Source organism: Pigmentiphaga sp. H8 (assembly GCF_003854895.1).
In the GTDB taxonomy this organism is placed as follows: Bacteria; Pseudomonadota; Gammaproteobacteria; order Burkholderiales; family Burkholderiaceae_B; genus Pigmentiphaga.
The window spans coordinates 3941796-3995713 of sequence record NZ_CP033966.1 but is presented as its reverse complement, the minus strand read 5'-3'; the positions used below and the strand labels follow the sequence as shown (position 1 = coordinate 3995713).

Sequence of the window (53918 nt, the reverse complement as noted above, 5' to 3'; positions counted from 1 at the left end):
GGCCCGCATCGCCGGCGAGACCGCGCCGCTGCTGTTCACCGCGCTGAACAACCAGTTTCTGTCGTTCAACATGAACGCCCCCATGGCCAACCTGCCCGTCACGATCTTCCAGTTCGCGATGAGCCCCTTCGCCGACTGGCAGCGCCTGGCCTGGGCCGGCGCGACGCTGATCACGCTGCTGGTCCTGGCCATCAACATCATTGCTCGCATCATGTTCCGCAAACAGGCCGCCTGACGCCCGCGACAAATCGGACACGCCATGGAAAACATCGCCAACATTTCGAATCCCAAGCTGGAAGTCAAGAACCTGAACTTCTACTACGGGAAATTCCACGCCCTGCGCAACGTCAGCATGCAGATCCCCGAGAAGCAGGTCACGGCCTTCATCGGCCCGTCGGGTTGCGGCAAGTCGACGCTGCTGCGCACCTTCAACCGCATGTTCGAGCTGTATCCCGAACAGCGCGCCGAAGGCCAGATCAACATGGACGGCGAGAACCTGCTGACCTCGAAAATGGACATCTCGCTGATTCGCGCCAAGGTCGGCATGGTGTTCCAGAAACCCACGCCGTTCCCGATGAGCATCTACGACAACATCGCCTTCGGCGTGCGTCTGTTCGAGAACCTGAGCAAGGGCGAGATGGACGAGCGCGTGGAATGGGCGCTGACCAAGGCCGCGCTGTGGGAAGAGGCCAAGAACAAGCTGCACCAGAGCGGCCACAGCCTGTCGGGCGGGCAGCAGCAGCGCCTGTGCATCGCGCGCGGCATCGCGATCAAGCCCGAGGTCCTGCTGCTGGACGAACCCTGCTCCGCGCTGGACCCGATCTCCACGGCCAAGATCGAGGAACTGATCGCCGAACTGAAGAACGACTACACGGTGGTCATCGTCACCCACAACATGCAGCAGGCGGCGCGCTGTTCCGACTACACTGCCTACATGTACCTGGGTGAACTGGTCGAATTCGGCGTGACGGACCAGATCTTCATCAAGCCGACCAAGAAGGCGACGGAAGACTACATTACCGGCCGCTTCGGCTGAGTCTTCCCGCGTACGTGCCGGCATCCGGACACGGTGCCGGCCGCGCTGGCAGGGCGGTGGGGTACATTCGGGAAAAGGAATGTACAAGAAACTCATCGTCCTGATTGCCGCCCTGGCCGGCCTCCTTGGCGTCCTGAACGCCTACGCGCAATATTCCGTCCCGGCCGTCCCCAACCCGAAGAGCCAGGGCAGCGACCACTACGTCAGCGACCCCGACGGCCACCTGAGCGGCGATACCGTCGCGAAGCTGGACGCGATCAGTGCCGGCATCGAACGGAACAGCGGCAGCGAGTTCGCCATCGTGGTCGTAGGCGACTACCAGGGGGCCAGCGATTTCAGCTTCGCGCTGGATCTGTTCAACCACTGGGGCGTCGGCAAGCAGGGCAGCGACAACGGCCTGCTGCTGTTCCTGGGCATGGACCGGCGGGAGTATCGCTTCATCAGCGGCTACGGGCTGGAAGGCATCTTTCCCGATGCCCTGCTCAAGCAGATCGGCGAGACCTACCTGGTTCCCTACCTGAAGCTCGGCAATACCGACATGGCCGTGCTGGCCGCCGCGAAGGCGATCGAAAGCGTGTTCCTGTCGCCCGATCATGCCCTGGAGCTGGCGAACCTCGAGGCGTATCAGCCCACCTTCTGGAACCGCCACGCCGCGGCGCTGGAGCGGGCAGCCTGGGTGCTGGCGATATTCGCCGCCGGTTTCGGCTGGATCAGCCTGGCGCGCAGGCGCGTCCTGAAGAAATTCGGCATCAAGCGCACGCGCTACCGGGGCCATGCCTTCTGGTTCGCCCTGTTCACCTTCCTGCTGCTCCTGTTCCTGAGCCTGTTTGCATTCGTGATCCTGGACGTCGTGGAGCGCGTGTACCGGGTCGACAACCTGCCATACTTCCTGGCCGCGTTCGGAACCTTCGTGCTCCTGTTCCATTACTCCGGGTCGGCGCAGTTCCTCAAGAAAAGCACCAAGGATCCGAAAACCGGCCTGGACATGAGCGTCGCGTTCACGCGCCTGACCCTGCTGCCGCTGCTGCTCTCGCCCCTGTCCTACAAGGCCTACTACGATCTTGGAAGGAACAGGAAGCGTGCCCGCCTGCGGGATACCCCGCCAGACGGCACGGGGAAGTGGTCCCGCTTGAACCGCGATGCGCTCAAGCCCGCGAAACTCGATGCGTATCTGAGCCGGCAGCAGCTGGCGGAAGAAAAGCTGGGCGCCAAGTCCTACGAGATCTGGCTGAACGAGGAAACCGGCCGTACGCACATCGCGGCGTTCGACGGCGAGAAGATCGCGAAATACGAGGTGTGTCCGAAATGCCATGGACAGACCCTGGCCCCTCCCGCCATCAAGGTCCGCCAGCGGGCCACACAGACCTCGACCGGGGTGGGCGAACGCATGCGGACGTGTGCCTTCTGCAACCACGCCGTATCGCTGGGCATGGTGACGCTGGCCGCACTGGCCAGCCGCAGCAGCTCCGGTTCCGGTTCGGGAGGCGGGGGCGGGAGTTCCGGGGGCGGCAGCTCGGGAAGCAGTTTCGGGGGTGGGTCCAGCGGAGGCGGCGGCGCGGGCGGCCGGTGGTAGCGATGGGGATGCGCACTGGTAGGGGAGGCCGGTCGCGCATGGCTGACTAGGTCGGCGAAACCTGCGCCCAGACCGTATCGAACTCCTCGGCAAACGCGCGTTCCACTACCGACATCGGCCGGTAGCGGTTACGCAGGATACTTACCGACAGGGTCTCGGGTGATCGGAACGGCCGCACTTCCAGGCCCTCCAGCTGACCACCCGAAACGCCCGCGAGATCCACCACCGCGATACCGACTCCGGCCTGCGCAAACCAGCAGGCGGTGGCAGAACTGCCGCATTCGAAGTCGATGTGCATGCGGGCGGCCGCAGCCCCGAAGGCCCGGCGCAGCGTCTGCCCGAACGGCGTGCTCTCGGGAGATGCGATGATGCGCTCGCCCGCCAGATCGGCGGGTTTGATGGATTTGCGTTTCGCCAGGGGATGGTCGGCCCGCATGATGCAGGCGAGTCCGCAACGGTAGCCTTTCAAGACTTCCAGGTTCGGGTGCTCGTGAGCCTCGAGGGCGACCCCCAGGTTGAACGAACGCTCCAGCAGCAACTGGTTGACGAGCTCGGGCGACGTCACCTGCAACCGGCATTTCAGGTGCGGATACCGCATGTACAAGCGCGCGATGGTACGCGACACCAGGAATTGCGCGACGTTGGACGTACACGTCAGTTTGAGCACGGCACGTGTCGGTTGCGCCAGCTGCTGCGTCATGTCGCGGACTTTCTCGACCCTGTCCCACAAGCCAGTGACTTCGTCATAGAGCTGCTGGGCCTCTGGCGTGGGTATCAGCCGGCCCCGCACGTTCTCGAACAGCACCAGGCCGCTGGACCGCGCGGCTTGCGCCAGTACCTTGCTGATCGCCGGCGGCGAGACGTGCAGCAACTGCGCCGCGCTGTTGACGCCGCCCGTCAGCATCACGGCCCGGAAGACCTCCATCTGGCGTAAGTTCATGGTGGCTCCATCCCGCCGCTGGGTATTAACCCGTGGTTAACAGTGACGATTTTCTTTTCAATTGCCGGGCCGCGCGCTCGAGAAAATAATCGCATCAACCACTGTTAACCGCAACGCCTCGGCGCTGCGGAATTCTGGAAATAAAACCCGTCATGCTTACCTCCGTCAAATCGCCCGCCTTGCTTACTGTCCATAATCCGGTCGGCTACGCGCCCAGGATCCACCGCAAGCAACCGGCGCCGCGCCCGGCGAGCCTGGACGGCAGGACTGTTTATTTGATCGACAGCAAGTTTGACGATTCCGTCGAACTGCTCAAGCAAGTGCAGGCGTGGTTTGCCGCCCGGATGCCAGGCGTGCGCACCGAACTGCGCCAGATGTCCAGCTACTACGGCAAGGACGACCCGCAGCTTTGGAGTGAGATCCGGGAAAAGGGCCACGCCGCCATCATTGGCGTGGGCCATTGCAGCACATGCACGCCAGCGGTTGCGACCCATGCGATTACGCTGGAGACGCAATATGGTGTTCCCACCGTGGCCATCTACACGGACATGTTCGTGAAGATCGCGCAGTCGGTCGCGCGCATGGGAGGGCTGATCCAGTCGCCGATGGTCTTCGTGCCGCAGCCGGTGATGGGCAAGAGCGAATCCGAACTGCGCGCCTACGTCGAAGGCAAGGATCCCTATACCGGCCGACCCGTGATGCAGGAGATCGTCGAGGGCCTCACGCGCGGCCTTGCTGCCAGCGAAGCGGGCGACGAGCCCTATGCACGCGATGCGCCGCGGTTCGAGCAGCCGGACGCCGAGGAAAACCTGCACGCGCTGTTCGAACGCAACGGATGGACCGACCACCTGCCCATCGTGCTGCCCACGCAAGAGCGCGTGGCGGCCATGCTGGCGGGCACCCGCCGCGGGCCCGACGAGGTGGTGGGGCGCATGCAGCCCACGGCCAATCGCGGCCTATGGGAATATACGGTCGAGAAGGTCGCCGTCAACGCCGTGATGGCCGGCGCCCGGCCCGAGTATTTCCCGGTCATCCTGGCTCTGGCTTCCACCGGGGTGTCGGCTCGCGGCAGCACGTCGAGCTCCGCTTCGGTAATGAGCGTGGTCAACGGTCCGGTGCGCCACGAGATCGGCATGAACTGCGGCATCGGCGCCATGGGGCCCTACAACCATGCCAACGCGACCATTGGCCGAGCGTACGGGCTGCTGTCACAGAACCTGCAGGGCGGTTCGGTGCCGGGTGAGACCTTCATGGGGTCGCTGGGCAACAACTACACCTACAACGGCATCACCTTCGCGGAGAACGAGGAGCGCAGCCCGTGGCAGCCGCTGCACGTGGACAAGGGCTTCGACCGGGGCGCCAGCACCGTGACGGTGTTCCACGGGTGCCGTTCGACCACCTTCAGTCTGGGCCTGCGCAAGACCTACTGGAAGGAGCACGTCAAGGACATGCTTCTGGGCACGGATTCGATTACCGGGCCGGTGTTGCTGCTCGATCCGATTACCGCGCAGCAGTTCATCGACCGTGGCGGCTTCGATACCAAGGCCAAGCTGGTGCGCTGGCTGCACGAGGCCGCCGAGATGCCGGCCGGCCGCTACTGGGACCTGCAACTGGTGCAGAACTACGTCTATTCCAAGGCCACGTTCGGAGAGTCCGAATCCCCCAAGGCTCGCTACGTGGGTCTGCCCGACGACGCGCCGGTGCGCATTTTCGAGGAGCACGACATCCATGTGGTCGTGGTCGGCGGCGAGGCCAACGGCTACTGGCAGATGATGGGCGCGTTGCATCGCGCGACCGTCTCGGTGGACGACTGGCGCTAGGACCGCAGGCATGGATCAGACCGATCTCGTGGTCATTGGGGCAGGCGTCGCCGGCCTGGCCGCCGCCACGCATGCCGCGCGCCGGGGCCTGGAGGTGCTGGTGATCGAGCGCGTGGGAGCCGGAGGCCAGGTCATGGCCGTGGAGCGCATCGCCAACTACCCGGACTACCCCGGGGGCATTGCCGGCTTCGAGCTTGGCCCCGCGCTCCAGGCGGTCGCGGAAGAGGCAGGCGTCCGGTTTCGGCTGGACTCCGTGACGCGGATCCAGGCCGCTGGTGCCGGCGCGCGCCTGGAGGTCCAGGGCGAGTCCGGCAGCATCATGGCGCGCGCCGTGCTGGTGGCCGCCGGCTCGTCGCGGCGCGCGCTCGGGGTGCCTGGCGAAGATGCGCTCGAGGGGCGCGGCGTATCGCACTGCGCTGCATGCGACGGTCCATTGTTTCGCGGCGAACCGGTGTGCGTGGTGGGAGGCGGCGATTCCGCGGTGGGCGAGGCCGTCGTGCTGGCACGATACGCCAGCGAGGTCACGCTGGTCTTCGAGGGCGAGGCGCCGCACGCCCAGGCTTATCTGATGGATGCGCTGAGCGAGTGCGGCAACGTGCGTCTGCTGCGGCGCGCCAGGGTGACCGCGATCGAGGGCGGCAACGGTGTCACCGGTGTTCGCATCCGTTCGGGAGCAGCGGAACAATCGGTACCGGTCTCTGGCGTTTTCATCTATGCGGGGTTGCGGGCCGCCAGCGGCTTCCTGGACGGTCTGGTGGAACTGGATGGGGCGGGCCGCGTCGTCTGCGGCCCGACAGGGCGCAGCTCGATCGCGGGCGTGTACGCGGCCGGCGACATCCGCGCCGGCATTCCCTACACCTTGGTGGCTGCACAGCAAAGCGGCACGTCGACCGCGATGGCTATCGTGCATGACCTGATATCAATCGGAGACCTTGCATGAGCGATCTCGTCATCGATCGGCGCCGGCTGTTGCTGGCGCTGGCGGGCACGGCCCTGGCCAGACCTTCCTTCGCGGCCGACTTTCCCGTGGAGGGCCGTCCGATCAGCCTGACCGTGGGTTATCCGGCGGGAGGCGGGACGGACATGCAGGCGCGACTGCTTGCGCGGTTCCTGAGCCCCAGTCTTGGCGTGCCCGTGGTCGTGGTGAACCGGCCAGGCGCCGGTACCATACTCGCGGCGACGGAGGTCGCCAGGGCGGTGCCCGACGGGCATACGCTGATGTATACGCCCAGTTCCACCATCGCACAGTTGCCACATACGGTGCGGGCCGCCCGCTACGATGCTTTCCGCGACTTCACGCCGGTGGCGCAGTGTGCGCTAGGCCCGACCGTGCTGGTGCTGCACAACTCCATTCCCGCAACCAATACGCGCGAGTTGGCGGCGTACGGCAAGGCCCATCCCGGTCAACTCAACTACGTGTCGCAAGGGATGGGCACCGCCGCGCACATCTTCGGCCAGATGCTGGCGCGCCAACTTCAGATCGACATGGTTCATGTGCCCTACAAGGGGGCCAACGACGTGGCCAAGGACTTCATCACGGGACGCGTGCACCTGCAGTTCGCGTCGTCCTCGGGGGCGGTGGCGCTGGCCAAGACCGGCAAGGTGAGACTGCTGGGCGTGGTCGCGCTCAAGCGCAGCGCGCTATTCCCCGACCTGCCGACCATGGCCGAGATGGGCGTGCAGGGCATGGACATCGGCACCGAGCTGGGTTTGATCGGGCCGGCCGGCATGGCGCCGTCCACGGTGGCCCGGCTGGCCGAAGCCACGCGTGGCGTGATGGCCTTGCCGAATGTGCGAGAGGACTTCGTCAACAGCGGTGTCGAAGTCCAGTGGCTGAACGCGGCCGATTTCGCGCGCGACATTCGCGAGACCGATGGCCGCTGGAAGACGATGCTGGCCGCCATAGACTTCAAGATGGAATGACCGTGGCGGCCTTGGGCGCGTTGGCCAAGGCCGCCACACGGCCGCCTGCTAGTAGGACGCCGTATCCAGGCTGATCCAGCCCCGGACGTCGACGATACCCAGGCGGGCGTGGGTGCCCGAGGGCAGTTGGTCGCGCGTGCCACGGGAGATTTGCTGCTTGTCGATGACCGGCACGAACGGCACCGCGTCGGTGGCCGGCGGCGGAAACCAGCGCCCGAGGTTGCTTTTGTTTCGGGCCAGCCAGAGGGGTTGCACCGAGGCCTGGCGTGGTACGCCTTGCGGACGTGCCACACCAGCGGAGTCATTGTTCCCCAGGGCATTCAGGAATCCGGTGATGCGCAGTACGCCGGGTTTCGCGGCGTCCGACACGATCAGCAGGCCCCGTTGCAGGCGGCGCGGGTCGTCGGCGGGAACGTTGTCGTCAGGAGCGTCGTTGCGCAGGGTGACGGGGATCAGGAAGTTCTCGGGGGAGTCGACCGCGAAGCGCATGCCGTCCGGCAGCGCGGAGAAGTAGACGGGCGTGCCGGCGGCGTCCAGCCGGAACCAGCCTTGCATGAAGGCCGGATCGACGAGCTGGTCGACGGTGCCGTCCGTTAGCGGCTTGAGGGCGGTGATCCAGCCGGCGGCGTTCTGGACCGCGGCGAAGTCCTGGGCCACGAGTGCGCGGTTCACGGCGTTCAACGGCGCCTGGACCGAGGTCGGGGCCAGCGGGGTGCCGTCGTGCCAGTCGATGATGCCTACGGCGGGCAGCGGCAGCCGGGTGTTGTCGGTGCCGATGTCGGAATGCTGCCGGATGAAGGCGCGCTGGGTCTCGGAGACGAAGGACAGCGACGTGTAGGTCTTCGTGTCGGCCGAGGTCTCGGCCACGCGCTGGGGCAGGTAGAAGGTCAGGCCGGCGAGGTTGGAGAAGGCTGCCGTGTGTTTCTGATGAACCACCGCCTGTTCCAGGGCCTGCGTCAGCCGCTCCCGCTGCCCGTCGGCCAGCCTGAGGCTGCCCCAGCTGAACATGCCCAGATCGACCAGTTCCGCGGGCCCGGCGGACAGCAGGACGGAGCCGAAGAGGAAGGCCCGGGCGCGCGCGTCGGCGATGTCGAGCCAGGTCTGCACCGGATCGGCGGTCAGTTGTCCGTTCAGCGTGGCGGCAATGTCCGCGAGCGCCGCGCCCACGCCGTCTATCCGGCCGAGGTCGATCAGCGACAGCGTGGCCTCGGCGTCGGCGTCGTCCTTCAATTGCTTGGCGATGAAGGCATCGACGATGGTGCGGCCGAAGGCCGCGGTGCTGTCGGTGGGAGAGCGGGTCAGGTGCGACAGCAGCGCGGCCCAGTCCTGGCCGGCGCCGGGTTCGAGTTCCTGAGATCCGATCATGTAGTCGGCGTAGGGAGCCATTGCCTGGGCGACTTCGACCGATCCCATCAGGCAGGCGTCGAAGCCGACCAGCGCGAGCTTGCGCCCGGCGGCCTGCGTGGCGGGGGCGATGGCGCTGCGTATGTCGTCCAGCGACAGGGAGTTGTGGGTGAAGGGATCGGACCCTATGCCGCGGTTGGGGCCGCCGCCGTGGTCCCATAGCACCAGCATGGTCCGCTCGGCCGGGTAGGCCTTCATGCCCCAGGACACGAAGTCCTGCAAGGTCTGGGCGCTGCCCATGTCCACGTTGCCCAGATCGTCCAGCACGTCGACCTGCTGGCCGCGCACGCGCTTGCGCTGGACGGTGCGCCAGCCGTCCTTGTCGGCGGCGCCGGTGGCCAGCACGACGTTGACCCGGTCGCTGGGCGCGACGCTCCGCATCTCGTCGATGTTGCCCGTGGCCGAGCCGTCCTCGCTTTCGAGATTGGTGCCCATCATGTAGACGAGCAGGGTGACGTCGGCCTTGGCGGCGGGCTGGCTGCCGGACCCCCCGCAACTGACGACGAGCAGGGCCAGCGCCGCGATGGCGAAGGCCGATCGCAGGCGGGCCGCCAAGAGGCGGAAAGCCGGGAAATCGGGGGCGAACATGCGACTATCCTCTTGTTGATTGTTTCGGAAGCATTTTGTAACACTATCCCAAGCAATCGGCGAGGTCTTAGCGTCTCGGGCGCGGCGCCTGCGCCATCGAGGCCCGTGCGTAGGCCACGAACGAAGCCAGGTAGTCGATCGAGGCATCGGCCTCGCGCGTGCCCAGGAAGATCTGCTTGGCGATGCCGTCCCTGCCCAGCTTCACGCTGGCCACGGGCATGCGGTCGGCGTATTCCTCGGCCAGCCAGCGCGGCAAGGCCGCCACCCCGCGGTTGCTGGCCACCATCTGCAGCATGATGTCTGTCGTTTCTATGGTCTTGTGACGGCGCGGCGCGACGCCGGCGGGGCGCAGGAACTGGTTGTAGATGTCCAGTCGGTCGGTCTCGACCGGATAGGTGATCAGCGTTTCGTCCACGAGCTGCTCGGGCTTGACGTAGCGCTGCGCCGCCAAGGGATGGTCTTCCCCCACGACCAGCACCTGCTCGTAGTCGAACACCGGGTCGAAGCGCAGGCCGGGGCGCTTGAGCGGATCGGGCGTGACGAGTATGTCGATGTCGTAGCCGAACAGGGCGCCTATGCCACCGAACTGGAAGCGCTGCTTGACGTCCACGTCCACGTCGGGCCAGCGCGCCAGGTAGGGCGAAACCACCTTGAGCAGCCACTGGTAGCACGGGTGGCACTCCATGCCGATGCGCAGGGTGCCGCGTTCGCCCGCGGCGTACTGTTTCATGCGCGATTCGGCGTGCTCGAATTGCGGCAGCAGCCGCTCGGCAAGCGAGAGCAGGTACTGGCCGGCCTGGGTCAGCCGCAGGCTGCGGCCTTCGCGGTCCCAGATGGGCGTGCCGAGCTGCTGTTCGATCTTCTTGACGGTATGGCTGAGCGCGGACTGCGTCAGATGCAGCGTGCCGGCGGCCGCGGTCAGCGATCCCTGGCGATCGACTTCCCGGATGATGACGAGGTGTATGCGTTCAAGCATGAAGGCCCTACCCGGCAATGAATGAATAAATATAATGGATAAATGAAATAATGCCATTTTATTTCATTGATGGATGTCCCTATCATGACTGCCTTCCCGCGTCGTTTCGCGTACTCATTCATCGGATGGCAGGTCACATGGTCACCACTCACAATCTCGGTTTTCCGCGCATAGGCGCCAAGCGCGAGCTGAAGTTCGGGCTCGAGCGCTACTGGAAGGGCGAGTCCGCGCGCGACGAACTGAAGGCGCTCGGCGCGCAGCTGCGCCAGTTGAACTGGGCCAGCCAGAAGGAGCTGGACCTGGCGCCCGTTGGCGATTTCGCGTTCTACGACCAGGTGCTCGACATGAGTTTCACGCTGGGCAACCTGCCCTCGCGCGTGCAAGATTTCCATGGCGATGCGCTGGACAACTACTTCCGCGTGGCGCGCGGCCGTTCGGCCGAATCCGCGGATGCGCACGCCGCCTGCTGCGGCGGGGTTGCCGCCGGCGAAATGACGAAGTGGTTCGACACGAACTACCACTACATCGTCCCGGAGTTCACGGTCGACACGACGTTCAGGCTGGACGCCTCGCGCTACGTCGAACAACTGGCCGAGGCCCGCGTCCAGGGCGTCAAGGCCAAGCCCGTCGTCATCGGTCCCGTCACCTACCTGTGGCTGGGTAAGGCCAAGGACGACTCCGACAAGCTCGCGCTGTTGCCGCGCCTCTTGCCGGCCTACGTCGAGCTGCTGGCCACGCTGGCCGCCCAGGGGGCCGAATGGGTGCAGATCGACGAACCGGTGCTGGTCACTGAACTGGCCCCCGCCTGGCGCGAGGCCTTCCGCACCGCCTACGCCGCGTTCGCCGGTGGCCCGGCGAAGCTGCTGCTGGCTACGTACTTCGGCCAGCTCCAGGAGAACCTGCCGCTGGTGTGCGAGCTGCCCGTGCAGGGCGTGCACCTGGACGCGGTCAACGCGCGCGCCGAAGTCGAACCGCTGATCGCCGGCCTGCCGGCCGATCGCGTGGTGTCGCTGGGCGTGATCAACGGCCGCAACATCTGGAAGACCGACCTGAACGGCGTGCTGGACTGGCTGGCGCCGGTGGCCGCGCAACTGGGCGAACGCTTGTGGATCGCGCCGTCGTGCTCGCTGCTGCACGTGCCGGTGGACCTGGACAGCGAGCAGAAGCTGGATGCCGAGGTCAAGCCGTGGCTGGCCTTCGCGCTGCAGAAACTCGAAGAACTGAAGGTGCTGGCCGTCGCGCTGCGCGAGGGGCGCAGCGCCGCCCAGGCGGCGTTGCGCGCCAATCGCGACGCGATCGAGGCGCGGCGCGCGTCGCCGCGCGTGCACAATCCGGCCGTCAAGGAAGCCGTCGCCCGCCTGGCCGCCAATATGGGGCGCCGCCAGCACGCCTACGCCGAGCGGGCCGCGAAGCAGGCGGCTCTGTTGAAACTGCCGGCCTTCCCGACCACGACCATCGGTTCGTTCCCGCAGACCGCCGAGATCCGCCTGGCGCGCAGCCAGTACAAGGCCGGCGCGCTGGACGAGGCCGGCTACCTGGCCGCCATGCGGGCCGAGATCGGCCGCAGCGTGCGCGAACAGGAAGCCCTGGGCCTGGACGTGCTGGTGCACGGCGAAGCCGAGCGCAACGACATGGTCGAATACTTCGGCGAACAGCTCGAAGGCTATGTGTTCAGCCAGTTCGGCTGGGTGCAGTCCTACGGGTCCCGCTGCGTGAAGCCGCCCATCCTGTTCGGCGACATCAGCCGCCCGGACCCGATGACCGTCGCCTGGATCAAGTACGCCCAGTCGCTGACCGACAAGCCGATGAAGGGCATGCTGACCGGACCGGTCACCATCCTGAACTGGTCCTTCGTACGCGACGACCAGCCGCGCTCGGTCTCGTGCTACCAGCTCGCGCTGGCCATCCGCGCAGAAGTCCTGGACCTGGAGCGTGCCGGCATCAGCGTGATTCAGATCGACGAGGCCGCGCTGCGCGAAGGCCTGCCGCTGCGCCGCGCGCAATGGCAGGAATACCTGGACTGGGCGGTGGAGTCCTTCCGCATCACCGCCAACGGCGTGCGCGACGAGACCCAGATCCACACCCACATGTGCTATTCGGAGTTCAACGACATCATCCAGGCCATCGCCGACATGGATGCGGACGTCATCACCATCGAGACCTCGCGGTCCGACATGGAACTGCTGGATGCGTTCGACGATTTCAAGTACCCGAACGAGATCGGGCCGGGCGTGTACGACATCCACTCGCCCAACATCCCGACCCAGGCGCACATCGTGCAACTGATGCGCAAGGCGGCCGAGCGCGTGCCGGCCGAGCGCCTGTGGGTCAATCCGGACTGCGGCCTGAAGACCCGCCAATGGGCCGAGGTCATCCCGGCGCTGACCAACATGGTGGCCGCCGCCCGGACCTTGCGCGGCGAAGCGAGCTAAGAACATGAGCCTGCCCTTGAACCCCCCGTTCCGCGCCGACCACGTCGGCAGCTTTCTGCGTCCCGCCTACCTGATCGAGGCGCGCGACCATCACGCCAAGGGCGAAATCACGGCTGATGAACTTCGGCGCGTCGAAGACCGAGCCATCGCCGAGATCGTCAAGTTCCAGGAAGACGTCGGCCTGAAAAGCATCACCGACGGCGAGTTCCGCCGGACCTACTTCCACGTCGATTTCCTGCGCCGGCTGGGCGGCGTGTCCAGCGGCGAGCCGGTCGCGGTGCAGCGGTCCGACGGCAAGACCGAACTCGCGCCGCCCGTCATCTCCGTGGTCGACAAGGTGCGACACGTGGCCGACATCCAGCGCACCGATTTCGAATACCTGCAAGGCCAGTTGTCGCCCGGCAGCGTCGGCAAGGTGGCGATCCCATCGCCGACCATGCTGCACTTTCGCGGTGGCCGAGCCGGGATCAGCGCCCGGCACTATCCCGAGCTCGACCCCGACTTCTATGACGACGTCGCGCGCGCCTATGGCGACGAACTGAAGTCGCTGGCGGCGGCCGGCTGCCGCTACGTGCAGCTCGACGACACCAACCTGGCCTACCTGTGCGACGCCCGCATGCGCGCTGCGGCCACCGGCCGGGGCGACGACCCCGACGAACTGCCGCACCGCTACGCCCGGTTCATCAACAAGGTCGCGGCGCACAAGCCCGAAGGCATGGTCCTGGCCATCCATTTGTGCCGGGGCAACTTCAAGAGCACCTTCGCCGCCAGCGGCGGCTACGAACCGGTGGCCGAGGCCCTGCTGGCCGAGATGAACGTCGACGCCTATTTCCTCGAATACGACGACGACCGCAGCGGCGATTTCCGCCCGTTGCGCTTCCTGCCCAAGGGCAAGATCGCCGTGCTCGGCCTGGTCAGCACCAAGTTCGGCGAACTGGAGTCCAAGGACGACCTGAAGCGACGCATCGACGAAGCCGCGCGCCATGTGCCGCTGGAACAGCTTGCGCTGTCGCCGCAGTGCGGTTTCGCCAGTACGGTGCACGGCAATGACATCGCCGTGGCGGCCCAGCGGGACAAGCTCAGGCTGGTGCTAGAGACGGCGCGGGAGGTGTGGGGCGACGGCTGACGGCCGGGGCCGGACGCCGTCACTCCACCTGTGCCCCCGTCATCCTGATCACCTTGCTCCACCGCTCGCGCTCGCGCGCCAGGAAGGCCTGGGTCTGGGCGGAGTCGGTGCCGCCCGCCTGCAGATTGATGTCGGCCATGAGCTTGGCCAGCTCGGGGGTCTTGATGGCCGCCGCGACGTCGCCCGACAGCTTGTCGACGACGGCCTGCGGGGTGCGGGGCGGCGCGACCATCGCGAACCAGGTGGTCGACACGAAGCCAGGCAACTGTTCCGACATGGCCGGCACATCCGGCAGCAGGGGATCGCGGCGCTCGCCGGCCACCGCCAGCGGCCGCAGCGTGCCGGCACGGATATGTTGCAGCACCGAACTCAGCTCCACGAACATCATGTCCGTCTCGCCGCTGATCAGGCCGGTCAGCGCTGGTGAACTGCCCTTGTAGGGGACGTGCACGATGTTGATGCCGGCCATGGACTTGAGCATCTCGGCACTGAGGTGCGACGTGCTGCCGTTGCCCTGCGAGGCGTAGTTCAGCTTGCCGGGCTCCTTGCGGGCCAGTTCGATCAGGGCCTGCACCGACTGGATCTTCAGCCGCTTGCCGGTCACCAGCACGTTGGGCACGTCGGCGACGATGGAGATCGGCACGAATTTCTCGGGTTCGTAGCCGACCTTGGCGTACAGGTCCTTGTTGATCGCCAGGGGACCGGGCGAGGCGAACAGCAGGGTGTAGCCGTCCGGATCGGCACGGTAGACCATCTCGGCTCCGATGTTCCCGCCAGCCCCGCCATGGTTCTCGATCACGACAGGCTGGTTCCACTTGGCGAACAGCGCCTTGGCGACAGCGCGCGCCAGGACGTCCGTCGTGCCGCCGGGCGGATAGGGCACGATGAATTTCACCGGTTTGGCCGGGTAGGTCTGGGCCTGGGCCGGGAGCGTACAGGCCAGCATGGCCGCCGACAGCAGCGGGATGAGCCAGGTTTTTTTCATTGTCTTTCTTCCTCCTCGTTGGTGGTGCCGGCAGGGCCGGTCATTCCTGCGCGTGAATACCGGCCTGGGCCAGTACGTTCAACCAGCGGCTGCTTTCCTGCCGGATGAAGGACACGGCCTGGGCAGGCGTGCCGCCGACCGCTTCGATGTTCAGGGATTCGATCTGCCGACGAACCTCGGGCTCGCGCAGCAGTTCGTCCGTGGCGAGTGCCAGCCGTCCGGCTACCGCCGGCGGCGTGCCGGGGGGCGCGGCCAAGCCGAACCAGGTCACCGACAGGAAGCCGGGCAACGTCTCGGCCACGGTAGGGACGTCGGGCAGCGCGGGCTTGCGCGTATCGCTGCCCAACGCCAGCGCGCGCAACTGGCCCGAGCGCACGTAGGGCAGCGCAGCGCCCATTTCCACGAACATCATATCCACGTGCCCTGCCACCAAGTCGGTCAGGGCCGGTGCGACGCCACGGTATGGTACGTGGACAATGTGGGTGCCGGACATGGATTTGAACAGTTCGGCGGCCAGGTGCGGCGTGGAGCCGATGCCGCTGGATGCGTAGGTGAGCTTGTCCGGACGGGCGCGCGCTTCGGCGATCAACTCGGCCAGGCTATTGCGCCCTTTGTCCGGATGCACCACCAGCAGGCTGTGGCTGCGTGCAATGATCGAGACCGGCACGAAGGCATCCGGATCGTAGGGCAGGCTCTTGTACAGCCCCTTGTTGACGGCCAGCGGTCCGGCCGCCGACAGCATCAGCGTATAGCCGTCGGCCGGCGCCTTGGCGACGGCCTCGGCACCGATATTGCCGGCGGCGCCGCTGCGGTTGTCGGGTATCACCGGCTGCCCCCAGCGAGCCAGCAGCCCCTTGCCGACGATGCGCGCCAGCGTGTCGGTGGTGCCGCCGGGGGCATAGGGTATGACCAGGCGGATGGGTTTGACGGGATAGCCGTCGGCCCAGGCGGGCAGGGAGCAGGCCAGCAGAACGGACAGCAGCAGGCGGTCGATCATTGGTTCTCCCCGGCGGCGGCGGGATCGTCGCGCAGCAGCCGCCCGTGGCCCGGGATGGCATCGTTCACGCCGCAGCGGCGCAAGGCCTGCCACAGGATGGCCTGCAAGGCACCCACCACGCCTACTCCCAACTCCTGTTCGATCGGGTCGAGCGATTCGGCCACCGCCCAGTGCGGGCACGGCAGCCACAAGGTATCCAGGTCCGGTTCGCGCTCCAGCAACTGGCGAGCCAAGTGGCGCACGCGGTCGCGAGGTACGCGTCCCACCTCGGGGCCGGCATGGCCTCCGCCCAGCACGGCCAGCCGCTCGAAACCATGCGGTTCCAGGTAGCTGGCGAATTTCGCGTCCTGGTCGGCGGTGAACGGATGCACGATGCCGACCCGCCGCGCTTGCAGGCGCCGCAGCGCGTCCAGTTGCGCGGTGATGCTGGTCACCACCGGAACGCCGATGTCATGCTCGACCTCGCCTATCAGGCCCGCCACGTCGCTGCCGCGGGACAGGTTGATCGGCACGCCGCCCAACACCAGCACGTCCACCCCCACGCGCGCCAGTTCGCGCGCGGCACGCAGGCTCATGTCGTAGCTGCGGTCGACCTCGTCGCGGCTGCGTTCCAGCACAGCCAGGGTGGACAGAACCAGCGTGACGCCAGCGGGTGCCATCCGATAGAACTCGTACGGGAAGGTTTCCGTGGCTGCCATCGGCGAGGTATAGCCGATGCGGGCACGGTATCCGTACATGCTGGCTTCCCGATTCCGGGGTTGGCTGACTTTCATGTCGATGCTCCCATGTCGATGCTCCATAGACGGTGTCATTCGCGTACGCGGATGCCGGCGGCGCGCAATACCCGGCTCCAGCGTTCGCGTTCGTTCTTTATGAAGGCGGCCGCTTCGGCCGGTTGGTTGCCGATGGTTCGCACGTTCAGTCCGGCCAGGCGCTGCGCCACGTCGGGCTGCCGCAGCGCCTGTGCGACCGCGTCGGCGATGTGCGCCGCGATGGCGGGGGATGTTCCCGGCGGGGCGGTCAGGCCGAACCAGGTGGTCGACAGGTAGCCGGGCAGCGTCTCGGCCATGGTCGGCACGTCTGGCAGAACAGCTTCGCGCTGCGCGCTGCCGATGGCCAGCGCGCGCACCTGCTTCTCGCGGACGGGATTGAGCGCGGTGCTGAGTTCGACGAAGACCATGTCCACGTGCCCTGCCTGCACGTCGGCCAGTGCCGGAGCGCTGCCTTTGTAAGGCACGTGCAGGAGCTGTATGCCCGCCATCGATTTGAACAATTCTCCCGCCAGATGCGAGGTGGAGCCTACGCCGCTGGACGCATAGGTGAACGCTTCCGGACGGGCGCGGGCACGCTCGATCAACTGGCCGACCGAGCCGATGTCCAGTCCGGGGCGCAGTAGCAGTACGGTGGTGCTTTGCGTGACGATGGATACGGGGGTGAGTTTTTCGGGGTCGAACGGGAGCGCCTCGTACAGGCTCTTGTTGATCGCCAGCGGCCCGGGCGCGGCGAACAGCAGCGTGTGGCCGTCGGGTTCGGCGCGCGATACCAGTTCGGCGCCGATGTTGCCCCCCGCGCCGGCATGGTTTTCTACGATCACGGGTTTTTTCCATGCCACCGAGAGTGCGCGCGAGACGGCGCGTGCGGTGGCATCCACCGAGCCGCCCGGCGGATAGGGAACGATGACCTTCACCGCCTTGTCGGGATACGCCGTCACAGTGCTGGGTACCAGACAGGCCAGGCACAAAGCCATGCCGGCAAGCCGCATTTCCATGTCTCCTCCTCGGGGCCCGCTCAGCCGGCGGGCAGTTCGCGCAGCAACTGGCCGTAGCCGGTTCGCGGCGCATGGATGCGCAGCCGGCGCTGGATTTCCCAGCAGCGCGCCGGCACGGGATGCACCACCGGTACGCCCAGATCCGCCTCCAGCAGCTCGACCACCTCTAGCACGCGCCATCCCGATCCCAGCAGGTAGATGGCTTCGGCGTGCGGATGCTTCAGGAACGCCTTCTTGATGTGGGCGTAGACCTGCTGCGGCGACAGGTCGCCGACTCGCTCGAAGGGCACGTCGATGCCCTCCATGGCCATGACCTCGAAACCCGCGTGCTCGAAGTAGCGGCTGAAATGGCCGTTGACCTCGCCGGTGAAATAGGTGGCTCCGATGAAGCGCTTGACGTTCAGCGCGCGCAGCGCCCGCACGTGGTTGGTGCCGGAGGTGAAGACCGGCACGCCGTAGTCGCGTTCCCAACGCGCGATCAGCTCGGTCTCGCCGTCCCGGCCCAGCACCATGAACGGCGGCGCTCCCTCGGGGTGGATCAGGTCGACGCCGGCCTCGGCCAGGCGGGCGACCTGCGGTTCGTAGGCCGCGATCGCCTTCTCGAAAGTGGCGACACGGCCATCGCGGATGTCCAGGAACAGCGGGATCAATCCGACTCCGTCGGGCAGCATGCGCACCAGTTCCTCGACGCCGCCCGGGCGCATCGTGGGCTTGATGTTGCCGACCACCCCGCGCCAGCTTTCGAACGACATGGCGGCCTCCGTCAGGCGGGCTTGCCGGACCACCCCGGCGGGTTGGTGGCCTTGACCCGGCGCGCATCCTTGACCAGTTCACGCACCGCGCCGGTCACCGGCAGCGACAGGCCCGCGGCATCGGCCATCATGGACACGATCTGCATGTCCTTCAGCGCCCACGTGAAACTGGTCTGCTCCCAGTCCTCCAGCGCCTGCGACTTGCCCGAGCTCATCATCAGCGCCTCGCGCAGGCTGGGCAGGTCGATGCCGGTGGATTCGGCGATGCGGCCGGCTTCGATCAGGCCGATGGAATTGATCCACAGCAGCAGGTTGTTCATCGCCTTGGCGACCTGGCCGTGGCCGACCTCGCCCAGGTGCACCATGTCGGAACAGAAGGTGCCGTAGACCTTGCGTCCTCGGTCCACGACCTCGGCGGAGCCGCCGAACAGCGCCAGCAGCTTGCCTTCGTCGGCGAACCATCGGCCGCGGCAGATCGGCGCGTCGAGCACGCCCACGCCGCGCTCGGCCGCCCGGGCCGCCAGTGCCTTGACGGTGTCGGGGGCAACGGTGGACGACACGGCCACCACCGCGCCGCGCGGCAGGGTCTCGAGCAATCCGCCCGGGCTCTGGGTGACCTGGTTCACCTCGGCGTCGTAGCCCACCCCCAGGATGACGAAGTCCACGTTCGCGCCCAGCTCGGCCGGCCCGGCGGCGGTCGCGGCGCCCAGCTCCCGGGTCTTGGCCAGATTGTCCGCGCTGATGTCGAAGGCGGTCACGGCATAGCCGTGCCGGACCAGGTGCTTGACCATGGGTTGGCCCATGCGGCCGGCACCGACGATGCCGACGCGTTCCTTGTTGCGGGTCATGGATTCCTCGCGTTGTCGAATGAAGAAGAAAGCGATTGCCCGTACTGTTCGCGCGCTGCCGTGGCCGATACATAGCCCTCGGCCACGTCGGCGGCCACCGCCGCGGGACTGCGCCTGGCCGGATCGCCGAAGCCGCCGCCGCCCGCGCTCTGCAGCACGAAGCGGTCACCGGCCTTGAGCTCGAAGCGGCCCGACTGCGTGGCCTCGTGCTGGGCGTCGGTGCCCGGGCGCAGGACGAAGCGGCTGCGGCTGCCTGCCGCACCGCCGTTCAGGCCGTTGGGCGCGTGGCGCGCGCGGTCGAAGCGCCGGATCACCACGGCGTCTTCCAGCAGCTCGTACTCGCGCTGGTAGCTCAGGCCGCCGCGCCACTGGCCGGCGCCGCCCGAATCCGCCACCAGTTCGAAGCGGCGGATGCGGCAGGGATTCTCCGACTCCAGGATCTCGATCGGCGTGATGTGCAGGTTGCTCAGGTGGGTGGCGGTGGCGGAGGCGCCGTCGTGTCCCATGCCGCCGCCGTAGGCCGAACCCATGATCTCGTATTGCAGGTTCGATTGGCCCTGCCGGCCGCGCGACCACAGGATGCCCAGCGCGCTGGACGAGCCGGCGTTGGCGGCGGCGCGTCCCGGATTGAAATGCGCCAGCGCCTCGATGATCACGTCCACCAGCTTCAGGTTGGTCATCTGGTAGTTCGACACTGGCGCGGGCGCCTCGGAATTGGTGACCGTGCGCGGCGCGTAGGTGAAGGTCAGCACGTCGCGCATGCCGTCGTTGAAGTGCAGGTGCGGCCCCAGGCTGCCCAGCAGCGAATAGAACACGCAGGCTTCGACCATGGGCGGGCGCAGATTGATCGGACCGCGCGCCTGGGGGCCGCTGTCCGAGAAGTCGAAGTGCGCCGAGCCGTCCTCGACCGTGATGGTCACCGCCAGGCGCACCGGCTTGTCGATGTCGATGCCGTCCGAGTCGAACAGGCCCTCGGCCGATGCGGTGCCGGCGGGCAGAGCCGCCAGCGCCGCGCGAAGCTCGTCGGCGGCGCCTTTCAGGATGGCGGCGAAGGCCGTGGTCAGCGTGTCGCTGCCGAAGCGTTCGCACAGCTCGGCCACCCGTGCCGCGCCCATCTTCGTGATGGCGATCTGTGCCCGTACGTCGCCGCGCACCAGCTCGGGTTGACGGCTGTTGGCCAGGATCAGGCGCTCGACGTCGGGCAGGGCCTGGCCCGCCGCGTGGATCTTCAGCGGCGGCAGCAGCAGGCCTTCCTGGTACATCTCGGTGGCGTTGGCCGAGGTCGAGCCCGGTACGGTGCCGCCCACGTCGGCCTTGTGGGCGATGGAGCCGGCGAATGCCACGATCTCGCCGCCGGCGAACACCGGCGCCACGAAGGCCATGTCCGACACGTGCGGCAGTCCGCCCTCGTAGGGATGGTTGGACACGAACACGTCGCCGTCGTGGATGGCGCCGTTCTCGCCGCCGTCGTACAGGGCCCGGATGCGGCCCACCAGATGGCGGTACACCGGAGCGTGGAAGAACATGGGCGGGGCGACGATCAGGCGGCCCTCGCGGTCCAGGATGACGCAGCTGAAGTCGCGCGATTCGCGGATGATGGACGAGTAGCCCGACCGATAGAAATGGTAGTGCATTTCGTCGACCAGGCTGGCGACCTTGTTGCGCAGGATCTGGACGGTAATGGCATCCATCAGGCTTCTCCGTGTTCGAGCATCAGGTTGTGATAGCCATCGACGCGGCCGGTCCAGCCCGGCGGCACGATGGTCGTGGCGTCGAACTGTTCGACGATGGCGGGGCCGGCGATGACGGCGCCCACGTCCAGGCGATCGCGCTCGTAGACGGACGCGTCCAGCGCCTCCGGGCCGGCAAAGTAAAGCTGGCGCCGGCCTTTCAGCGCGTCGGCGGCCGGGCGCGGCGTGCCGCCCGGCTGCTCCCGCGGCTGGTACTTGGGTACCGCCACGCGCACGCGCAGGCGGTAGCTCACCACTTCCACCGGCCGGTTGGCTGCCGCATGCCCGTGGATCTGCGCATGCCGCTCGTCGAAGCGCTGCCGCGCCGCCGCCAGCGTGGCCGCATTCACCTGGTCCTGGTACAGGCCGTCGAGCGACGTACGCAGTTCATAGCCCTGGCCGGTGTAGCGCAAGTCCATCTCGCGCAGGAAACGGGCCGAACGCACGTCCATGTCTTCGGCGGCCAGTTCCTCGCGCGCCTTGTCCTCCAGTTGCCGGAATACCGATTCGACGTGCCCGGCTTCGAGGTCGGCCAGCGGCTTCAGGTCGGAGCGGATGTAGTCGTGGACCACGTCGGTGCACAGCAGGCCCAGCGCCGAGAACGCGCCCGGCCGGGGCGGCACCAGGATGTGGCGGATGCCCAGTTCCTCGGCCACCGCGGCCGCATGCACCGCGCCGGCCCCGCCGAAGGGCAGCAGCGTGAACGAGGTCAGGTCGACGCCGCGCCGGGCCGCGAACACGCGCACCTCGTCGGCCATGCGCATGTCGACGATGCGGCGGATGCCGACCGCTGCCTCGATCACCGTCATGCCCAGCGGCTGGGCGATGCGGCTTTCGATGGCCGCGTGCGAGGCCGCGACGTCCAGGCCTTGCGAGCCGCCCAGGAAGTAGTCGGGATTCAGGCAGCCGCACACCAGGTCGGCGTCGGTCACGGCCGGTTCGGTGCCGCCGCGTCCGTAGCAGGCCGGGCCGGGGGTGGCGCCGGCGCTGCGGGGGCCGATCGCCAGGAAGCCCGATCCGTCGACCCAGGCGATCGACCCGCCACCGGCGGAGATGGTCGTCATGTCCAGCGCCGGCACGTCCACCTGGCGGCGGGCGATGCTGCCCTCGGTGACTTCCAGCGGAATGCCGCCTTCGATGAAGGCGATGTCGGCGCTGGTGCCGCCCATGTCCAGCGTCACCAGTCCGCGCTGCGCGTGCGATTCGGCCAGGTAGGCGCTGGCCTGGGCGCCGGCGGCGGGCCCGGACAACAGCGTATGGACCGTCTTGCCGCCGCCCACCGCGGCGGTGAACGGCATCACGCCGCCGTTGGATTGCATCAGGAAGCGCTGCTGCGTGCCCAGGCGGGACTCGTCCAGCCCCTTGTTCAGGTGGGCGATGTAGCGTACCAGGACCGGCTCCAGATAGGCGTTGAGCAAGGTGGTGGACAGCCGCGGCCATTCGCGGATGCGCGGCAGCACCTCGCTGGACAGCGATACGTGGACCTCGGGCCATACCTCATGGATCAGGCGGCGGGCGGTTTCCTCGTGGGCCGGGTTCATGAACGAGAACAGGAAACAGACGGCGATCGATTCGACGCCCGCCTCGCGCAGTTCGCGTGCCGCCTGCCGCACGGCGTCATGGTCCAGCGTCACGAGCACGTTGCCGGCATGGTCCGAACGCTCGGGAATTTCGCGCGTGAGCCGCTGCGGCGCGATGGGCTCGGGCTTGGCGTAGAAATAGTCGAACAGGTTGCCGTCACGCGCCTGGTTCTGCACTTCCTGTACGGCGCGGTAGCCCTGGGTGATCAGCAGGCCGACGCGGGCGCCGCGGGATTCCAGCAGCGCGTTGGTGGTGATGGTCGTGCCGTGCGCGAAGAATTCCATGCGGCGGACGTCCACGCCGCGTTCGACGAAGCGCGCCACGCCGTTCAGCACGCCCAGCGCCGGGTTCTCGGGGGTGCTGGAAACCTTTTCCACCATCAGTTCGCCGGTGGCCACGTCCAGCACCACCAGGTCGGTATGCGTGCCGCCTACGTCCACGCCCAGGCGATAGCGATGCACGGGAGCGTCCATCATTCCCCCGCCATCATCGAGGTCACGCCGCCGTCGACGAACAGCATGTCGCCAACGATGAAGTCCGAGTCCTCGGACACCATGAACAACACGGCGCGCGCCATGTCGAGCGGCACGCCCACGCGGCCGCGCAGGTTGACCACCGGCCGGGTGGGATCGAATTCGTCCTTGCCCACGGGCGAGCCGATCTTGTTCGGGATCACGGCATTGACGCGGATATCGTGCGGCGCCAGCTGGACCGCCAGCGCGCGCGTCAGGTTGGCCACGCCGCCCTTGGCCGCGGCATAGGCCACGGCCCGCTTGCGGCCGTAGAAACCCGAGGTCGAGCCGACGTTGACGATGGCGCCCGGACGCTGCTGTTCCACTAGTTTCTTGGCGAAATAGCGGCTGAGCAGGAAAGGCCCGGTAAGCGTCACCGCGATCACGCGGTCCCAGTCTTCCTTGGTGATATCCAGCACGTGCTTGTTGTCGGAGATGGCCGCGTTGTTGACCAGGATGTCGGCCGCCTGCCCCCAGCGTTCGGCGACGGCATCGATCAAGCCGCGCACGTCGCTTTCGCTGGCGATGTCCACCACGAACTCGGCGGCATCGCCACCGGCCTTGCGGATGTCGGCGGCGACCCGGGCGCCGCGCCCGGCGTCCATGTCCACCACGGCGATGCGGGCGCCTTCGGCGGCCAGCAACCTGGCGGTTTCCTCGCCGATGTTGCGGCCGGCGCCGGTGATGATGGCGACTTTGCCTTCAAGCTTCATAAGGGTTCCTCGAACTTGGAGTGGAGCGGCGCATCGTCCGCGGGCAAGCCGGTGGCCTGCGGCCCGCGTGGGCCGCATCGATGCGCGATGGGATGGGGGCCGGGCCGGAGCCCGGAAGGGGCGACCTAGGCCGGCGGGAAGGGGGGCTGCATGGCTGTCTCGCTCTCGCTATGAGTTATTCTCGATAGCAGGCAATATATCGTCGCGTCATGAGAAGAAGAACGCCCCGACTGCAATTGTCTTTTTCAGTTTTTTCGCATGAAGCCGCCGGCCTCCGCGGCGCGCGCATTCCCCCGGCAAGGAGACGGAACATTGGACCGATGGGCAGAATTCGAACTGTTCGTGCAGATAGCCGAACTGGGTAGCCTGTCGAAAGCGGCCGAGGCGATCGACGTGTCGAACGCCACGGCCAGCCGTTACCTGGAGTCACTGGAACAGCGGCTGGGCGTGCGGCTGGTGGATCGCACCACGCGGCGCCTGGGCGTGACGGCCGCGGGCGAGGACTTCTACCACCAGTGCAAGCAGGCGCTGGGCACCATGCGCGAGGCCGAGGCCGCCATCAACGCGACGGCGTTGCATCCGTCGGGAACGCTGCGCATCACCAGCTCGGAACTCTTCTGCATGAAGCTGATCCTGCCGCTGCTGCCCGAGTTCATGGCGCTCTATCCCGAGGTGGATGTGCAACTGGTATCGGCCAGCCGCTATTTCGATTTCATCGAAAGCGGCATCGACATTGCCATCCGCACCCGCGAATACGAGGTCGAATCCAATATCACCGTGCGCCGGCTGGCACGCACGCGCCGCGTCGTGGTGGCGTCTCCCGCCTATCTGGCGCGCCATGGCACGCCGCGCACCATCGATGAACTGACGCAGCACAAGCTGCTGCTGTACAGCTATGTACAGCATCCCAACGAACTGCATTTCTCGCGTGGCGGCGAGACGCAGGTGCTGAAGGTCAAAAGCCTGCTGGAAGCCAACGACGGCCTGCTGCTGCAGGTGGCCGCGCTGGATGGCATGGGCATCCTGATCCAGCCCATGTATGCCGTGTACGACGATTTGTGCGAAGGCCGGCTGGTGCCGCTGCTGGAGGATTGGGAACTGCCGCTGCTGTCGATCAACATCGCCTACCAGACGCGCAAGCACCTGCCGGCCAAGGTGCGGGCCTTCATCGACTTCATGTCCCGCCATTTCGAGCAGAACGCCAACGAGCGAAAATGGATGTCGCGTTAGGGCGCGGCGGGGCGTTACGGCAGGGCGGTGGCCAGTCCGAAGTCCGTGCGCCAGACGCGCTCCAGCGCGGCCAGGGCCGAGCCGGGCAGGGGGCCGGCGTCGGACGCTGCGGCGATCTCCTCCAGTTGCTCCATGGCCGAGAATCCCCCCAGCGCCGTGCTGACCCCAGGGTGCGACAGCACGAAGCGGAAGGCCGCCTGTGCCAGGGTGCCGCCGGTGTCCGCCGCCAGGAAGCGCAGACTGCGCGCCCGCTCCATGTTCAGCCGTACCGCCCCGGCCGCGGGGTCGACCGTTCGCGCCACCGGGTGGCGCGGGCGCCCCGCGGCGCTGTCGTCACTCAGGAAGCCGCCCGCCAGCACGCTGTAGATGGCGGCGCCGACATCCGCCTCGCGCGCATGGCACAGCACGCCGCCGCCGTCGCGCGCCACATTCAGGCCAGGGGGCGGGGCCTGGCCGGCCGTCGGGTTGAGCAGGGTATAGGGAACGTTGATCATTCCGAACATCCCGGTCTGGAACAACCTTCGGGCCACGTTCACGTCGTCGCCGCGGCAGACGAAGCCCGCGTGGCGCACCTTGCCGTCGCGCAGTAGCCGAGCCAGGCCATCCAGGACGCCGCCGTCGCGCAGATAATCATCGATGCCCAACCGGGCGTAATAGACGCCTTCCATCGCCGGCGCCTCGTGCCACGGGGCATTGTGGATCTGCAGCACGTCCAGCGCATCGACTCCCAGCCGGCGCAGGCTGTCTTCCGTGGATCGCACGACATGGCCGGCGATGTCGTCCAGGTCCGCGCGGCGGATCTCCACCTTCGAGCACAGCAGCGGGCGTGCGCCCGCCGCTTTCAGCGCGCGACCCAGGTTGCGTTCGGCCGCGCCGTCGCCGTAATCGGGCGCATTGTCGAAATAATTAACGCCCAGTTCCAGCGCCCGTGCCACGATGCGGGCCTGCTCGGCCGCCGTGCCGCGCAACATCAGCCCGGCGTTGCCGCCGCAGCCGAAGCCGATCTCGGACACCGCGAGGCCGGTGCGGCCCATGCGCCGGTATCGCATCATGTCGCTCCACGCCGCAGCGCGCAGCGATGCAGATAGTCGAAATTGATGCCGAACTGCGCGGGCCGGTTCAGCTTGTCGTGCAGCTTCATCACGTCGTCGGCCGGAAACTCCTCGCATAGCCGGGCGCCGCCGGCCTCGGCCAGGAGCTGGATGGTGCAGGCCTCGTCCAGCATCAGCGCCAGCACCACGGTTTCCTGCACGCTGCGCGAGGCGATCGCCATCCCGTGGTGGCGCATCAGCACCGCCTTGCAGGGGCCGAGCGCGGCGGCCACGTCGGCCCCCATCTCGGGTGTGCGGACCAGGTCGATGCTGCCGGTGTAGACCGGCACGCCCTCGGCGAAGACGGCGCCCGGCTGGCTGATGGGCCGCAGCTTGCGCCCCGTGGCCGTGAATGCCACTACCTGGGCAGGGTGCGCGTGCAGGACGCTCTCCACGTCGGGCCGGGCGCGGTAGATCTCCGAATGGATGAACACCTCGCTGTGGCGGCCGGCGTGGCCCGCCACCTTGCGACCCTCCAGGTCGCAGGTGACGATGTTGTCCATCGTCATTTCGTCGAAGCCGAAGCCGTGGGGCTTCATCAGGAACAGCGAGGGATCGCCGGGCACGCGCACCGAGATGTGGCCGCGCGTCATATCGCCCTGCCCATGGGCGGCCAGCACCCGGCCGGCGGCGATCAGGGTCTGCTTGGCCTGATCCAGCGGAGTCAGGGCCGCGTCTTCTCCGGACAGCCGTGCGGGCGCGCTCATGCCGAGACCACCGTGTCGCCGGCCCGGCGCAGTTCGAATTCCTCGATCGCGCGATGCAGTTCCTTCACGGTTTCGATCAGCGGACCGTAGCGGTCGGCGTCGTCGTTCGCGAACCCCTTGTGGTAGTACTTGCGAAAGCCGTGCTTGTTCAGCGTTTCGGGTTTGCTGTAGTCGGGCGGCGAGCCGGTCGGGTGGATCATGTCCGGGCTTTCGCGGAAGAAATTGATAGGCTCCTGGCCTTGCTCGACCCGTGTGATCTGTTCGTCCAGCTGGCGGCGCAGCACGATAATGGGCAGGTCGGTACGGCCGAGCAGCTCCGTGCTGCGATCCGCGATCGGGCCTTGCGCCACCCACACGATCGCATCCTGCGCCAGCACGTAGTCCAGGATGGGGCGGCCGTTCTCGTCGTGGGTGGGCGGCACGTAATAGGGCACCACATCCTGCCTGGGCGCCTCGACCCCCGGCGGCGCGGCGTAGACCTGATAGCAGATATGGTAGGTATGGGTATCGTCCATCGGCACGCGGATCTGGTATTCGCTGCGCGGCGCTCCCGTCTTGCCGGTCTGGGTATAGAACGGGAAGATGACCGTCGAGTGCTCCTGGTCCTTGTCGGCATCGGCGCCCAGTTCCTTCGAATAACGTATTCCCTTGCGGAAGCCGTGCTCGGACTGGCTAGCGTAGATTTCCTTGATGCCCACGCCCACGCGCTTGCGCTGGTGCAGCGTGTGCAGGCTGTCCGAACTGCGCTCCTGCAGCTTGCCCCTGCGATTCAGCTCGTACTCGAACAGATGGCCGTGGGCCCACGCGCTATGGGTCGGATCGCCCGTGTTCTCCTGACATTGCAGCCAGTTGCAGTCGATGACCGTGATGCCGATCTGGCGAATGGCATTGGGCCACACGAACATGTCCCAGCGCGGCAGCGCCGGCGCCGGCGACGGTCCCATGTAGGCGAACACCAGGCCGCCCAGTTCCTGCACCGGATAGGCCACCAGCTTGTGCTTGATCTCTTCGTGCGGACGCAGCTCCATGGGCCGCTCCGTGCATTTGCCCGACTGATCGAACAACCAGCCGTGATACGGGCAGCGCAGGCCGTGCTCGTCGGGAATGCCGTACTTCAGGTCCACCTTGCGATGCAGGCAACGGTCTCCCACCAAGCCCATCTGGCCGCTCTTGTCGAGATACAGCACCAGATCCTCGCCCAGGATGCGCACCTTGCGCACGGGATCTTCCAGCAGTTGGGAATAGGGATAGATCGGGATCCAGTAGCGGCGCATCAGCTCGCCACAGGGGGTACCGGGCCCGACCCGGGTCAGGCGTTCGTTCATCGCTTCGCTCAACATCTCTGGTCTCCTCGTGATAGCGGCAGTGCTTTCCGGATGCAGGCATTCTGGTCAGTGCCATTCGTTCTGTCAAGAAGAATAAATTCTGTTAGATAGAACGGTTGAGGCGAAAAAAAAGCCAGCCCGGTATCGAACTGGCGGCTCGATCGTCGCGGCGGGATCAGCCCTGGTCGGTCAGATCGGTCATTTCCAGGGGTGGCAGGCGCGGTTCCAGCGCGCGCACGGCCTCCTGCAGCGCGCGCCGCGCCAGTTCGATCTGCTCAGGAGTGAAACGGTAGATCAACCCCGACACAGCCAGCGCGCCCAGCAGTTCCCCCTGAGCGTTGCGCACCGGCACGGCCACCGCCGCCAGGTCGGGATCGCGCTCGCCGCACGAAGCCGTCCACCCCTGCGTCCGGATCGCTTCCGCGTCATCCATGGGTTCGCCGCCGAAAGCCCGCAGGATCTTGCCCGCCGCGCCGCTGGACAGCGGATGTCGCGTGCCTTCCTCCAGATGGTGGCGGGCCGAGCGCGGCGAATTGACGCGATAGCGGCAGATGCGCTCGTCGCCGTCGCGTACGTAGAAAGACACCGTTTCCTGGGTCTGGGCCGACAGCTTCAGCAACACCGGCCGCATCAGCGGCGCCAGATCCACCTGGCTGTGGCTGAGCGCCCCCAGGCGGCGCAATTCCGGGCCCAGCCGGAACACCCCCATGGCATCGCGCTGCAGGAAACCCATGTGGATGAGCGAGGACGCCAGGCGCAGGATGGTGCTCTTGTACAGGCCCGAACGCTGCGCCAGCACGGCCAGCGACAGCGCCTCGCCCGGCTTCTCGAAGCACTTGAGCAGCAGCAGGGAGCGCTCCACGGCTTCGACACGAGGGCGGTCGTCGGTGGAGGAGTCGGCGGGGGCGGTGGTCATGGTGGGGAACGATAGCAGATGGGACGGGGGAGTCGGCGCATCATCGGCACGAGGTTCAGGCGAACGTAAGGATATGCGCCCGAGAATGGACGCCATAGGTTCGAAAGGAGACATCATCATGTCTCGACATCTACTGCGGGCCTTGCCCGCTCTGGCGTTTGTCCTGTGCTCCGGCGCATCGGCAGCCCCCGCTGCTCCCACCATCGTCCTGGGGGCCTCCATCCAGCTCACCGGCCCCGTCGCGAACACCGGACGCTATTACCGCGATGCCTACCAGATCGCGGTCGACCAGATCAACGCCGCCGGCGGCGTGAAGATCGGGGGCGTGCCCCACACGCTGGCGCTCAAGATCTACGACAACCAGTCCGACGTGAACCTGAGCGTGCGCCAGTACACGCAGCTCGTGACCCAGGACAAGGTCAACCTGCTGCTGGGCCCCTTCGCCAGCAACTTCGCGCTGGCCGATTCCGCCGTCGCGGAAAAATACAAGGTGCCGATGGTGCAGGGCGGTGGCGCTTCGGACCAGATCTTCTCGCGCAAATTCAAATACATATTCGGCACCTTGGCGCCCGCCAGCAATTACTTCGGCAGCACGGTCGACATGCTCAAGGCGCTCAAGCCCGTGCCGGCCAGCGTGGCGCTGCTGTACGCGGACGACGCGTTCGATGTGTCGGTCGCGCAGGGCACGCGTCCGCTGCTGAAGTCCGCGGGATTGCAGGTGGCGATGGACGAGCGCTACAGCACCAACGCCACGGACTTCGCCTCGCTCCTGTCGCAGATCAAGAGCAAGAAGGTGGATGCGGTCCTGGTGGCCGGGCACGAGACGGAGATCCTGAATTTCGTGCGGCAGGCCAAGAGTCTAGCCGTCGCGCCCAAGCTGTACTCGTTCACGGTCGGTGTCCCGTCCGAGGACTTCCGCAAGGCGCTTGGCGCCGATGCGGACTACGCTTTCGGCATGACGGCATGGCTGCCGTCCGCAGCGTTGAAGGACCGCTGGTTCGGCGACGCCGAGCAGTTCGCCCAGGCCTATAAGGCGAAGTATGGCTATGACCCGGACTACCATGCGGCCTCGGGCGTGGCCGACGTCCAGGCCCTGGTCCGGGCCATGGAAGGCGCCGACAGCCTGAACCCGCAGAAAGTGCGCGACGCCCTGGCCAAGACCCGCTTCGACAGCCTGTATGGCCCCATCGCCTTCAATGCCCAGGGGCAGATCGACTTGCCGCAGGTCGTGATCCAGGTGCAGGGCGACAAGCTGGCCGAGGTCTATGGGGCCAAGGGCTTCATCACGCAGCCCAAGTATCCGATGCCGGCCTGGGACGCGCGTTAGGCGGTTCAAAGCCACGGGGACACGCGATGGACCTGCTTGCGCAAATCCTTGTCAACGGCATCCTGCTCGGGGGGCTGTATGCCGTGATGGCGCAAGGGCTGGCGCTGGTTTGGGGCGTGTTGAACATCGTCAACCTTGCGCATGGCGCGTTCATCATGTTGGGCGCCTACGCGTCCTGGTACCTGTACACGGATCTCGGCGTGGATCCGTTCCTGGGGCTGCCGATCACCGCCGCCGCGCTGTTTGTACTGGGCTATGCCCTTCAGCGCGGGCTGTTGAACCTGGTGGTGCGGGCGCCGATGTTCAATACGCTGCTCATCACCTTCGGCCTGGAGGTCGTGCTGACCTACCTGGCGCAACTGGCCTTCTCCGCCGACTTCCGCACGATCAATCCGCCGTACGCGGGCGACAGCTACGCGCTCGGACCCGTGACCTTGCCCATGGCGCGGCTGGCTGCCTTCGGGGTGGCGGTGGCCTTGACGCTGGGCATGTGGCTGTTCCTGCTGCACAGCCGGCTGGGCCGGGCCATCCGTGCCACCGCGCAGAACCTGGTGGCGGCGCGGCTCTATGGCGTGGAGCCGCGCCATCTCTACGCCGTCACGTTCGGCCTGGGCCTCGCGCTGGCGGGGGCGGCCGGCGGCCTGTATGGAACGGTCTCGCAGATCAATCCCTACATCGGGGCCACGCTGACCGCGAAGTGCTTCGCCATTTCCATCATCGGCGGATTGGACAATCCCCTGGGTGTCCTGGTCGGCGGATTGTTCCTGGGCATCATCGAATCGCTCACGACGCTGTACGTGGGGCCGACGTTCGCCGATGTCGCCAGCTTCGGCATCCTGGTGCTGGTGCTGTTCCTGCGGCCCAGCGGCCTTCTTGGCAGAGCGGCATGAGCGCCCGGCGCGCGATCCTGGCACTGGTCGCGCTGGCGGCCCTGGCCGGCGTGCCCTGGTACGGCTCGGACGTGCTGGTGCAGTTCGGCATCAACACCCTGTTGCTGGCCGTGCTGGCCCAGGGCTGGAACATCATCGGCGGGTATGCCGGCTATGCGTCCTTCGGTAATTCGGTTTTCTATGGCCTGGGCAGCTATGGCGTGGCCATCGCCATGGTGCAGTGGGAGCTGCCCTTCGCGGCGGGGCTGGCGCTGGGCGTGGTGTTCGCGGTGGCCTTCGCGCTGCTGCTGGGCATGCCGGTGCTGCGGCTGCGCGGCCACTACTTTGCCATCGCCACGCTCGCGCTGGCGCAGGTCATGACGGCCATCGTCTCCAACATCGAGCTGGCCGGCCAGAACATCGGGCTGGTCCTGCCCCCGCTCAACAACGATCCGCTGTTCTACGAGTTGTCGCTGGGGCTGCTGGTGCTGGCGACGCTGACCGTCGCGTGGCTGACGCGCAGCAAGTTCGGTTTCGGCCTGATCGCGATCCGGGAGAACGAAGAGGGCGCGGCCGTCATGGGCGTGAACACCACCCTTTATAAAGTGGCGGCGTTCGCGCTGTCGGGTGTGTTCAGCGCGCTGGCCGGCGGCATCCATGCCTACTGGATCACGTTCCTGGATCCGGAAAGCGCTTTCGACATCAGCCTGAACGTCAAGATGATCATCATGGCCGTATTCGGCGGCGCGGGCACGGTGCTCGGTCCGGTCGTCGGCGCCTTTTCCCTGTCGGCCATATCCGAGCTGCTGTCCAGCGAAATCACCAGCGTCGCGGGCCTGTTCTTCGGCATGGTCATCGTCGCGGCGGTGGTGCTGATGCCCCGCGGGCTGGCCGACGTGCTGCGCCGCTACCGGAAATCGGGATGGCGCTATTTCATCGAAAACATCCGGATGCACAGGCTATGACCGCCATCCTGGAAATCCGCAACGTCACGCGGCGCTTCGCCGGACTGGTGGCCGTGAACCAGGTCAGCTTCACGCTGGGCGAAGGCGAGATCCTGGGCCTGATCGGGCCCAACGGCGCGGGCAAGACCACTTTGGTCAGCCTGATCAGCGGTACGCTTGCGCCCACGAACGGCGAAATCCTGTACCAGGGCAAGCCGATAAGCCATTTGCCCGCCTACCGCCGGGCACGCCAGGGCATCGGCCGGACGTTCCAGATCATGCGTCCCTTCCCGGGATTGTCCGTCCTGGACAACGTCGCGGTCGGGGCGTTGTTCGGCCGCGATGGCGGCCAGCCCGACCTGGGCAAGGCACGGGAACAGGCCCGCGCCTGCCTGGATTTCGTCGGCCTGGGCCGTACGGCGGGCCAGCGGGCCGACGAACTCGGCGGCCCCGGCCGCAAGCGGCTTGAACTGGCGAAAGCGTTGGCCATGCAGCCCCGGGTGCTGCTTTGCGACGAGGTCATGGCCGGGTTGAACCTGGTCGAGATCGACGAGGTCATCGAGGTGATCCGCAAGGTGCGCGCCACCGGTATCAGCGTGCTCGTCATCGAACACGTCATCAAGGCCATCAAGAGCCTGTCGGACCGGCTGCTGGTGCTGCACCACGGTGAGAAGATCGCCGACGGGGCGCCGGCCGAGGTGCTGGCCAACGCCGACGTGGTGCAGGCCTATCTGGGTAAGCAGCGCGCATGAGCGGGCCCGCGGAACCCCTCCTGGTCGTCGAGGGCCTGAGCGCCGGCTACGACGAGCTGCCGGTGCTGCACGACATCAGCCTGGAAGTGCGGCGCGCCGAGATAGTGGCGCTGGTCGGCAGCAACGGCGCGGGCAAGACCACGCTGCTCCGAGCGCTCTCGCGTGTCCTGCCCAGCACCGGCAGCATCACCATGAGCGGCCACTCGTTGGCCGGGGCCGAGCCTGACCAGGCCTTCGCTTGCGGGATGGTGCAGGTGCCCGAAGGCCGGCAGCTATTCGACCGCATGACGGTTCAGGACAATCTGCTGATGGGCGCTTATCGGCGCAAGGCCAAGGCCGACATCGCGCGCGACCTGGACAAGGTCTACGGATTGTTTCCGCGGCTGTCGGACCGGCGCCGGCAGCTGGCCGGCAGCATGTCCGGCGGCGAGCAGCAGATGTGCGCCATGGCCCGCGCGCTGATGGCCGCGCCCGTGCTGATGATGATCGACGAAATGAGCCTGGGCCTGGCTCCGGTGGTGGTCGAGCAGTTGATGGGGGTATTGACCGACATCCAGCGCGAGGGGGTGACGACGTTGCTGGTCGAACAGGACATCCACCTGGCCTTGTCGACGGCCGACCGCGGCTATGTCATGGAGACGGGGCGGATTGTGCATAGCGGTTCCGCCAAGTCGCTGTTGACGGACGAGAAAGTCCGGCGGGCGTATCTGGGAGTTTGAGCGCGGGAACCGATGGCAGGGGCGGGAAAAGAAAAGGGCCAGCTGAAAAAATCAGCTAGCCCTTCGATTCGCATGGTCGGGGCGGCGGGATTCGAACTCGCGACCCTCTGCTCCCAAAGCAGATGCGCTACCAGGCTGCGCTACGCCCCGACGGACCCGCATTGTACCTGATGCCCGGCGCCCTATGCCTGGTCGGCCATTTCCTGAAGGCAAACACCCAGATAAGCCATCAGGTTGACCTGCGGGATCCCCGGCAAGGCCCACCACCTCGAACGGCCAGTGCGCCAGGGTAATATCTTTCCATGCGGGCCAAGCCGCGTCCATCCGTCGGATGAGAAGCGGCGGCGGAATGGCCAAGGAGAGCTTCATGAACGAACAAGGGACCCTGGATCGCCTGGAACCGGGGATGATGATTCCTTACGGCGGTAACCGGTATACGCGCGTGGACGCGGAGCTGGCGCGCGCCTTCCAGGCGGGCGACCGTCTGCTGGTGGTGCAGGAAAGCGGGGCGCTGCTGCGGATCCCGGGGCAGGTAGACGGGGTGGTCCGTGCCCGGGTGGGCGAGGCGCGCGAGGCCTTCGAGGCGCTGGCGCAGGTGCAGCCGGGCGCGGTGGACCGGTTCTACGAGGCCTTTGCCGACGCGCTGGAGCGCGACGAGGTCTGGGCGCAGGTGGTGGCGGCCAACGAGGAGGACGTGCGGCGCGCCCAGCAGCGGGGCCGTTCGACCACGCGGCTGAAGGTGTCGGACAAGATGCGCGCCGCGATGATCGAGGGACTGCGGGTCTGGCCGGGCCTGGCGGCGCAGGATGACCGGGTGCTGGGCCGGGTGGACCATGGCGACTGGCAGGTGGATGTGCTGCGGGTGCCGTTGGGCGTGGTGGCCTTCGTGTTCGAGGGCCGGCCGAACGTGCTGGTGGACGCCTGTGGCGTGCTGGCCAGCGGCAATACGGCGGTGCTGCGCATAGGCAGCGATGCGCTGGGTACGGCCAGCGCGCTGTTGCGTGGCGCGCTGCGGCCGTCGCTGGAGGCGGCGGGGCTGCCGCAGGGGGCGGTCAGCCTGGTGGAGGTCGAGGACCGCGCGGCGGGCTGGGCGATGTTCAGCGACAACCGGCTGGCGCTGGCGGTGGCGCGGGGGTCGGGCACGGCGGTGATGCAGCTGAGCAGCGTGGCGCGGCAGGCCGGCGTACCGGTCAGCGCGCACGGCACGGGCGGCGCCTGGCTGGTGGCGGATCCCAGCGCGGACGGCGAGCGTTTCGAGCGGGCGGTGCGTCATTCGCTGGACCGCAAGGTCTGCAACACGCTGAATGTATGCTGCATCGTGCGCGAGCGAGTGGCGGACCTGATGCCGCGCTTCCTGCGCGCCATCGACGAGGCGGGGGCGGCCCTGACCGGGGCGCCGCGCCTGCACGTCACGCCTTCGGCGCAGCCTTTCGTGCCGGCGGAGTTGTTCGAGCGCCGCACGCGGGTCCGCCGTGCGGAAGGCGATGTGGACGAGCCCTATGCCAGCCTCTTGCCCGAAGCCCGGTTGGGGCAGGAGTGGGAATGGGAAGAGACGCCGGAGCTGTCGCTGGTGGTGGTGGAGTCGGTGGACGAGGCGGTGGCGCTGTTCAACCGCTATAGCCCCCGCTTCGTGGCCAGCCTGATCGCCAGCGATCCGCAGGCGCACCAGCGTTTCCGGCTGCGCATCGATGCGCCGTTCGTGGGCGATGGTTTCACCCGCTGGGTGGACGGGCAGTATGCGCTGGGCAAGCCGGAGCTGGGGTTGTCCAACTGGGAGCACGGCCGTCTGCTGGGCCGCGGGGGCGTGCTGACGGGCGCCGACCTGGCCGCCGTGCGGCTGGTGGCGACCACCGCGCAGGAACAGCATCGCTAGATCGCCGTGTCCAAACGTTCCCTGGATGTCGCGGCCATCGCGATGCTCGTGCTGCTTTGCGCGAGCTGGGGCGGGCAGCAGGTCGCGGTCAAGATCGCGCTGCCCGATTTCCCGCCTTTCCTGCAGATGGGCATACGCTCGGCCGGGGCCGGGCTGCTGGTACTGGTCTATTGCCTGGCCACGGGGCGGGGCAAGCTGTTCGCGCGGGACGGTTCGCTGTGGCTGGGCCTGTTCTCGGGGCTGCTGTTCTCCAGCGAGTTCGTGCTGCTGTACCTGGGCCTGCAATGGACCGACGCCAGCCGCACCTCGCTGTTTCTGTATACGGCGCCTTTCTTCGTGGCGCTGGGAGCGACCTGGCTACTGCCGTCGGAGCGCCTGCGCTGGCCGCAGTGGGTGGGGCTGGGCCTGTCGTTCTGCGGCACGGCCCTGGTGATGGGGGTCCCGCGCGGGGCCACGTCGCCGCATGCCTGGCTGGGCGATCTGATGATCATCGGGGCGGCGGTGTTCTGGGCTGCGACGACACTGGGCATCAAGGCGACGCGCCTGGCCACGGCGTCGCCCGAGAAGGTGCTGCTGTATCAACTGGCGATGTCGGCCGTGATCGGGCTGGGCGCGGGCATGGCCACCGGCGAGTCGGTGCGCGGGCTGAATCTGGCGCCGCTGCTGGCATTGGCCTATCAGACGGTGTGGATCGCGGCCACGACCTTCTTGCTCTGGCTGCGGTTGTTGACCCTGTATCCGGCCAGCACCCTGCAGGCGGGTACGTCGATGTCGCCGCTGTTCGGCGTGGCCGCCGCGGCGCTGATCCTGCATGAACCGGTCGGGCCGATGTTCCTGCTGGCCGTGGCGCTGGTGGTGTCGGGGCTGGTGCTGGTGAACCGCCGGCGCTAGCCGCCGGCTGCGCCCTGCGTGTTGACGTACAGCGCGTAGATGGACGTGCTGGCGGCCATGAACAGGCGGTTGCGGTGCCGGCCGCCGAAGCACAGGTTGGCGCAGCGCTCCGGCAGCGCGATGTGGCCGATGGCCTCGCCGTCCGGCGCGAACACACGCACGCCGTCCAGTTCGTCGCTGCCCATGCCCCAACCGCACCACAGGTTGCCATCCACGTCCACGCGCAGGCCGTCGGGCGTACCGGGTCCGGCATCGATCGCCGCGCGCCGGTTGGCCAGTTTCCTGCCGTCCGCGGCGACGTCGAAGGCCAGGATGCGGCGCGGTTTGGCGCGCGACTCGACCACGTACAGCACGGATTCGTCGGGCGAGAAGGCCAGGCCGTTGGGGCTGGCGATGTCGCCGGCCACGACCTCGGCCATGCCGGTCGCGGGGTCGAACCGATAGAGGTTGGAAGGCAGTTCCTGCCGGGCGGGAAGCCCCTGGTAGTAGCCGGCGATGCCGAAGGGCGGATCGGAGAACCAGACCGTGCCGTCGGACTTGACGACGACGTCGTTGGGCGAGTTCAGCGGCTTGCCGTCATGGCGGTCCATCAGCACGGTGACGGCGCCGTCGTGTTCGGTGCGGCTCACCCGGCGGCCGCTATGCTCGCAGGTGACCAGGCGGCCCTGCCGGTCGCGGGTCATGCCGTTGGCATGGCCGGACGGCGAACGGAAGACGCTGACCGCGCCGCTGATTTCGTCCCAGCGCATGACCCGGTCATTCGGAATGTCGCTCCACAGCAGGTAGCGGCCGTCGCCGAACCAGACCGGCCCTTCGTTCCAGCGGCAGCCGGTGGCCAGGCGCTCGACCGCGGCCGACGGCAGCCGGTATTGCTCGAACCGGGGGTCGAACGCGCGGACGGCGGGGTCGGGATAGCGCTGCGATGCTTGCCACATGGTGCCTCCTGGAGCGGGGCGCAACGGGAGGCGCCCGGACGCTTCGATTGTCGGCCATCGCGGCGCGGGCCGCCAGTCCGCCGCGATGGCAGCTTCTGCGCCGGGGGCGAGTAGATTTTTCATTTCCGGGCGAGCGCTTGCCCGGGAACGCCCGCGCGGGGCGCCTGGCACGAAGCCTGCTCGGCCCTGGCCATGGACTTCACCCATACTTGTGCCTCCGCCGTGGCCGCGCTGGCCGCCGACTGCGCCGCGCCCGAGCTGGTCTACGTGGACGATACCCGCCCGGGGTATGGCCGCAAGCGGTTCCGGGGGCGGTTCGTATACGTGGACCAGCAGGGCGAGCGCATCCGCGACCCGAGGGAGATCGCCCGCATCGATGCGCTGGCCATTCCGCCGGCCTATGGCGACGTGTGGATATGCCCGGATCCCGCGGGGCACATCCAGGCCACCGGCCGCGACGCGCGCGGCCGCAAGCAGTATCGCTACCACCCGCACTGGCAGGTGGTGCGCGACGCCGACAAGTATGGGCAACTGGCGCAGTTCGGCCGCGCGCTGCCGCGTATCCGGCGCCGGGTGCAGCGCGCGCTCGATGCCCCGGGACTGGGCGAGGAAAAGGTCCTGGCCGCGGTGGTGCGCCTGCTCGAAGCGACGCTGGTGCGGGTGGGCAACCGTGCCTACGCCCGGCAGAACCGCTCGTTCGGCTTGACGACGCTGCGGCCGCGCCACGCGTCGCTGTCGGGCACGCGCCTGCGGCTGCGCTTTCGTGGCAAGAGCGGGATCGAGCACGACGTCACCATTGCCGACCGACGGGTGGCGAGGGTGGTGCGCCGCTGCATGGAGATTCCCGGCCAGACCCTGTTCCACTACCAGGACGAGGCAGGCCAGCCGCGCGGCATCGATTCGTCCGCCGTGAACGCCTACCTGCGCGAAGCGGGGCGCGGGGATTTCACGGCCAAGCATTACCGGACCTGGGCGGGGTCGGTACTGGCGCTGGAGTGGCTGCGGGGCATGCCGAGCGAGGAAGGCGCGGCCGCGCGTCAGGCCGTGGCCGAGGTGGTGAAGGCGGTGGCGCAGCGGCTGGCCAATACGCCAGCGGTGTGCCGGGCCTGCTACATCCATCCGGCCATCATCGACGCTTATCTGCGCGGCGCACTGCCGGCGACGTGGCCCGCCTCCGGGCCCCGCGGCTTGAGCGCGGCCGAGCGGCGGCTGCTTGCGTTCCTGGACGGCCTGGGCTGACCGACAGCCCTAGGAACGCGCCGGCCGCGTGCGGCGCCGCTCCAGCCAGGCGCCCAGCTCGCCCACGATGCCGCGCCGGAAGGCCAGCACGCAAACGACGAAGATCAGGCCCGTGACGATGGTGACCGCGTCGCCCAGGCTGCCGAACCAGGCGATGCCGGTCGTGTTCGCCAGCGCGCTGCCCCATTCGCCTATCTTGTTCTCGACCAGGACGATGATGAGCGCACCCACCATGGGGCCGGTCAAGGTGCCCATGCCGCCCACCAGGGTCATGAGAATGACGAGCCCGGACATCTGCCAGACCACGTCGCTGAGCGTGGCCGAGATGAACACCACCGATTTCGTCGCGCCCGCCAGTCCGGTCAGCGCGGCGGACAGCACGAAGGCCAGCAGCTTGTAGCGGTTGACGTCGTAGCCCAGCGAGGTGGCGCGCGCCTCGTTCTCGCGTATGGCTTTCAATACCTGACCGAAGGGCGACTGAACCGTGCGGTAGACCAGGAAGACGCCGAACAGGAAGATCGCCAGCACGACGTAGTACAGCGCCATGTCGTTACCCAGGTCGATGTGGCCCAGCAGCGTGCCGCGCGGGATGGCCTGCAGGCCGTCCTCGCCGCCGGTGAAAGGCGCCTGCAGGTAGAAGAAGTAGAGCATCTGCGCGACGGCCAGCGTGATCATCGCGAAATAGATGCCGCTGCGCCGGATGGCGAGCCCGCCCATGACCAGTCCGATCGCCGCCGCCACCGCCACGCCGAACAGGATGCCCAGCTCGGTGGGCAGCCCCCAGGTCTTGAGCGCATAGCCGGTGGCGTAGGCCGCGCTGCCCAGGAAGGCGGCATGCCCGAACGACAGCAGCCCGGTGTAGCCCAGCAGCAGGTTGAACGCGCAGGCGAACAGCGCGTAGCACATCAGCTTCATCGCGAAGATGGGATAGACGCCGAGATAGGGCAGCACGCCCAGCCCCAACGCCAGTGCCAGGCAGCCGGCGAGATGTCGGTTCATGTGGCTTTTCCAAACAGGCCGGCCGGCCGCGCGAGCAGCACGAGGGCCATCAGCACGAAGACGACGGTGTTCGACGCCTCGGGATAGAACACCTTGGTGAAGCCTTCGATCACGCCCAGGCCCAGGCCGGTCAGGATGGAGCCCATGATGGACCCCATGCCGCCGATGACCACCACCGCGAAGACGACGATGATGAGGTTCGAGCCCATCAGCGGCGACACCTGCTGCACGGGTGCCGCCAGCACGCCCGCGAAGGCGGCCAGCGCCACGCCGAAGGCGTAGGTCAGCGTTACCATGCGCGGGACGTTGACGCCGAAGGCCTCCACCAGCCGCGGGTTCTCGGTGCCCGCGCGCAGATAGGCGCCCAGGCGCGTGCGTTCGATCACGTACCAGGTCGCCAGGCACACAGCCAGCGACGCCAGCACGATCCAGGCGCGGTAGTTGGGCAGGATCATGAAGCCCAGGTTGGTGGCGCCCTGCAGCAGGTCCGGCACGGGATAGGACTGCCCCGAGACGCCGTAGAAACTGCGGAACAGCCCCTCGATCAGCAGCGTCAGGCCGAAGGTCAGCAGCAGGCTGTACACGTGGTCGAGCTTGTACAGCCAGCGCAGCATCGTGCGTTCGATCACGATGCCCAGCAGGGCGACCGCCAGCGGCGCCAGCACCAGCATCCACCAGTAGCCGAGTCCCAGGTACTGCAGGCCCAGCCATGCCAGGAAGGCACCAACCATGTACAAGGCCCCGTGCGCGAAATTGATGACGTTGAGCAGGCCGAAGATGACGGCCAGCCCCAGCGACAGCACCGCGTAGAAGGAGCCGTTGACGAGCCCGAGCAGCAACTGCCCGAGCATCGCCTGCAGCGGGACGCCGAAGATCGTCATGACTTCTTCAGCAGCGGGCACTTGGACTCGGCGGGGGTGGTATAGACCTTGTCGCCGGGCAGCTTCTGCGCCACCTTGTAGTAGTCCCAGGGGCCCTTGGATTCCTTGGGCGTCTTCACCTGGAACAGGTACATGTCGTAGATCATGCGGCCGTCCGCGCGCACGTAGCCGTCATGCGCGAACATGTCGTTGATCTTGTTCGACTTGAACCATTTCATGATGGTGTCGGGATCGTCGGTGCCCGTGGCCTTGACCGCCTTGAGGTAGAAAGACGCGGCCGAGTAGTCGGCCGCCTGCAGCGACGACGGCTTGCGCTTGAGCTTTTGTTCGAACTTGGAAGCCCAGGCGCGCGATTCGTTGCTCTGGTCCCAGTACCAGCCGTCGGTCAGGTAGAGCCCCTGCGTGGCGGCCAGCCCCAGCGTATGGATGTCGTTGATGAACACCAGCAGGCCGGCGATCTTCATGGTCTTGGTGACGCCGAATTCCGCCGCCGCCTTGGTGGCATTGATGAAATCGCCGCCCGCGTTCGCCATGCCCAGTATCTGCGCCTTCGAGGCCTGGGCCTGCAACAGGAAGGACGAGAAATCCGAAGCCGCGAGGGGATGGCGGATCGATCCCACTACCGTGCCGCCGGCGGCCTTGACCACCGTGCTGGTGTCGGCTTCCAGCGAGTGGCCGAAGGCATAGTCGGCGGTCAGGAAGAACCAGCTCTTGCCGCCCTGGGCCACCACCGCCGACCCGGTACCGCGCGCCAGCGCGACGGTGTCGTAGGCGTAGTGGACGATGTAGGGCGAGCAATCTTCATTGGTCAGGCGCGACGAGCCGGCGCCGATGACGACGTAGGGAATCTTCTTTTCGGTGGCGACCTTGGCCATGGCCAGCGCGGTCGAGGAATTGGTGCCCCCTATCAGGAGGTCCAGCCCCTGCTGGTCTATCCATTCGCGGGCGCGGGCCGAGGCGATGTCGGGTTTGTTCTGGTGGTCGGCGTACAGGACCTCGATCTTCTTGCCGTTGACCTGGCCGCCGGCGTCGGCCACGGCCATGCGGATGGCGTCGGCCCCCGCCGGGCCGTCGATGTCGGCATAGACGCTCGACCCGTCGGTAATGAAACCTATCTTGATGACATCGCCGGAAATCTTCGGCGCTTGCGCCAACGTCGGCGCCGTGGATCCCAGAACCAAACCGGCCGTGATGGCCGCTGCAAGGGCTTGCTTCTTCATGCGCGTCTCCTAAGAGGTACTCCTCATACGCCAAGCAGTTCGTGCAGGGTGCCCTGCTTGGCGGCCAGATCCGACGATGCGAAGGCTTCGATCATGCGGCCGTGCTCCATGACATAGAAGCGGTCGGCCAGCGGCGCGGCGAAGCGGAAGTTCTGTTCCACCATGACGATGGTGTAGTTGCGGGCCTTCAGGGCGAGGATCATGCGCGCCAGGGCCTGTACGATGACGGGCGCCAGCCCTTCGGAGATCTCGTCCAGCAGCAGGAGGTCGGCGCCGGTGCGCAGTATCCGGGCCACCGCCAGCATCTGCTGCTCGCCGCCGGACAGCCGCGTGCCGGGGGAATGCCGGCGTTCGCGCAGGTTGGGGAACATCTCGTAGATTTCCTCGACCGACATGGCCCGTTCGCCGGTGCCGCGCAGGGGAGGGGGCAGCATCAGGTTTTCCTCGCAGGACAGCGAGGCGAAGATGCCGCGTTCCTCGGGGCAATAACCCACGCCCAGGTGGGCGATGCGGTGGGTGGGCATGCCTATGGATTCCACGCCGCCTATGCGTACCGATCCGCGGCGCGCGCCGGTCAGGCCCAGGATGGCGCGCAGCGTGGTGGTACGGCCCGCGCCGTTGCGGCCCAGCAGCGTGACGACTTCCCCGCGCGCCACGTCCAGGTCCACGCCGTGCAGGATGTGCGATTCTCCATACCAGGCATGCAGGTCCCGGATTTGCAGCGCCGGTCCGTTCATGCGTGGGCTCCCTGGAGCTCGCCTTCCACCGTGCCCATGTAGGCCTGCATGACTTCCGGGTTGCGGGACACGGCTTCGTAGGGGCCTTCGGCCAGCACCATGCCGCGCGCCAGGACCGTGATGGTGCTGGCGATGGAGGACACGACCTTCATGTTGTGCTCCACCATCAGGATGCTGCGGCCCGCGCCGACCTTTCTGATCAGTTGCGTGACGCGGTCCACGTCCTCGTGGCCCATGCCCTGCGTGGGTTCGTCCAGCAGCATCAGCTCGGGCTCCATGGCCAGCGTGGTGGCGATTTCCAGGGCGCGCTTGCGTCCGTAGGGCAGCTCCACCGCCGGGGTGGCGGCGAATTCGGCCAGTCCCACTTCGTCCAGCAGTTCCATGGCGCGGGGATTCAGGCGGTCCAGCAGCGAGACGCTGCGCCAGAACCGGAAGGTCCCGCCGTCGCGCCGTTGCAGCCCGATGCGGACGTTTTCCAGGGCAGTCAGGTGCGGGAAGATGGCGGATATCTGGAACGACCGGATGATTCCGCGCCGGGCGACCTGGGCCGGTGCCTCGCGGGTGATGTCGGTGCCGTTGAAGAAAATACGCCCGGAAGTGGGCGTCAGGAATTTCGTGAGCAGGTTGAAGCAGGTGGTCTTGCCGGCGCCGTTGGGCCCGATGAGGGCGTGGATGCTGCCGCGCGCCACGCGCAGGTTCACATCCTTGACTGCGACGAATCCCTTGAAGGCCTTGCTGAGGTCCCGGGTTTCGAGGATGAGGTCGCTCATGGTTTCCCGTATCAGGCTATGCCGCATGCGCCTGCTGCATTGTGTCGCAAATCCTTCTCTTGGGGGCCTAGGTGTTTGCCCGGAACCGGTGGGCGGCCGCGGGCCGGCATGGTGGTAAACTTCCGCGCTTCGGGGCGGCGGTAGCTCAATTGGATAGAGCACAGGCCTTCTAAGCCTGGGGTTACGGGTTCGATTCCTGTCCGCCGCGCCAGCCCGCACGCCTTTCTCTTTCCCCGCCAGGTCCGCTTCTTGCGAAACGTCCTTCCGTCGTGGCCACGGAGGATGCGCCTTGGACTGGTCCGGAATCTTCGCCTTTTCAATATCTCCCCTGGAAACCCTGGTCCGCGGCACGGCCATGTATTGGCTGCTGTTCCTGTTGTTCCGCTTCGTCGTCCGGCGCGACGTGGGCTCGATGGGGATCGCGGACATACTGCTGGTCGTGATCGTGGCCGACGCGGCCCAGAACGGCATGGCAGGCGATGGCAAGAGTGTGGGCGACGCGGCGTTGCTGGTGAGCACGCTGGTTGCCTGGAACATGATCCTGGATCGCCTGGCCTTCCATTTCCCGTGGATGCGCCGCTTCGTCGATCCGGAGAAGATCATGCTGATACGCAACGGCAGGAAGCTGCGCGACAACATGCGGCGCCAATCGATCACCGACGAGGAGCTCGAGGCCAAGTACCGGCAGCAGGGCATCGAATCGATCGAAGACGTGAAGGCGCTGTATCTGGAGGCCGACGGCAACGTCAGCGTCATCAAGCGGAAATAGCGGCGTGCTAAAGCGCGACGCGCGGACGCAGCCAGCGGTAGCCGTAGCCGCGCAGCCGCAGCCGGACCGGGTGCCCCGAGGGCGCGTCGTAGGGGCCGTCGGCCATCACGTCGGTCATGTGCTGGCAGTCGGCGTCGTGCAGGGTGAACTGCACCTCCTCTGGCCCGAGGTTGACCAGCGTCAGCACCGCCACGCCGTCCAGCTCGTGCCGCAGCGCCAGCACCTGCGGACACTCGATGGCCGCGGGCCGGCAGTGGCCCGCGCCTATCTCCCGCATGCCCAGCCGGGCGCGGATCATCTTGCCGGTATGGGTCAGCAGCGAGTCCTCGTCCAGCGATTGCGCATAGACGTTGACGTGCCGGTAGTCATAGGGGCCGGAGTCGATCAGCGGTACCGCCAACCGCTCGGGACGCGCGGCTGAAAAGCCCGCCCCGGGTTCGTCCGACCATTGCATGGCCGTGCGTACCGCCAGCCGTTCGGGCAACGACAGGTCGTCGCCCATGCCGATCTCCTCGCCATAGCGCAGGATGGGCGTGCCCGGCAGGGAGAACAGCAGCGCGTGCACCAGCGCCAGCCGCCGCTGGTCGCCGCCCAGCATGGGGGGCAGGCGCCGCCGGATGCCGCGGTGGTAGATGCGCATGTCGGGGTCGGGCGCGAAACAGTCCATGACTTCCCGGCGCTCGTCCTCGCTCAGGCGCTCCAGGTCCAGTTCATCGTGATTGCGCAGCCACAGCGCGTACTGCGCGCCTTCGGGCGGATCGGGCTGGCCAGCCAGCGCCCGCAGCAGCGGTTCGGCCTTGCCGCGCGCCAGCGCCAGGTAAAGGTAGTTGTTCAGCCAGAAGTTGAGCACCAGCGTCAGCCGGTCGCCCCGGCCGAAGTAGTCGACGTAGTGGCACGGAGGCACGTCCACTTCTCCCAGCAGCACCGCGTCGGCGCGCCTGCGGGAGACGAAGCGGCGCATGTCGTCCAGCAGCCAGAAACCGTCGTCGGCGGGATCGGAGGAGCGGGCGCTGTCTATCATGTGCGAGGCGGCATCCACGCGAAAGCCCGAGACGCCAAGCCGCAGCCAGAAGTCCATGATGCGCTCGACCTCTTGCCGGACCTCCGGGTTGCCCAGATCGAGGTCGGGTTCGTGCGAATAGAAAATGTGCTTGTAGTACTGGCCGGCCTGTTCGTCCCAGGTCCAGACGCTGTCTTCGACGGTGGGGAAGATCGGTTTCTCGTCGGTGGGCTCGGGGGTGTCGGCCCAGATGTAGTAGTCGCGGTAGCGCGATGTCCGGTCGCGGCGGGCGGCCTGGAACCACGGGTGGCGGTCGGACGTGTGGTGCACCACCAGGTCGATGATCACGCGCAGCCCGAGTTCCTCGGCCTTGGCCATCAGCGCGACGAAATCGGGCAGGGCGCCGAAGCGCGGATCGACCGCCAGATGGTCGGTGACGTCGTAGCCGCCATCGCGGAACGGCGAGCCATAGAAAGGCGTCAGCCACAGGCAGGTGACACCCAGGCCACGCAGATACTCCAGCCGCTCCGAGACGCCTGCCAGGTCGCCCAGGCCATCGCCGTTGGCGTCGCGGAACAGGCTGGGGTCGACCTGATAGATGATGGCGTTTCGATACCAGAGCGGCAGCATGTCTCAGTTCCCCGGTTCGAGCATCACGGCATGGTCGCCCGCCAATTCTCCGCCGAAGGCGGTGCCTGGCGCCTGGCCATCGCTGCACAGCGCGATGCGCCAGGTTCCAGGTGGCGCGAAACGCCGCGGCTGCGTGGCGAAGTTCACGCATACCAGGCGGACGTCGTCGCCCCGGCGGCGGCGAAAGGCCAGGACCTCGGGCGGGGATTCGAGTTCTTCCCAGTCCCCCAGCCTGAGCGCGGGGCTTGCCTTGCGCAGCGCCAGCGCCTGCCGATAGAGATGAAGGATGGAACCGTCGTCGGCCCATTGCCGTTCGGCCGCCCGCCCTGCCGGATCGGGCGGGAAGGGCAGCCACGGCGTGGCCCCGGCCCAGCCATGGGGCGGCGCCTCTTTCCAGGGAAGGGGCGCGCGGCAGCCGTCCCGTCCGCCCGGGTCGACCTGCCTGCGCGGATCGACGTGGGCGTCTTCCAGGCCCAGTTCCTCGCCCTGGAACAGGAACGGCGTGCCGCGCAGCGACAGCAGCAGGATCGCGGCCGCGCGCGCCCGGCGCAGCGAGCCGTCGTAGCGGGTGCGATGCCGGACATTGTCATGGTTGGACAGCACCCAGGTCGGCCAGGCGTCGGCCGGGCGCAGCAGGGCATCCACCTCGCGTATGCAGGTGCGGAAGACGACCGGATCCCAGGGCGCGTCCAGCGGCGGGAAGTTGAACGACATGTGCAGTTCGTCGCCTGCGCCGTAGTACTGGACGATGCTGGCGGTCGAACGGATGTTGACCTCGCCTACCAGGACGCGCTGGCCGGGGTAGCTGTCCACCAGCCGCCGTAGGCCGCGCAGCACCTCGTGGCTGTAGGGCTGGTCGTTGAAATCCACCAGCGGTTCTCCGGCCAGGCAGCGCGGATGGTCGGAGAAGGTCGGATCCTTGCCGATGCAGTGGGCCACGTCGATGCGGAAGCCGTCGACCCCGCGATCCAGCCAGAAGCGCAGCACGCCGTGCATGGCCTCGACCACTTCGGGATTGCGCCAGTTCAGGTCGGGCTGCTGGGGCAGGAAGAAGTGCAGGTAGTACTGGCCCGTGCGCTCTTCCCAGGTCCAGGCGCTGCCGGCGCCCAGCGCCGCTCGCCAGTCATTGGGCTCGTCGCGCCAGATGTACCAGTCGCGCCGTGGGCTGGCGCGGGACGAGCGCGCTTCCAGGAACCAGGGGTGTTGGTCGGACGTATGGTTGGGCACGAAATCGAGCAGCAGGCGCAGGCCTCGCGCGTGCGCCTCATCGATCAGCCGTTGCGCGTCGTCCAGCGTGCCGAACAGGGGATCGACGTCGCAATGATCGCTGATGTCGTAGCCGGCGTCCGCCATGGGCGAGCGGAATATGGGCGACACCCAGATGGTATCGGCGCCCAGATCGCGGACGTGGTCCAGGTGGGCGAGCATGCCGGGAATATCCCCCACGCCGTCGCCATCGGCATCGGCGAACGAGCGGGGATAGATCTGGTACACCACCGCGTTTTTCCACCAGGCTTCATCGGAGCGCGTGCCATTCATGCGGATTGCCGGCCTTGTTCTTGTCGGGGCGGGCGGTCCAGCAAGTGATATTCCCAAGGGAAATCCGCAGGCCAGATCGGTACGCTAGGCGACAGCGGTGGTTGAACTTTCGCCGCCGTGGCATTGCCTCATGGGTGTACCGTCTGCAGGAGACTTCTATGTCAGAAGGCGCAGGAGAGCACTACAAGGGTTATTACATACGAACCGTCGCGCGCGCGGTCAATCACCCCCGGGACGGCATGACGTCGCTGTTCGAGGGAACCGCCACGGTATCGCTGGATCCGGGGTCGCAATATCACCCCATTCCCCCCGACCAGCACCTGGGCGAGGACCAGGTGTTCGGCACTGAATTCGAAGCCCACCGCTACGCCGAGAAAGCCGCCAGGCGCTACATCGACAAACTCGAAAAAGGAAAGTAGCGCCGTGGCCGGATCCGTCCGGCACTGCCCGATCCGCGCTTTCCAGGATGCCGGCCAGGGCATGGGCCCTGGCCGGCCGATACGCTTCGTCCAAGCGTTTCTTTCTTACTGGCCGGACTTCTGTTGCTGCTGACCGGGCTTTTGCTGCTGGCCGGTCTGCTGCCGTTGCTGCTGTTCCTGCTGTTGTTGGCCTTGCCCCCGCTGCTGGCCTTGCTGCATGTCGGGATGCGGCGAGGACGTCCCTTTCTGCCCTTGCTGGTTGCCCGTTTGCTGCTGCTGGCTTTGCTGAGGGTTCTGGGGGCGCTGGCCGGCTTGCGTCTGCTGGCCGGAAGACGGTTGCTTCTGCTGATTCATGAGCCTACTCCTTGATTATATGGATGCGGGCAAGGGCGCGAATGCCCGCCGGGTGGTGGGTGCGTAACGCCGCTTTGATTTACCCGCAATTCCCGTTCCGTGCCCGGCGGACCATGCCGTGGATTATCGGAGAGGCTGTTGCCATGTAATTATTGGATGAGGAGCTTGTAAATTCTTCTCGGCCACAAATGCACGGGGACATTTTTCTTGTAGGTATTTACCTCATGCGGGAAAACGATAGGTTTAGGGGATTGATTTCGTGAAATCTACGCGTTAACCCTGGAAAAATTAGTTGATTTTGTCCACTTTGTTGCCGATGTGCCGCGCTATTTCTGGGAATGCGGCGTGCAAGGGTCATATCCCTGCATTTACGCAGGGATATATGGGTAAAGAAAAATTCATATAAAACACCCCACGCCCGGCAATATGCTTGTATCCGAAGGAAACGAAAACGAGTTGACTAAGCGCACGATGCGCCGCATAGTCATTTTCGAGGTGTCAGGCTAGGGTTCTCTCGGTTGGGTCGGCAAGTCGGCTTTCCATTTGGGCACGCCCCGTTCTTGATCCCGGTTAAGTGATTATCGCGGTACGCACATATTCAAAGAAGGAAATGCATCATGGCGACAGGCATCGTTAAATGGTTCAACGACGACAAGGGGTACGGGTTCATCATGCCGGATGATGGGGGGAAGGATTTGTTCGCCCACTTCTCGGAAATCCAGGCCGAAGGCCGCAAGACGCTGTACGAGAACCAGAAGGTGAGCTTTGAGGCCGTGCAGGGTCCGAAGGGCCCGCAGGCTTCCAAGATCCGTATCCTGTAAGCCGTTCGTCCCGGCCTGACAAAACGCCCCTGCGATGCAGGGGCGTTTTGTTTTTGGGGCTCTTGTAGGTCTGCGGCCTGCGAACAGGCAATAAAAAATCCCCGCGGCCGTCTGGCCTGGGGGATCGGCGCCACGCCTGGGTCGGCGCGGGTACTGAATGCGGGGTGGGGTGGCTGATGGGACTCGAACCCACGACAACCGGAATCACAATCCGGGACTCTACCAACTGAGCTACAGCCACCACTTGCAACGCCTGATCGGAAGCCCGAAGAAGCGAGACCGCTATTCTAGCGAATTTCTGGCGATTACGCGAATCGGGCCAGGGCGCTAGCGTTCCAGCCTGACCTCGAAGTAGGCCGTGTCGGTTTCGCCCAGTGCCGCGAAGCCTTCCTGGGCTGCCTTGACGGCCGCGCGCTGCCAGCGCAGCGCCAGCGATTTATCTTCTTCCGAGATTTCGTCCAGCGATTCCTCGGCCCAATTCCAGGCCTTGTAGGCGGCGGCAAGGCCTTCGGTGCCGCCCAGCGCCTTTTCCAGCGTGCGGGCGTAGCGGCGCTCGGCCTGGTGCCGGAGTTCCTCGGGCAGTTGGGGATAGTCTTGCAGGGTGACGGTATACATGGTTTTCGCGCACGTTACTGTATGTATGTACAGTATCCGCTGAAAATCATGACGAAAGCAAGAGGCTCGCGCGGCGGGCCTCGTGGCCGTCATGGGAATGGGGGTTGCTCGCCCTGGAGGGCGCCGCATCCGCGGCGTTTTTTTCAGGAGATCAACCATGCAGATCGCAGAAATCATGACGCGCGACGTCGCCTTCCTGTCCGCCGACGAACCCATCCAGCGCGCGGCGCAATTGATGGCCGACCTGGATATCGGCTCGGTTCCCGTTTGCGATGGCCGCCGGCTGGTGGGGGTCGTGACGGACCGGGACATCGCGGTGCGCTGCACCGCCGCCGGCGCGCCGGCCTCGACGCGGGTCAGGGAGGCCATGACGCCTCACGTGAGCTGGTGCTATGCGGACGAGGATGCCGAGACGGTCAAGGCCAAGATGCGGGACGAGCAGATACGCCGCCTGCCCATTCTGGGCACGAACAATGAATTGGTCGGTGTCGTCTCGCTGGGGGACCTGGCCACCCGGGCCGGGGGAACGGACGATGCGCTGGCGGGCATTTCGGAGCCCGCGCGTGCGTCGGGGGAGTTGTTTCGCTAGGCCGATCGATGCCCGGCAAGGCCCCGGCCGGATGGCCGGGGCCGGGGGGGTCACGAGCTTCCGGGGCTCGTCTGCACCGCTTCCTCGCGGGAAGGGCTCTGGGCCTGGGCCTGCGACTCCGCCGCGCGGCGCTGGCGGTGAGCGTGGCTCAGGGCGCCCGCGGCCCGGGCTTCTTCCGAATTGAATTCGTGCGCGTTACCCGACTGGTGGGCGGCGCGCCCCCCCTCGGCGGAAATGGCCCGCTGTTTCTGCGGATCCATGGCGGCAAAGCCCCGGGGGCGCTTCTGGCTCGTAAGCGTAGGCATGAAGTTCTCCAAGATAGGGAAGGGTTCTGCTGACGAGCCCGCCGGGTCGCAATCCCCGTGCCAGCCTGCTTGGGCTGCGCAGCCCGGCGGTATCGGACCCTGGCCAGGCCGGACGCCACAGCGGCGGGCAGGATTTACACGCAGTCTTGGCGATTTATGCATGCGGCCGCCGGGAGCTGGCCTTCCGGACGCGCCGGGTACGGTGCGTGCTGGAGCATGGCGTCGGAATCCGGGAGATCCGCATGCGGACCGTGGAAGAACTCGCGCGCGAGATGCGTGCGCGCAAGCTGCTGCTGGTTACCGCCGAGTCCTGCACCGCGGGCCTGATCGCGGCGATGCTGGCCGACGTGGAGGGGGCCGGCGCCTTGCTCGATTGCGCCTTCGTCGTGTATTCGCCCGATGCGAAGCGGCATGCCCTGGGCGTTCCCGAACGGATCCTGCGCGTCTACAACCTGACCAGCGAGCACGTGGCGCGGGCCATGGGCCGGGGCGCGCTGGCGCGCAGCCGGGCCAATGTGGCGATCGCCAACACGGGCGTGGCGGATGGGGGAGGCGACAGCGTTCCGGCGGGTACCCAGTGCTACGCGTGGGTGTTCCGGGGGCAGGGCGGGAAAATCACCGTCTATAGCGAGACGCGCCGCTTCTCGGGCGGGCGCAACGCCATCCGGGAGCGGGCGGCGCGGCATGCGCTGGAGCGCCTGCCGCACTATGCGGATCTTGCAGCGCGCGCCTGAAAGGGCGCGGCCGTCGCCGTCTCAGTGTTGCCCGGTCGTGTCGGACCCGGCTTCCTCGGTCTGGCACAGGGTGGCGATGACGTTCTGCCAGCCTTTCTTGAACGAGGGGTGGGCTTCGTTCAGCGTGGGCTCCACCTGTTGCGCGATGGCTTGCATCACCTGGCGCAGCTGTTCGGCGTTCGGGTTGGCCGAAATCAGCATGCTCACGACGTTTTGCAAGGCGGTGAGTTGTCCCTTCATGAATTCAGGGTCGGTCACGTTGGCTCCTTCTACGGCTTGTTCTGGGGAATTTGCAAGGCTCGGTTCGAGTCCAACCGGCATGTTAACGGTTCCCTGCCTGGGGTGTTTCAACAAGGGTTTTCGCCAACCACGGGATAGGTAGATATCCCAGTATGGTGGCGCTGACATCGAGGCCCGGTTGGTCTACGATGGGCGCACGCTGGAGGGCCGTATTCATGGCAACAATGGTGATTGATCGTAAGAAGCTGGTGTGTTTTGTCGTAGCGGCCACTGATCCGGCCGGCGAGTCGCGTTGGTGCGCGCTTAACGAAGATCGTGAGTGGCTGACCAACCTGGGTGCCGAACCCGCGGCCGCGGCTGAAAAGGCCGGCGTCTATTGCTGCAACCCCAGCCCCGAAGTGCGGCGCGCCGCCGCCGAAGCCCTGGGGGTCGACCCCGGCGCCGAATTCGTCGTCCATCGATTGTTCCAATCGTCGGACAGCGACGAATGCGCCGAGGTCATCGCCCGCAAGGTCGCGCGGCTGCACTGACCCGCTCAGGCGTGCCGGTTGGCCGCCCGGGTCCGGGCGGCCTTCTTGGCGGCTGCCGAGCGTCCGGCCGCGCCCTTGGTACGAGCCGCCTTCTTCGCCGCGGCCGACCTGTCCGCCGCGCTGCGGCGCTTGGCCGCCGTCTTGGCATGGGCGGCCAGGGCGCTTTTCGACGCTCCTGATTTGCCTTCCCGTTTCAGCGCGGTCTTGGTCGCGCGTGAGCGCGTGGCCGATTTCTTGTGCGGGGCCTCGTCCCCCTTGCGTACGTCCTGTTCGGCCTTGGCCCGGGTCTTCGCGCTGGCGCGGCCCGGCTTGGGAGCGGGCAGGTCCACGCCGGAGCGGCGGGCTTCCGACAGGCCGATGGCGATGGCCTGCTTGGTCGAGCGCACGCCGTGCCTGCCCTCGCGCACGTGGTGGATCTGTTCCTTGACGAATTCGCCGGCCTGGGTCGATGCGGACTTGCCCTGGCGCTTGTCCTGCTTGGCTTTCTCGATGGTCTTGCGTTCAGGCATGATGGCTCTCCTTGCGGAAAGTGTGCGTGCAGCAACCCCCGTGCCTACGGCGCCCGCCTAGCTGGCGCGGCCCGGCGCCCCGGTCAGCACGCAGTCGGCCACGGTGGGCATGCCGTTCTGCAGCGTGGCGCGCTCGCATTCCAGGTAGACCTTGAAGCCGCGCGGCAGCGTATCCAGCGCCACTTGCTCCGGACAGTCGCGCCCGCCGGCGCAGGCGGGATCGGATTTCAGCCAGACCCGCACCGGATGGGCCGGATCGGCCGCCTTCAGATCGAGTTGCAATTCACCGGCACCGACGATGTGGATCTTCTGCAAGCGTCCCGTCACGATGAAAGGACCCTGGCGGTATTTTTCCAGCGCGCGCGGATCGCGGGCGGCGAAGTCGACGTAGACCAGTTCGGCGTCGTAGCGGGGCGGGCCGTCGGCCGAGGCCGCCAGCGCGGCGGAAGGGAGGGAGTCCGGGGGGGACTTGGAGCAGGCGTACAGAGAGACCAGCGCAAGGACGAGAAGCGGCAAGCGGCGATACATGGGATGTCCTGTGGACGGGAAACGCGGCGTTTCCCGGAAGGCGCTCGTCCGCGTCGGGACGGTCCTAAGGCGTAGTGTAAACGGTCGCGCGGGCCGCCGGCCTGCCGGGCGGGCTGGCCATCGACGTGCCGGCGGGCGCGGCGTTGGCGCGGGCGCGGCCGGCGGGCAGCACCGGCGCGACCTCGGGGCGGACTTCCGTCAGGCTGTTCTGCAGCATGTAGTCGTTCATTTCCTTCCAGCCGGTGAAGATGGCGGCCTTGGACATGTGCGGATTGAACGTGTAGCAATCTTCCAGCGCTCGGCCCGCCTGGCGGCAGGCGCCGCCGATGGCACGCCCTTCGGAGTCCTTCCTGGCCTCGATCTGCGAGATGGGCTGCAGTCCCAGGTAATCGCAGCCAGCCGCCGCCAGCAGGACGCACGCGGCCAGCAGCCGGCATCCCGCGCGCAGCGTGCGGCGGGCCGGCGGGAGTGCGGAAGGACGAAGAAGCAAGGTTCGCGGGCTCATGAACGTCTTATCGGACGCTGGCCGGCGGAACTGTAGGGCGAACTCAATTTGCCCGCCGCGATGCCGATAAACGGGGCATGAACGGCCATATTCCCTCCCATCTTCCCCCCGACGGCACGCCCGGCGACCTGACCGCCGAGGACCTGGACGCCCTGGCTCGCTCGCCGCTGTTCGCCGGTTGCACGGCCGACCAGCGCGACCTGGTCCTGGCGTTCGCCTTCGCCACCCACCTGGCCCATGGCGCGATTCTGCTGCAGCCGGGCGAGCCCAATCACCATGTCTACGTGCTGGTCGAGGGGCAGCTGGCCGCGTTCCTCGACGCCGACCTGCAGAAGCGAGTGGCGCGTTTCGTCCCCGGCGACGGCCTGGGCGAGCATGCGCTGGTCGGGCCCGAAGGCGGTACCGTGTACGTGGCGGTGCAATGGCCCGCGCGGCTGGTGGCGCTGGAGGCGACGCGGCTGCGCGCGGTGATGGAAACCGTGCCGCGCATCGCGCTGAATGCGCTGGACATGCTGAGCGCCAGGCTGCGGGCCGCCAACCTGCGCCACGACCCGCGCGAGACCGCAGCCGGCATCGACTTCATGGCCAGTCACGATGCCGTCACGGGACTCTACAACCGCCGGTGGATGGCCACCGCCTATCCCGCCGAGATGGCGCGCGCCGAACGGGGCGGCGAAGCGCTGTGCCTGGCGCTGATCGACA

Annotated in this window: 55 protein-coding genes and 3 tRNA genes (2 of these 58 cut by a window edge); 25 read left to right on the top strand and 33 right to left on the bottom strand. The window is 67.0% G+C overall.

Features of this window, described 5'->3' with window-relative positions; all coding sequences use genetic code 11:
- The 3 genes from pstA to EGT29_RS28400 all read left to right on the top strand — a co-directional run.
- Positions 1 to 235: the end of a phosphate ABC transporter permease PstA gene (pstA, locus tag EGT29_RS18905; protein ID WP_238160097.1), read on the top strand. 623 nt of this gene lie to the left of the window's left edge; 235 of the gene's 858 nt are visible here — the last part of the coding sequence; its start codon lies off the left edge, out of view; the stop codon is at positions 233 to 235.
- A 24-nt stretch (positions 236 to 259) separates the two neighbouring features.
- Positions 260 to 1036 (top strand): phosphate ABC transporter ATP-binding protein PstB, encoded by a 777-nt coding sequence (gene pstB, locus EGT29_RS18900; protein WP_124690425.1) that lies wholly within the window; start codon positions 260 to 262, stop codon positions 1034 to 1036.
- Between the two features lie 79 nt (positions 1037 to 1115).
- A complete protein-coding gene (locus EGT29_RS28400) occupies positions 1116 to 2609 on the top strand; it encodes a YgcG family protein (RefSeq protein WP_152037108.1) in 1494 nt (497 codons plus the stop codon).
- Between the two features lie 46 nt (positions 2610 to 2655).
- On the opposite strand, the gene EGT29_RS18890 is transcribed toward EGT29_RS28400, so the two are convergent.
- Positions 2656 to 3549 (bottom strand): LysR family transcriptional regulator, encoded by an 894-nt coding sequence (locus EGT29_RS18890; RefSeq protein WP_124690424.1) that lies wholly within the window; start codon positions 3547 to 3549, stop codon positions 2656 to 2658.
- Between the two features lie 275 nt (positions 3550 to 3824).
- On the opposite strand from EGT29_RS18890, the gene EGT29_RS18885 reads away from it, so the two are divergent.
- Genes EGT29_RS18885 through EGT29_RS18875 form a run of 3 tightly spaced genes read left to right on the top strand, consistent with a single transcriptional unit; the run spans position 3825 to position 7292 of the window.
- Positions 3825 to 5369 carry a hypothetical protein gene (locus tag EGT29_RS18885; RefSeq protein WP_124690423.1) on the top strand — a complete coding sequence of 515 codons (1545 nt, stop codon included), beginning with the start codon at positions 3825 to 3827 and terminating at the stop codon, positions 5367 to 5369.
- A 10-nt stretch (positions 5370 to 5379) separates the two neighbouring features.
- A complete protein-coding gene (locus EGT29_RS18880) occupies positions 5380 to 6309 on the top strand; it encodes an NAD(P)/FAD-dependent oxidoreductase (protein ID WP_124690422.1) in 930 nt (309 codons plus the stop codon).
- Positions 6306 to 7292 (top strand): tripartite tricarboxylate transporter substrate binding protein, encoded by a 987-nt coding sequence (locus EGT29_RS18875; RefSeq protein ID WP_124690421.1) that lies wholly within the window; start codon positions 6306 to 6308, stop codon positions 7290 to 7292. The genes EGT29_RS18880 and EGT29_RS18875 overlap by 4 nt, the downstream gene beginning before the upstream one ends.
- 48 nt (positions 7293 to 7340) lie before the next feature.
- Here the strand turns inward: EGT29_RS18875 and EGT29_RS18870 are convergent, their stop codons facing one another.
- Both EGT29_RS18870 and EGT29_RS18865 read right to left on the bottom strand, forming a co-directional pair.
- Entirely contained in the window at positions 7341 to 9284 is a 1944-nt protein-coding gene (locus EGT29_RS18870) for a clostripain-related cysteine peptidase (RefSeq protein WP_161567873.1), read from the bottom strand.
- A gap of 67 nt (positions 9285 to 9351) precedes the next feature.
- A complete protein-coding gene (locus EGT29_RS18865) occupies positions 9352 to 10260 on the bottom strand; it encodes a LysR family transcriptional regulator (protein ID WP_124690419.1) in 909 nt (302 codons plus the stop codon).
- Positions 10261 to 10397: 137 nt separating this feature from the next.
- Here EGT29_RS18865 and metE point away from each other — a divergent pair, with 137 nt between their 5' ends.
- Together metE and EGT29_RS18855 are read left to right on the top strand one after the other, a co-directional pair.
- The gene (metE, locus tag EGT29_RS18860) at positions 10398 to 12692 is read left to right on the top strand and encodes a 5-methyltetrahydropteroyltriglutamate--homocysteine S-methyltransferase (RefSeq protein ID WP_124690418.1); all 2295 of its coding nucleotides are present in this window, start codon (positions 10398 to 10400) and stop codon (positions 12690 to 12692) included.
- 4 nt (positions 12693 to 12696) lie between these two features.
- Complete coding sequence (locus EGT29_RS18855; protein WP_124690417.1) at positions 12697 to 13818, top strand: 5-methyltetrahydropteroyltriglutamate--homocysteine S-methyltransferase; 1122 nt, start codon at positions 12697 to 12699, stop codon at positions 13816 to 13818.
- A 19-nt stretch (positions 13819 to 13837) separates the two neighbouring features.
- On the opposite strand, the gene EGT29_RS18850 is transcribed toward EGT29_RS18855, so the two are convergent.
- Genes EGT29_RS18850 through EGT29_RS18815 form a run of 9 tightly spaced genes read right to left on the bottom strand, consistent with a single transcriptional unit; the run spans position 13838 to position 23704 of the window.
- Positions 13838 to 14803 (bottom strand): tripartite tricarboxylate transporter substrate binding protein, encoded by a 966-nt coding sequence (locus EGT29_RS18850; RefSeq protein WP_124690416.1) that lies wholly within the window; start codon positions 14801 to 14803, stop codon positions 13838 to 13840.
- Between the two features lie 40 nt (positions 14804 to 14843).
- The gene (locus EGT29_RS18845; protein WP_124690415.1) at positions 14844 to 15800 is read right to left on the bottom strand and encodes a tripartite tricarboxylate transporter substrate binding protein; all 957 of its coding nucleotides are present in this window, start codon (positions 15798 to 15800) and stop codon (positions 14844 to 14846) included.
- Positions 15797 to 16573 (bottom strand): hypothetical protein, encoded by a 777-nt coding sequence (locus tag EGT29_RS18840; protein WP_124690414.1) that lies wholly within the window; start codon positions 16571 to 16573, stop codon positions 15797 to 15799. The genes EGT29_RS18845 and EGT29_RS18840 overlap by 4 nt, the downstream gene beginning before the upstream one ends.
- A 35-nt stretch (positions 16574 to 16608) precedes the next feature.
- The gene (locus tag EGT29_RS18835; protein ID WP_161567872.1) at positions 16609 to 17568 is read right to left on the bottom strand and encodes a tripartite tricarboxylate transporter substrate binding protein; all 960 of its coding nucleotides are present in this window, start codon (positions 17566 to 17568) and stop codon (positions 16609 to 16611) included.
- A 20-nt stretch (positions 17569 to 17588) separates the two neighbouring features.
- Positions 17589 to 18320: a hypothetical protein gene (locus EGT29_RS28510; RefSeq protein ID WP_161567871.1), complete on the bottom strand. Its 732-nt coding sequence runs from the start codon at positions 18318 to 18320 to the stop codon at positions 17589 to 17591.
- 11 nt (positions 18321 to 18331) lie between these two features.
- On the bottom strand, positions 18332 to 19168 hold the full coding sequence (locus EGT29_RS18830; RefSeq protein WP_124690412.1) for an NAD(P)-dependent oxidoreductase: 837 nt from the start codon (positions 19166 to 19168) through the stop codon (positions 18332 to 18334).
- A complete protein-coding gene (locus EGT29_RS18825; RefSeq protein WP_124690411.1) occupies positions 19165 to 20859 on the bottom strand; it encodes a hydantoinase B/oxoprolinase family protein in 1695 nt (564 codons plus the stop codon). The genes EGT29_RS18830 and EGT29_RS18825 overlap by 4 nt, the downstream gene beginning before the upstream one ends.
- The gene (locus tag EGT29_RS18820) at positions 20859 to 22955 is read right to left on the bottom strand and encodes a hydantoinase/oxoprolinase family protein (protein ID WP_124690410.1); all 2097 of its coding nucleotides are present in this window, start codon (positions 22953 to 22955) and stop codon (positions 20859 to 20861) included. The genes EGT29_RS18825 and EGT29_RS18820 overlap by 1 nt, the downstream gene beginning before the upstream one ends.
- Complete coding sequence (locus tag EGT29_RS18815; protein ID WP_124690409.1) at positions 22952 to 23704, bottom strand: SDR family NAD(P)-dependent oxidoreductase; 753 nt, start codon at positions 23702 to 23704, stop codon at positions 22952 to 22954. Before EGT29_RS18815 ends, EGT29_RS18820 begins: the two co-directional genes overlap by 4 nt.
- Positions 23705 to 24016: 312 nt before the next feature.
- Between EGT29_RS18815 and EGT29_RS18810 the strand changes: the two genes are divergently transcribed.
- A complete protein-coding gene (locus EGT29_RS18810) occupies positions 24017 to 24934 on the top strand; it encodes a LysR family transcriptional regulator (protein ID WP_124690408.1) in 918 nt (305 codons plus the stop codon).
- 14 nt (positions 24935 to 24948) lie between these two features.
- Here the strand turns inward: EGT29_RS18810 and EGT29_RS18805 are convergent, their stop codons facing one another.
- The 4 genes from EGT29_RS18805 to EGT29_RS18790 form a co-directional block, all read right to left on the bottom strand.
- On the bottom strand, positions 24949 to 25986 hold the full coding sequence (locus EGT29_RS18805) for an aldo/keto reductase (protein ID WP_238160095.1): 1038 nt from the start codon (positions 25984 to 25986) through the stop codon (positions 24949 to 24951).
- Complete coding sequence (locus EGT29_RS18800) at positions 25983 to 26732, bottom strand: class II aldolase/adducin family protein (RefSeq protein ID WP_124690407.1); 750 nt, start codon at positions 26730 to 26732, stop codon at positions 25983 to 25985. The genes EGT29_RS18805 and EGT29_RS18800 overlap by 4 nt, the downstream gene beginning before the upstream one ends.
- Positions 26729 to 28072, bottom strand: coding sequence for a Rieske 2Fe-2S domain-containing protein (locus EGT29_RS18795; protein ID WP_124690406.1), 1344 nt, complete (start codon positions 28070 to 28072; stop codon positions 26729 to 26731). Before EGT29_RS18795 ends, EGT29_RS18800 begins: the two co-directional genes overlap by 4 nt.
- 160 nt (positions 28073 to 28232) lie before the next feature.
- On the bottom strand, positions 28233 to 28973 hold the full coding sequence (locus EGT29_RS18790) for an IclR family transcriptional regulator (RefSeq protein WP_124690405.1): 741 nt from the start codon (positions 28971 to 28973) through the stop codon (positions 28233 to 28235).
- 118 nt (positions 28974 to 29091) lie between these two features.
- On the opposite strand from EGT29_RS18790, the gene EGT29_RS18785 reads away from it, so the two are divergent.
- The 5 genes from EGT29_RS18785 to EGT29_RS18765 are packed head-to-tail and all read left to right on the top strand — an operon-like array spanning position 29092 to position 33584.
- Entirely contained in the window at positions 29092 to 30300 is a 1209-nt protein-coding gene (locus EGT29_RS18785; RefSeq protein WP_124690404.1) for an amino acid ABC transporter substrate-binding protein, read from the top strand.
- Between the two features lie 26 nt (positions 30301 to 30326).
- Positions 30327 to 31190, top strand: coding sequence for a branched-chain amino acid ABC transporter permease (locus EGT29_RS18780; RefSeq protein WP_124690403.1), 864 nt, complete (start codon positions 30327 to 30329; stop codon positions 31188 to 31190).
- Positions 31187 to 32134, top strand: a complete 948-nt coding sequence (locus EGT29_RS18775; RefSeq protein WP_124690402.1) for a branched-chain amino acid ABC transporter permease — start codon at positions 31187 to 31189, stop codon at positions 32132 to 32134. Before EGT29_RS18780 ends, EGT29_RS18775 begins: the two co-directional genes overlap by 4 nt.
- Positions 32131 to 32865, top strand: coding sequence for an ABC transporter ATP-binding protein (locus EGT29_RS18770; RefSeq protein WP_124690401.1), 735 nt, complete (start codon positions 32131 to 32133; stop codon positions 32863 to 32865). The genes EGT29_RS18775 and EGT29_RS18770 overlap by 4 nt, the downstream gene beginning before the upstream one ends.
- Entirely contained in the window at positions 32862 to 33584 is a 723-nt protein-coding gene (locus EGT29_RS18765; protein ID WP_124690400.1) for an ABC transporter ATP-binding protein, read from the top strand. Before EGT29_RS18770 ends, EGT29_RS18765 begins: the two co-directional genes overlap by 4 nt.
- Positions 33585 to 33657: 73 nt before the next feature.
- On the opposite strand, the gene EGT29_RS18760 is transcribed toward EGT29_RS18765, so the two are convergent.
- Positions 33658 to 33734 (bottom strand) — tRNA-Pro (locus tag EGT29_RS18760).
- A 217-nt stretch (positions 33735 to 33951) separates the two neighbouring features.
- Here EGT29_RS18760 and EGT29_RS18755 point away from each other — a divergent pair.
- Together EGT29_RS18755 and EGT29_RS18750 are read left to right on the top strand one after the other, a co-directional pair.
- Complete coding sequence (locus tag EGT29_RS18755) at positions 33952 to 35457, top strand: aldehyde dehydrogenase family protein (RefSeq protein ID WP_124690399.1); 1506 nt, start codon at positions 33952 to 33954, stop codon at positions 35455 to 35457.
- A gap of 6 nt (positions 35458 to 35463) precedes the next feature.
- Positions 35464 to 36348 carry a DMT family transporter gene (locus EGT29_RS18750; RefSeq protein ID WP_202865549.1) on the top strand — a complete coding sequence of 295 codons (885 nt, stop codon included), beginning with the start codon at positions 35464 to 35466 and terminating at the stop codon, positions 36346 to 36348.
- Here the strand turns inward: EGT29_RS18750 and EGT29_RS18745 are convergent.
- Positions 36345 to 37283, bottom strand: a complete 939-nt coding sequence (locus EGT29_RS18745; RefSeq protein ID WP_124690398.1) for an SMP-30/gluconolactonase/LRE family protein — start codon at positions 37281 to 37283, stop codon at positions 36345 to 36347. The genes EGT29_RS18750 and EGT29_RS18745 overlap by 4 nt on opposite strands.
- 192 nt (positions 37284 to 37475) lie before the next feature.
- Between EGT29_RS18745 and EGT29_RS18740 the strand changes: the two genes are divergently transcribed.
- Complete coding sequence (locus EGT29_RS18740; protein ID WP_124690397.1) at positions 37476 to 38522, top strand: DNA topoisomerase IB; 1047 nt, start codon at positions 37476 to 37478, stop codon at positions 38520 to 38522.
- 9 nt (positions 38523 to 38531) lie between these two features.
- Here EGT29_RS18740 and EGT29_RS18735 read toward each other — a convergent pair whose 3' ends face one another.
- The 5 genes from EGT29_RS18735 to EGT29_RS18715 are packed head-to-tail and all read right to left on the bottom strand — an operon-like array spanning position 38532 to position 43129.
- Positions 38532 to 39521: a branched-chain amino acid ABC transporter permease gene (locus EGT29_RS18735; RefSeq protein WP_124690396.1), complete on the bottom strand. Its 990-nt coding sequence runs from the start codon at positions 39519 to 39521 to the stop codon at positions 38532 to 38534.
- Positions 39518 to 40402: a branched-chain amino acid ABC transporter permease gene (locus EGT29_RS18730; protein WP_124690395.1), complete on the bottom strand. Its 885-nt coding sequence runs from the start codon at positions 40400 to 40402 to the stop codon at positions 39518 to 39520. Before EGT29_RS18730 ends, EGT29_RS18735 begins: the two co-directional genes overlap by 4 nt.
- The gene (locus EGT29_RS18725) at positions 40399 to 41622 is read right to left on the bottom strand and encodes an ABC transporter substrate-binding protein (protein WP_124690394.1); all 1224 of its coding nucleotides are present in this window, start codon (positions 41620 to 41622) and stop codon (positions 40399 to 40401) included. The genes EGT29_RS18730 and EGT29_RS18725 overlap by 4 nt, the downstream gene beginning before the upstream one ends.
- A 23-nt stretch (positions 41623 to 41645) precedes the next feature.
- Entirely contained in the window at positions 41646 to 42359 is a 714-nt protein-coding gene (locus EGT29_RS18720; protein WP_124690393.1) for an ABC transporter ATP-binding protein, read from the bottom strand.
- Positions 42356 to 43129, bottom strand: coding sequence for an ABC transporter ATP-binding protein (locus tag EGT29_RS18715; RefSeq protein WP_161567870.1), 774 nt, complete (start codon positions 43127 to 43129; stop codon positions 42356 to 42358). The genes EGT29_RS18720 and EGT29_RS18715 overlap by 4 nt, the downstream gene beginning before the upstream one ends.
- A gap of 134 nt (positions 43130 to 43263) precedes the next feature.
- On the opposite strand from EGT29_RS18715, the gene EGT29_RS18710 reads away from it, so the two are divergent.
- Positions 43264 to 43340, top strand: a tRNA-Arg gene (locus EGT29_RS18710).
- A 78-nt stretch (positions 43341 to 43418) separates the two neighbouring features.
- Positions 43419 to 43898 (top strand): DUF421 domain-containing protein, encoded by a 480-nt coding sequence (locus EGT29_RS18705; protein WP_238160093.1) that lies wholly within the window; start codon positions 43419 to 43421, stop codon positions 43896 to 43898.
- Between the two features lie 7 nt (positions 43899 to 43905).
- On the opposite strand, the gene EGT29_RS18700 is transcribed toward EGT29_RS18705, so the two are convergent.
- Complete coding sequence (locus tag EGT29_RS18700; RefSeq protein ID WP_124690391.1) at positions 43906 to 45528, bottom strand: alpha-amylase family protein; 1623 nt, start codon at positions 45526 to 45528, stop codon at positions 43906 to 43908.
- 3 nt (positions 45529 to 45531) lie between these two features.
- A complete protein-coding gene (locus EGT29_RS18695; RefSeq protein ID WP_124690390.1) occupies positions 45532 to 47067 on the bottom strand; it encodes an alpha-amylase family glycosyl hydrolase in 1536 nt (511 codons plus the stop codon).
- A 158-nt stretch (positions 47068 to 47225) separates the two neighbouring features.
- On the opposite strand from EGT29_RS18695, the gene EGT29_RS18690 reads away from it, so the two are divergent.
- Entirely contained in the window at positions 47226 to 47486 is a 261-nt protein-coding gene (locus EGT29_RS18690; protein ID WP_124690389.1) for a hypothetical protein, read from the top strand.
- 105 nt (positions 47487 to 47591) lie between these two features.
- Here EGT29_RS18690 and EGT29_RS18685 read toward each other — a convergent pair whose 3' ends face one another.
- Complete coding sequence (locus EGT29_RS18685) at positions 47592 to 47840, bottom strand: hypothetical protein (protein WP_124690388.1); 249 nt, start codon at positions 47838 to 47840, stop codon at positions 47592 to 47594.
- 617 nt (positions 47841 to 48457) lie between these two features.
- On the opposite strand from EGT29_RS18685, the gene EGT29_RS18680 reads away from it, so the two are divergent.
- Positions 48458 to 48661: a cold-shock protein gene (locus tag EGT29_RS18680; RefSeq protein WP_124690387.1), complete on the top strand. Its 204-nt coding sequence runs from the start codon at positions 48458 to 48460 to the stop codon at positions 48659 to 48661.
- A 165-nt stretch (positions 48662 to 48826) separates the two neighbouring features.
- Here EGT29_RS18680 and EGT29_RS18675 read toward each other — a convergent pair.
- A tRNA-His gene (locus tag EGT29_RS18675) sits at positions 48827 to 48902 on the bottom strand.
- Between the two features lie 86 nt (positions 48903 to 48988).
- On the bottom strand, positions 48989 to 49276 hold the full coding sequence (locus EGT29_RS18670; protein ID WP_124690386.1) for a hypothetical protein: 288 nt from the start codon (positions 49274 to 49276) through the stop codon (positions 48989 to 48991).
- Positions 49277 to 49433: 157 nt separating this feature from the next.
- Here EGT29_RS18670 and EGT29_RS18665 point away from each other — a divergent pair, with 157 nt between their 5' ends.
- Complete coding sequence (locus EGT29_RS18665) at positions 49434 to 49865, top strand: CBS domain-containing protein (protein ID WP_124690385.1); 432 nt, start codon at positions 49434 to 49436, stop codon at positions 49863 to 49865.
- Positions 49866 to 49915: 50 nt separating this feature from the next.
- On the opposite strand, the gene EGT29_RS28945 is transcribed toward EGT29_RS18665, so the two are convergent.
- The gene (locus EGT29_RS28945) at positions 49916 to 50170 is read right to left on the bottom strand and encodes a KGG domain-containing protein (protein WP_124690384.1); all 255 of its coding nucleotides are present in this window, start codon (positions 50168 to 50170) and stop codon (positions 49916 to 49918) included.
- Between the two features lie 242 nt (positions 50171 to 50412).
- Between EGT29_RS28945 and EGT29_RS18655 the strand changes: the two genes are divergently transcribed.
- Positions 50413 to 50904, top strand: coding sequence for a CinA family protein (locus EGT29_RS18655; protein ID WP_124690383.1), 492 nt, complete (start codon positions 50413 to 50415; stop codon positions 50902 to 50904).
- 21 nt (positions 50905 to 50925) lie between these two features.
- Here the strand turns inward: EGT29_RS18655 and EGT29_RS18650 are convergent, their stop codons facing one another.
- Positions 50926 to 51162, bottom strand: coding sequence for a hypothetical protein (locus EGT29_RS18650; protein ID WP_124690382.1), 237 nt, complete (start codon positions 51160 to 51162; stop codon positions 50926 to 50928).
- Between the two features lie 197 nt (positions 51163 to 51359).
- Here EGT29_RS18650 and EGT29_RS18645 point away from each other — a divergent pair, with 197 nt between their 5' ends.
- Positions 51360 to 51674 carry a hypothetical protein gene (locus EGT29_RS18645; protein ID WP_124690381.1) on the top strand — a complete coding sequence of 105 codons (315 nt, stop codon included), beginning with the start codon at positions 51360 to 51362 and terminating at the stop codon, positions 51672 to 51674.
- Between the two features lie 5 nt (positions 51675 to 51679).
- Here EGT29_RS18645 and EGT29_RS18640 read toward each other — a convergent pair whose 3' ends face one another.
- From EGT29_RS18640 to EGT29_RS28590, 3 genes are all read right to left on the bottom strand, one after another.
- Positions 51680 to 52183 (bottom strand): DUF6496 domain-containing protein, encoded by a 504-nt coding sequence (locus tag EGT29_RS18640; RefSeq protein WP_124690380.1) that lies wholly within the window; start codon positions 52181 to 52183, stop codon positions 51680 to 51682.
- 57 nt (positions 52184 to 52240) lie between these two features.
- The gene (locus tag EGT29_RS18635) at positions 52241 to 52711 is read right to left on the bottom strand and encodes a hypothetical protein (RefSeq protein ID WP_124690379.1); all 471 of its coding nucleotides are present in this window, start codon (positions 52709 to 52711) and stop codon (positions 52241 to 52243) included.
- Positions 52712 to 52775: 64 nt separating this feature from the next.
- Complete coding sequence (locus tag EGT29_RS28590; protein WP_192901762.1) at positions 52776 to 53216, bottom strand: hypothetical protein; 441 nt, start codon at positions 53214 to 53216, stop codon at positions 52776 to 52778.
- A 77-nt stretch (positions 53217 to 53293) separates the two neighbouring features.
- Between EGT29_RS28590 and EGT29_RS18625 the strand changes: the two genes are divergently transcribed.
- Positions 53294 to 53918 carry the 5' portion of a GGDEF domain-containing protein gene (locus EGT29_RS18625; protein ID WP_124690378.1) on the top strand. 368 nt of this gene lie beyond the right edge of the window, so 625 of the gene's 993 nt are visible here — the first part of the coding sequence; the start codon lies at positions 53294 to 53296; its stop codon lies beyond the right edge, outside the window.

Coding starts and splice junctions, on each gene's coding strand:
- pstB (WP_124690425.1), top strand. CDS start 260: ATGGAAAACATCGCCAACATTTCGAATCCCAAGCTGGAAGTCAAGAAC.
- EGT29_RS28400 (WP_152037108.1), top strand. CDS start 1,116: ATGTACAAGAAACTCATCGTCCTGATTGCCGCCCTGGCCGGCCTCCTT.
- EGT29_RS18890 (WP_124690424.1), bottom strand. CDS start 3,549: ATGAACTTACGCCAGATGGAGGTCTTCCGGGCCGTGATGCTGACGGGC.
- EGT29_RS18880 (WP_124690422.1), top strand. CDS start 5,380: ATGGATCAGACCGATCTCGTGGTCATTGGGGCAGGCGTCGCCGGCCTG.
- EGT29_RS18875 (WP_124690421.1), top strand. CDS start 6,306: ATGAGCGATCTCGTCATCGATCGGCGCCGGCTGTTGCTGGCGCTGGCG.
- EGT29_RS18870 (WP_161567873.1), bottom strand. CDS start 9,284: ATGTTCGCCCCCGATTTCCCGGCTTTCCGCCTCTTGGCGGCCCGCCTG.
- EGT29_RS18865 (WP_124690419.1), bottom strand. CDS start 10,260: ATGCTTGAACGCATACACCTCGTCATCATCCGGGAAGTCGATCGCCAG.
- metE (WP_124690418.1), top strand. CDS start 10,398: ATGGTCACCACTCACAATCTCGGTTTTCCGCGCATAGGCGCCAAGCGC.
- EGT29_RS18855 (WP_124690417.1), top strand. CDS start 12,697: ATGAGCCTGCCCTTGAACCCCCCGTTCCGCGCCGACCACGTCGGCAGC.
- EGT29_RS18850 (WP_124690416.1), bottom strand. CDS start 14,803: ATGAAAAAAACCTGGCTCATCCCGCTGCTGTCGGCGGCCATGCTGGCC.
- EGT29_RS18845 (WP_124690415.1), bottom strand. CDS start 15,800: ATGATCGACCGCCTGCTGCTGTCCGTTCTGCTGGCCTGCTCCCTGCCC.
- EGT29_RS18840 (WP_124690414.1), bottom strand. CDS start 16,573: ATGAAAGTCAGCCAACCCCGGAATCGGGAAGCCAGCATGTACGGATAC.
- EGT29_RS18835 (WP_161567872.1), bottom strand. CDS start 17,568: ATGGAAATGCGGCTTGCCGGCATGGCTTTGTGCCTGGCCTGTCTGGTA.
- EGT29_RS28510 (WP_161567871.1), bottom strand. CDS start 18,320: ATGTCGTTCGAAAGCTGGCGCGGGGTGGTCGGCAACATCAAGCCCACG.
- EGT29_RS18830 (WP_124690412.1), bottom strand. CDS start 19,168: ATGACCCGCAACAAGGAACGCGTCGGCATCGTCGGTGCCGGCCGCATG.
- EGT29_RS18825 (WP_124690411.1), bottom strand. CDS start 20,859: ATGGATGCCATTACCGTCCAGATCCTGCGCAACAAGGTCGCCAGCCTG.
- EGT29_RS18820 (WP_124690410.1), bottom strand. CDS start 22,955: ATGATGGACGCTCCCGTGCATCGCTATCGCCTGGGCGTGGACGTAGGC.
- EGT29_RS18815 (WP_124690409.1), bottom strand. CDS start 23,704: ATGAAGCTTGAAGGCAAAGTCGCCATCATCACCGGCGCCGGCCGCAAC.
- EGT29_RS18805 (WP_238160095.1), bottom strand. CDS start 25,986: ATGATGCGATACCGGCGCATGGGCCGCACCGGCCTCGCGGTGTCCGAG.
- EGT29_RS18800 (WP_124690407.1), bottom strand. CDS start 26,732: ATGAGCGCGCCCGCACGGCTGTCCGGAGAAGACGCGGCCCTGACTCCG.
- EGT29_RS18795 (WP_124690406.1), bottom strand. CDS start 28,072: ATGTTGAGCGAAGCGATGAACGAACGCCTGACCCGGGTCGGGCCCGGT.
- EGT29_RS18790 (WP_124690405.1), bottom strand. CDS start 28,973: ATGACCACCGCCCCCGCCGACTCCTCCACCGACGACCGCCCTCGTGTC.
- EGT29_RS18785 (WP_124690404.1), top strand. CDS start 29,092: ATGTCTCGACATCTACTGCGGGCCTTGCCCGCTCTGGCGTTTGTCCTG.
- EGT29_RS18780 (WP_124690403.1), top strand. CDS start 30,327: ATGGACCTGCTTGCGCAAATCCTTGTCAACGGCATCCTGCTCGGGGGG.
- EGT29_RS18775 (WP_124690402.1), top strand. CDS start 31,187: ATGAGCGCCCGGCGCGCGATCCTGGCACTGGTCGCGCTGGCGGCCCTG.
- EGT29_RS18770 (WP_124690401.1), top strand. CDS start 32,131: ATGACCGCCATCCTGGAAATCCGCAACGTCACGCGGCGCTTCGCCGGA.
- EGT29_RS18765 (WP_124690400.1), top strand. CDS start 32,862: ATGAGCGGGCCCGCGGAACCCCTCCTGGTCGTCGAGGGCCTGAGCGCC.
- EGT29_RS18755 (WP_124690399.1), top strand. CDS start 33,952: ATGAACGAACAAGGGACCCTGGATCGCCTGGAACCGGGGATGATGATT.
- EGT29_RS18745 (WP_124690398.1), bottom strand. CDS start 37,283: ATGTGGCAAGCATCGCAGCGCTATCCCGACCCCGCCGTCCGCGCGTTC.
- EGT29_RS18740 (WP_124690397.1), top strand. CDS start 37,476: ATGGACTTCACCCATACTTGTGCCTCCGCCGTGGCCGCGCTGGCCGCC.
- EGT29_RS18735 (WP_124690396.1), bottom strand. CDS start 39,521: ATGAACCGACATCTCGCCGGCTGCCTGGCACTGGCGTTGGGGCTGGGC.
- EGT29_RS18730 (WP_124690395.1), bottom strand. CDS start 40,402: ATGACGATCTTCGGCGTCCCGCTGCAGGCGATGCTCGGGCAGTTGCTG.
- EGT29_RS18725 (WP_124690394.1), bottom strand. CDS start 41,622: ATGAAGAAGCAAGCCCTTGCAGCGGCCATCACGGCCGGTTTGGTTCTG.
- EGT29_RS18720 (WP_124690393.1), bottom strand. CDS start 42,359: ATGAACGGACCGGCGCTGCAAATCCGGGACCTGCATGCCTGGTATGGA.
- EGT29_RS18715 (WP_161567870.1), bottom strand. CDS start 43,129: ATGAGCGACCTCATCCTCGAAACCCGGGACCTCAGCAAGGCCTTCAAG.
- EGT29_RS18700 (WP_124690391.1), bottom strand. CDS start 45,528: ATGCTGCCGCTCTGGTATCGAAACGCCATCATCTATCAGGTCGACCCC.
- EGT29_RS18695 (WP_124690390.1), bottom strand. CDS start 47,067: ATGAATGGCACGCGCTCCGATGAAGCCTGGTGGAAAAACGCGGTGGTG.
- EGT29_RS18690 (WP_124690389.1), top strand. CDS start 47,226: ATGTCAGAAGGCGCAGGAGAGCACTACAAGGGTTATTACATACGAACC.
- EGT29_RS18685 (WP_124690388.1), bottom strand. CDS start 47,840: ATGAATCAGCAGAAGCAACCGTCTTCCGGCCAGCAGACGCAAGCCGGC.
- EGT29_RS18680 (WP_124690387.1), top strand. CDS start 48,458: ATGGCGACAGGCATCGTTAAATGGTTCAACGACGACAAGGGGTACGGG.
- EGT29_RS18670 (WP_124690386.1), bottom strand. CDS start 49,276: ATGTATACCGTCACCCTGCAAGACTATCCCCAACTGCCCGAGGAACTC.
- EGT29_RS18665 (WP_124690385.1), top strand. CDS start 49,434: ATGCAGATCGCAGAAATCATGACGCGCGACGTCGCCTTCCTGTCCGCC.
- EGT29_RS28945 (WP_124690384.1), bottom strand. CDS start 50,170: ATGCCTACGCTTACGAGCCAGAAGCGCCCCCGGGGCTTTGCCGCCATG.
- EGT29_RS18655 (WP_124690383.1), top strand. CDS start 50,413: ATGCGGACCGTGGAAGAACTCGCGCGCGAGATGCGTGCGCGCAAGCTG.
- EGT29_RS18645 (WP_124690381.1), top strand. CDS start 51,360: ATGGCAACAATGGTGATTGATCGTAAGAAGCTGGTGTGTTTTGTCGTA.
- EGT29_RS18640 (WP_124690380.1), bottom strand. CDS start 52,183: ATGCCTGAACGCAAGACCATCGAGAAAGCCAAGCAGGACAAGCGCCAG.
- EGT29_RS18635 (WP_124690379.1), bottom strand. CDS start 52,711: ATGTATCGCCGCTTGCCGCTTCTCGTCCTTGCGCTGGTCTCTCTGTAC.
- EGT29_RS28590 (WP_192901762.1), bottom strand. CDS start 53,216: ATGAGCCCGCGAACCTTGCTTCTTCGTCCTTCCGCACTCCCGCCGGCC.